At 61.2% G+C, this 56,414-nt stretch carries 50 protein-coding genes, 1 tRNA gene and 2 pseudogenes (2 of these 53 cut by a window edge); 34 read left to right on the plus strand and 19 right to left on the minus strand.

The window, feature by feature from the left end; genetic code table 11:
• From ABIG06_RS27475 to ABIG06_RS27495, 5 genes are all read left to right on the plus strand, one after another.
• A protein-coding gene (locus ABIG06_RS27475) for an amidohydrolase family protein (RefSeq protein ID WP_370139327.1) crosses the window boundary here: on the plus strand, positions 1-615 show its 3' portion. The gene continues 270 nt to the left of window position 1, outside the view; only the last 615 of its 885 coding nucleotides appear in the window; its start codon lies beyond the left edge, outside the window; its stop codon occupies positions 613-615.
• Positions 616-699: 84 nt separating this feature from the next.
• Positions 700-1,413, plus strand: coding sequence for a PIG-L deacetylase family protein (locus tag ABIG06_RS27480; protein WP_370139328.1), 714 nt, complete (start codon positions 700-702; stop codon positions 1,411-1,413).
• Positions 1,410-2,093 (plus strand): 4-carboxy-4-hydroxy-2-oxoadipate aldolase/oxaloacetate decarboxylase, encoded by a 684-nt coding sequence (locus ABIG06_RS27485; protein ID WP_370139329.1) that lies wholly within the window; start codon positions 1,410-1,412, stop codon positions 2,091-2,093. The genes ABIG06_RS27480 and ABIG06_RS27485 overlap by 4 nt, the downstream gene beginning before the upstream one ends.
• Positions 2,094-2,114: 21 nt before the next feature.
• Positions 2,115-2,984 carry a hypothetical protein gene (locus ABIG06_RS27490; protein WP_370139330.1) on the plus strand — a complete coding sequence of 290 codons (870 nt, stop codon included), beginning with the start codon at positions 2,115-2,117 and terminating at the stop codon, positions 2,982-2,984.
• Entirely contained in the window at positions 2,984-3,907 is a 924-nt protein-coding gene (locus ABIG06_RS27495) for an NAD(P)-dependent oxidoreductase (protein ID WP_370139331.1), read from the plus strand. Before ABIG06_RS27490 ends, ABIG06_RS27495 begins: the two co-directional genes overlap by 1 nt.
• Here ABIG06_RS27495 and ABIG06_RS27500 read toward each other — a convergent pair whose 3' ends face one another.
• Both ABIG06_RS27500 and ABIG06_RS27505 read right to left on the minus strand, forming a co-directional pair.
• Positions 3,908-4,228, minus strand: a complete 321-nt coding sequence (locus ABIG06_RS27500; protein ID WP_124158701.1) for a hypothetical protein — start codon at positions 4,226-4,228, stop codon at positions 3,908-3,910.
• 295 nt (positions 4,229-4,523) lie between these two features.
• Entirely contained in the window at positions 4,524-5,774 is a 1,251-nt protein-coding gene (locus ABIG06_RS27505) for an amidohydrolase family protein (protein ID WP_370139332.1), read from the minus strand.
• Between the two features lie 148 nt (positions 5,775-5,922).
• Between ABIG06_RS27505 and ABIG06_RS27510 the strand changes: the two genes are divergently transcribed.
• Complete coding sequence (locus tag ABIG06_RS27510; protein WP_370139333.1) at positions 5,923-6,339, plus strand: nuclear transport factor 2 family protein; 417 nt, start codon at positions 5,923-5,925, stop codon at positions 6,337-6,339.
• On the opposite strand, the gene ABIG06_RS27515 is transcribed toward ABIG06_RS27510, so the two are convergent.
• On the minus strand, positions 6,336-7,094 hold the full coding sequence (locus ABIG06_RS27515; RefSeq protein ID WP_370139334.1) for a GntR family transcriptional regulator: 759 nt from the start codon (positions 7,092-7,094) through the stop codon (positions 6,336-6,338). The two genes, ABIG06_RS27510 and ABIG06_RS27515, sit on opposite strands and share 4 nt — an antisense overlap.
• 196 nt (positions 7,095-7,290) lie before the next feature.
• On the opposite strand from ABIG06_RS27515, the gene ABIG06_RS27520 reads away from it, so the two are divergent.
• The 5 genes from ABIG06_RS27520 to ABIG06_RS27540 all read left to right on the plus strand — a co-directional run bounded on the left by ABIG06_RS27520 (position 7,291) and on the right by ABIG06_RS27540 (position 12,485).
• The gene (locus ABIG06_RS27520; RefSeq protein WP_245454425.1) at positions 7,291-8,148 is read left to right on the plus strand and encodes an ABC transporter ATP-binding protein; all 858 of its coding nucleotides are present in this window, start codon (positions 7,291-7,293) and stop codon (positions 8,146-8,148) included.
• Positions 8,148-8,924: an ABC transporter permease gene (locus ABIG06_RS27525; protein ID WP_370139335.1), complete on the plus strand. Its 777-nt coding sequence runs from the start codon at positions 8,148-8,150 to the stop codon at positions 8,922-8,924. The genes ABIG06_RS27520 and ABIG06_RS27525 overlap by 1 nt, the downstream gene beginning before the upstream one ends.
• A gap of 39 nt (positions 8,925-8,963) precedes the next feature.
• Positions 8,964-9,989, plus strand: coding sequence for an ABC transporter substrate-binding protein (locus ABIG06_RS27530; protein WP_370139336.1), 1,026 nt, complete (start codon positions 8,964-8,966; stop codon positions 9,987-9,989).
• Positions 9,990-10,003: 14 nt separating this feature from the next.
• The gene (locus ABIG06_RS27535) at positions 10,004-11,437 is read left to right on the plus strand and encodes an amidohydrolase family protein (RefSeq protein WP_370139337.1); all 1,434 of its coding nucleotides are present in this window, start codon (positions 10,004-10,006) and stop codon (positions 11,435-11,437) included.
• Positions 11,438-11,576: 139 nt separating this feature from the next.
• Positions 11,577-12,485 (plus strand): amino acid ABC transporter substrate-binding protein, encoded by a 909-nt coding sequence (locus tag ABIG06_RS27540; protein ID WP_370139338.1) that lies wholly within the window; start codon positions 11,577-11,579, stop codon positions 12,483-12,485.
• Positions 12,486-12,506: 21 nt separating this feature from the next.
• On the opposite strand, the gene ABIG06_RS27545 is transcribed toward ABIG06_RS27540, so the two are convergent.
• On the minus strand, positions 12,507-13,718 hold the full coding sequence (locus ABIG06_RS27545; RefSeq protein ID WP_424578426.1) for an acyl-CoA dehydrogenase family protein: 1,212 nt from the start codon (positions 13,716-13,718) through the stop codon (positions 12,507-12,509).
• A 55-nt stretch (positions 13,719-13,773) separates the two neighbouring features.
• Positions 13,774-15,399 (minus strand): long-chain fatty acid--CoA ligase, encoded by a 1,626-nt coding sequence (locus ABIG06_RS27550; protein WP_370140918.1) that lies wholly within the window; start codon positions 15,397-15,399, stop codon positions 13,774-13,776.
• Positions 15,400-15,578: 179 nt separating this feature from the next.
• Between ABIG06_RS27550 and ABIG06_RS27555 the strand changes: the two genes are divergently transcribed.
• From ABIG06_RS27555 to ABIG06_RS27580, 6 genes are all read left to right on the plus strand, one after another.
• Positions 15,579-17,432, plus strand: coding sequence for a flavin-containing monooxygenase (locus ABIG06_RS27555; protein WP_424578427.1), 1,854 nt, complete (start codon positions 15,579-15,581; stop codon positions 17,430-17,432).
• Positions 17,433-17,472: 40 nt separating this feature from the next.
• A complete protein-coding gene (locus ABIG06_RS27560) occupies positions 17,473-18,291 on the plus strand; it encodes a lytic murein transglycosylase (protein ID WP_124158713.1) in 819 nt (272 codons plus the stop codon).
• 221 nt (positions 18,292-18,512) lie between these two features.
• Positions 18,513-18,734, plus strand: a complete 222-nt coding sequence (locus ABIG06_RS27565) for a hypothetical protein (RefSeq protein WP_007592399.1) — start codon at positions 18,513-18,515, stop codon at positions 18,732-18,734.
• Positions 18,735-18,746: 12 nt separating this feature from the next.
• The gene (locus ABIG06_RS27570; protein ID WP_370139340.1) at positions 18,747-19,169 is read left to right on the plus strand and encodes a hypothetical protein; all 423 of its coding nucleotides are present in this window, start codon (positions 18,747-18,749) and stop codon (positions 19,167-19,169) included.
• A gap of 402 nt (positions 19,170-19,571) precedes the next feature.
• Positions 19,572-20,018, plus strand: coding sequence for a MaoC family dehydratase (locus ABIG06_RS27575; protein ID WP_370139341.1), 447 nt, complete (start codon positions 19,572-19,574; stop codon positions 20,016-20,018).
• Between the two features lie 86 nt (positions 20,019-20,104).
• On the plus strand, positions 20,105-20,602 hold the full coding sequence (locus ABIG06_RS27580) for a hypothetical protein (protein WP_370139342.1): 498 nt from the start codon (positions 20,105-20,107) through the stop codon (positions 20,600-20,602).
• A 52-nt stretch (positions 20,603-20,654) separates the two neighbouring features.
• On the opposite strand, the pseudogene ABIG06_RS27585 reads toward ABIG06_RS27580, so the two are convergent.
• Positions 20,655-23,843: pseudogene (locus ABIG06_RS27585) on the minus strand (efflux RND transporter permease subunit).
• A gap of 178 nt (positions 23,844-24,021) precedes the next feature.
• Positions 24,022-25,266: an efflux RND transporter periplasmic adaptor subunit gene (locus tag ABIG06_RS27590; RefSeq protein ID WP_370139343.1), complete on the minus strand. Its 1,245-nt coding sequence runs from the start codon at positions 25,264-25,266 to the stop codon at positions 24,022-24,024.
• Between the two features lie 199 nt (positions 25,267-25,465).
• On the opposite strand from ABIG06_RS27590, the gene ABIG06_RS27595 reads away from it, so the two are divergent.
• The gene (locus ABIG06_RS27595; protein ID WP_370139344.1) at positions 25,466-26,071 is read left to right on the plus strand and encodes a TetR/AcrR family transcriptional regulator; all 606 of its coding nucleotides are present in this window, start codon (positions 25,466-25,468) and stop codon (positions 26,069-26,071) included.
• A 189-nt stretch (positions 26,072-26,260) separates the two neighbouring features.
• Here the strand turns inward: ABIG06_RS27595 and ABIG06_RS27600 are convergent.
• A pseudogene (locus ABIG06_RS27600) lies at positions 26,261-26,786 on the minus strand (MFS transporter); the annotation flags it as partial.
• Here ABIG06_RS27600 and ABIG06_RS27605 point away from each other — a divergent pair.
• The gene (locus ABIG06_RS27605; protein ID WP_424578595.1) at positions 26,782-27,381 is read left to right on the plus strand and encodes a hypothetical protein; all 600 of its coding nucleotides are present in this window, start codon (positions 26,782-26,784) and stop codon (positions 27,379-27,381) included. The pseudogene ABIG06_RS27600 and the gene ABIG06_RS27605 overlap by 5 nt on opposite strands.
• Before the next feature lie 111 nt (positions 27,382-27,492).
• On the opposite strand, the gene ABIG06_RS27610 is transcribed toward ABIG06_RS27605, so the two are convergent.
• On the minus strand, positions 27,493-29,031 hold the full coding sequence (locus ABIG06_RS27610; RefSeq protein WP_370139346.1) for an amidase: 1,539 nt from the start codon (positions 29,029-29,031) through the stop codon (positions 27,493-27,495).
• A gap of 170 nt (positions 29,032-29,201) precedes the next feature.
• Here ABIG06_RS27610 and ABIG06_RS27615 point away from each other — a divergent pair, with 170 nt between their 5' ends.
• The 6 genes from ABIG06_RS27615 (at position 29,202) to ABIG06_RS27640 (ending at position 35,937) form a co-directional block, all read left to right on the plus strand.
• On the plus strand, positions 29,202-30,806 hold the full coding sequence (locus tag ABIG06_RS27615; protein ID WP_370134232.1) for an IS1182 family transposase: 1,605 nt from the start codon (positions 29,202-29,204) through the stop codon (positions 30,804-30,806).
• A 295-nt stretch (positions 30,807-31,101) separates the two neighbouring features.
• Entirely contained in the window at positions 31,102-32,319 is a 1,218-nt protein-coding gene (locus ABIG06_RS27620) for a multidrug effflux MFS transporter (RefSeq protein ID WP_370139348.1), read from the plus strand.
• A 14-nt stretch (positions 32,320-32,333) separates the two neighbouring features.
• A complete protein-coding gene (gene guaD, locus ABIG06_RS27625) occupies positions 32,334-33,731 on the plus strand; it encodes a guanine deaminase (protein ID WP_124158723.1) in 1,398 nt (465 codons plus the stop codon).
• A gap of 11 nt (positions 33,732-33,742) precedes the next feature.
• The gene (locus ABIG06_RS27630; RefSeq protein WP_370139349.1) at positions 33,743-34,726 is read left to right on the plus strand and encodes an antibiotic biosynthesis monooxygenase; all 984 of its coding nucleotides are present in this window, start codon (positions 33,743-33,745) and stop codon (positions 34,724-34,726) included.
• A 30-nt stretch (positions 34,727-34,756) separates the two neighbouring features.
• Positions 34,757-35,659 carry a ribonuclease Z gene (rnz, locus tag ABIG06_RS27635; RefSeq protein WP_124158725.1) on the plus strand — a complete coding sequence of 301 codons (903 nt, stop codon included), beginning with the start codon at positions 34,757-34,759 and terminating at the stop codon, positions 35,657-35,659.
• A gap of 204 nt (positions 35,660-35,863) precedes the next feature.
• Positions 35,864-35,937, plus strand: a tRNA-Gln gene (locus tag ABIG06_RS27640).
• A gap of 549 nt (positions 35,938-36,486) precedes the next feature.
• Here the strand turns inward: ABIG06_RS27640 and ABIG06_RS27645 are convergent.
• The gene (locus ABIG06_RS27645) at positions 36,487-38,511 is read right to left on the minus strand and encodes a hypothetical protein (RefSeq protein ID WP_424578428.1); all 2,025 of its coding nucleotides are present in this window, start codon (positions 38,509-38,511) and stop codon (positions 36,487-36,489) included.
• Positions 38,512-38,877: 366 nt separating this feature from the next.
• Here ABIG06_RS27645 and ABIG06_RS27650 point away from each other — a divergent pair, with 366 nt between their 5' ends.
• Positions 38,878-39,351: a thermonuclease family protein gene (locus ABIG06_RS27650; protein WP_424578429.1), complete on the plus strand. Its 474-nt coding sequence runs from the start codon at positions 38,878-38,880 to the stop codon at positions 39,349-39,351.
• Between the two features lie 332 nt (positions 39,352-39,683).
• On the opposite strand, the gene ABIG06_RS27655 is transcribed toward ABIG06_RS27650, so the two are convergent.
• Positions 39,684-40,082 (minus strand): hypothetical protein, encoded by a 399-nt coding sequence (locus ABIG06_RS27655; RefSeq protein WP_424578430.1) that lies wholly within the window; start codon positions 40,080-40,082, stop codon positions 39,684-39,686.
• Between the two features lie 155 nt (positions 40,083-40,237).
• Between ABIG06_RS27655 and ABIG06_RS27660 the strand changes: the two genes are divergently transcribed.
• Positions 40,238-40,510 (plus strand): hypothetical protein, encoded by a 273-nt coding sequence (locus tag ABIG06_RS27660; RefSeq protein ID WP_424578431.1) that lies wholly within the window; start codon positions 40,238-40,240, stop codon positions 40,508-40,510.
• Here ABIG06_RS27660 and ABIG06_RS27665 read toward each other — a convergent pair.
• Both ABIG06_RS27665 and ABIG06_RS27670 read right to left on the minus strand, forming a co-directional pair.
• Positions 40,490-41,050, minus strand: a complete 561-nt coding sequence (locus ABIG06_RS27665) for a hypothetical protein (RefSeq protein WP_424578432.1) — start codon at positions 41,048-41,050, stop codon at positions 40,490-40,492. The two genes, ABIG06_RS27660 and ABIG06_RS27665, sit on opposite strands and share 21 nt — an antisense overlap.
• Positions 41,051-41,153: 103 nt before the next feature.
• On the minus strand, positions 41,154-41,402 hold the full coding sequence (locus ABIG06_RS27670; protein WP_424578433.1) for a hypothetical protein: 249 nt from the start codon (positions 41,400-41,402) through the stop codon (positions 41,154-41,156).
• Between the two features lie 272 nt (positions 41,403-41,674).
• Here ABIG06_RS27670 and ABIG06_RS27675 point away from each other — a divergent pair, with 272 nt between their 5' ends.
• Positions 41,675-42,328 (plus strand): transposase, encoded by a 654-nt coding sequence (locus ABIG06_RS27675; protein ID WP_424578434.1) that lies wholly within the window; start codon positions 41,675-41,677, stop codon positions 42,326-42,328.
• Positions 42,329-42,342: 14 nt separating this feature from the next.
• Positions 42,343-43,398, plus strand: a complete 1,056-nt coding sequence (locus ABIG06_RS27680; protein ID WP_424578435.1) for a hypothetical protein — start codon at positions 42,343-42,345, stop codon at positions 43,396-43,398.
• Positions 43,399-43,703: 305 nt separating this feature from the next.
• Here the strand turns inward: ABIG06_RS27680 and ABIG06_RS27685 are convergent, their stop codons facing one another.
• From ABIG06_RS27685 to ABIG06_RS27695, 3 genes are read right to left on the minus strand one after another with little or no spacing between them, the layout of a single operon-like run.
• On the minus strand, positions 43,704-45,011 hold the full coding sequence (locus tag ABIG06_RS27685) for a hypothetical protein (RefSeq protein WP_424578436.1): 1,308 nt from the start codon (positions 45,009-45,011) through the stop codon (positions 43,704-43,706).
• A gap of 6 nt (positions 45,012-45,017) precedes the next feature.
• Positions 45,018-46,790 (minus strand): AAA family ATPase, encoded by a 1,773-nt coding sequence (locus tag ABIG06_RS27690; protein WP_424578437.1) that lies wholly within the window; start codon positions 46,788-46,790, stop codon positions 45,018-45,020.
• 15 nt (positions 46,791-46,805) lie between these two features.
• Positions 46,806-48,758 (minus strand): DNA cytosine methyltransferase, encoded by a 1,953-nt coding sequence (locus ABIG06_RS27695; RefSeq protein WP_424578438.1) that lies wholly within the window; start codon positions 48,756-48,758, stop codon positions 46,806-46,808.
• A gap of 123 nt (positions 48,759-48,881) precedes the next feature.
• Here ABIG06_RS27695 and ABIG06_RS27700 point away from each other — a divergent pair, with 123 nt between their 5' ends.
• Entirely contained in the window at positions 48,882-49,319 is a 438-nt protein-coding gene (locus ABIG06_RS27700; protein ID WP_424578439.1) for a very short patch repair endonuclease, read from the plus strand.
• A gap of 1,234 nt (positions 49,320-50,553) precedes the next feature.
• Here the strand turns inward: ABIG06_RS27700 and ABIG06_RS27705 are convergent.
• Positions 50,554-51,258 (minus strand): recombinase family protein, encoded by a 705-nt coding sequence (locus tag ABIG06_RS27705; RefSeq protein ID WP_424578440.1) that lies wholly within the window; start codon positions 51,256-51,258, stop codon positions 50,554-50,556.
• A 214-nt stretch (positions 51,259-51,472) separates the two neighbouring features.
• Here ABIG06_RS27705 and ABIG06_RS27710 point away from each other — a divergent pair, with 214 nt between their 5' ends.
• From ABIG06_RS27710 to ABIG06_RS27720, 3 genes are all read left to right on the plus strand, one after another.
• The gene (locus tag ABIG06_RS27710) at positions 51,473-52,240 is read left to right on the plus strand and encodes a hypothetical protein (RefSeq protein WP_424578441.1); all 768 of its coding nucleotides are present in this window, start codon (positions 51,473-51,475) and stop codon (positions 52,238-52,240) included.
• Entirely contained in the window at positions 52,227-53,324 is a 1,098-nt protein-coding gene (locus ABIG06_RS27715) for a pentapeptide repeat-containing protein (RefSeq protein ID WP_424578442.1), read from the plus strand. The genes ABIG06_RS27710 and ABIG06_RS27715 overlap by 14 nt, the downstream gene beginning before the upstream one ends.
• A 124-nt stretch (positions 53,325-53,448) precedes the next feature.
• Positions 53,449-53,817, plus strand: a complete 369-nt coding sequence (locus tag ABIG06_RS27720) for a hypothetical protein (protein ID WP_424578443.1) — start codon at positions 53,449-53,451, stop codon at positions 53,815-53,817.
• Positions 53,818-54,722: 905 nt separating this feature from the next.
• On the opposite strand, the gene ABIG06_RS27725 is transcribed toward ABIG06_RS27720, so the two are convergent.
• Positions 54,723-55,448 (minus strand): DUF6538 domain-containing protein, encoded by a 726-nt coding sequence (locus ABIG06_RS27725; protein ID WP_424578444.1) that lies wholly within the window; start codon positions 55,446-55,448, stop codon positions 54,723-54,725.
• Positions 55,449-55,724: 276 nt separating this feature from the next.
• Here ABIG06_RS27725 and ABIG06_RS27730 point away from each other — a divergent pair, with 276 nt between their 5' ends.
• Positions 55,725-56,087 (plus strand): DUF1428 domain-containing protein, encoded by a 363-nt coding sequence (locus ABIG06_RS27730; protein ID WP_199751332.1) that lies wholly within the window; start codon positions 55,725-55,727, stop codon positions 56,085-56,087.
• A 9-nt stretch (positions 56,088-56,096) separates the two neighbouring features.
• Here the strand turns inward: ABIG06_RS27730 and ABIG06_RS27735 are convergent, their stop codons facing one another.
• A protein-coding gene (locus ABIG06_RS27735; RefSeq protein ID WP_370139350.1) for an invasion associated locus B family protein crosses the window boundary here: on the minus strand, positions 56,097-56,414 show its 3' portion. It continues 252 nt past the right edge of the window; 318 of the gene's 570 nt are visible here — the last part of the coding sequence; its start codon lies beyond the right edge, outside the window — the gene reads right to left on this strand; the stop codon is at positions 56,097-56,099.

Consider the following 56,414-nt stretch of genomic DNA (forward strand, 5'->3'; position numbering starts at 1 on the left):
GCGCAGAGCAACGGCGCCTACCGTGCCGTCGCCAATATCGACGATACTATCACCGAACGTGGACTTCGCGTGCTGCACGATGGCGGCTTTCGGGGCTGCCGCTTCAACTTCGTGCGCCATCTCGGCGGTGTTCCCGACAAGCGCGTCTTCGACCGCATCGTGGCGATGGTCACGCCGCTCGGCTGGCACATCGATCTGCACTTCGATGCGATCGACCTGCCGGAATATGCCGACATGCTGACAAAGCTGCCGCTGAGCTACACCATCGATCACATGGGCCGGGTGAAGGCTGCTGACGGGCTCGATCAATTGCCGTTCAGGATTTTGATCGAGCTGATGCAGCGCGACGAGAAGTGCTGGGTCAAGATCTGCGGCTCGGAACGGGTCTCCTCGGCCGGTCCGCCGTTCACGGATGCGGTGCCGTTCGCGCGAAAGATCGCCGAGACCGCGCCAGACCGCGTCATCTGGGGCACCGACTGGCCGCATCCGAACGTCAAGGTGATGCCGAATGACGGCGATCTCGTCGATCTGATCCCGCTGTTTGCGCCGGAGCCGGAATTTCAGGAGAAGATCCTTGTCCAGAATCCGGCGCGCTTGTTCGGGTTCGAGGCGTGACGGCGTTCTCGCGATCGACAGGCTGTGCGGGAATCCGTTGCCGGCGCTGCGCCGGCCAATGCATGTGAACGGAAGGAGCAACCCATGAAAACAGGTCTCGTCGTCACCGCGCATCCCGGCGATTTCGTCTGGCGCGCCGGCGGTGCCATCGCACTGCATGCGAAGAAGGGCTATCGGATCAAGATCGTCTGCTTGTCCTTTGGCGAGCGCGGCGAGAGCCAGTTCGCCTGGAAGGAAAAGGGCGCCACGCTGGAATCGGTCAAGGCCGGCCGCAAGGACGAGGCGGAGCGGGCGGCCAAGCTGTTGGGGGCCGAGATCGAGTTCTTCGATTGCGGCGATTATCCGCTCAGGCTGACAGAAGCGCATTTCGACCGCATGGTCGACATCTACCGCGAGCTCAATCCGAGCTTCGTGCTGACGCACGCGCTGGAAGACCCCTATAATTTCGACCATCCGAACGCAGCGCATTTCGCGCAGGAGACGCGCGTGGTCGCGCAGGCGATGGGCCACAAGCCCGGCGCGCAGTACAAATACTCTGCGCCGCCGGTGTTCCTGTTCGAGCCGCACCAGCCCGAGCAGTGCAACTACAAGCCGGACACGATCCTGAAGATCGACGAGGTCTGGAAGGAGAAGTACGAGGCGTTCCAGATCCTGGCCGCACAGAAGCATCTCTGGGGCTATTACGAGCGCGTCGCGCTCAACCGCGGCATCCAGGGCAGCCGCAACACCGGCGTTCCCATGACCTATGGCGAGGCCTATCAGCGCCTGTTTCCGACCGTCGCGCAGGAACTCGCATGAAGCCGGTCGTCGTTCGCAACATCAAGCGGGCCGATCCCGCTAACATGGCGGAGTACGGTGTCTCGACCGTACACGAGGCCTATGGCCGCCTCGGCCTGATGAAGCCATATTTGCGTCCCGTCTGGCCGGGCGCGGCGATTGCGGGGCCTGCCGTTACGGTGCTGGCGCAACCGGGCGACAACTGGATGATCCATGTCGCGGTCGAGCAATGCAGGACAGGCGACGTCCTCGTCGTCGGCTGCACCACTGACAACACCGACGGCATGTTCGGCGAGTTGCTTGCGACGTCGCTGCAGGCGCGCGGTGTGCAGGGGCTGATCATCGACGCCGGCTGTCGTGACGTCAAAGCGCTGCATGAGATGCGCTTTCCAGTGTGGTCGCGCGCGGTATCGGCCAAGGGGACGGTGAAGGCGACGCTCGGCTCGGTCAATGTCCCCGTGGTTTGCGCCGGTGTGAACGTCGACCCCGGCGACATCGTCGTGGCCGATGACGATGGCGTGGTGGTGGTGCCGAAGCGCTATGCGGCCGAGGTGTCCGAAAGGGCGAAGAAGCGCAACGCGGATGAAGACGGCAAGCGTAAGCGCCTCGCCTCAGGCGAGCTCGGCCTCGACATGTACAACATGCGCGAGGCCTTGGCGAAGGCCGGCCTTGTCTATGTCGACACTCTCGAGGACGTCTGAAGCAAGTCACGGAGCGGGCGGATGAATCGTCTCAAGCTGAAGGCCGTGCTCGGCAGCCATCCTCACGTCAAGGCCGTGAAGAGCGGCGAGCTCCGCGCCGATCTGTTCGATCTCGACTTCATCGAGTACACACCGACCAACACGGCGTTCAAGCCGATGGTGCGCGAGCAGGCCTTCGACGTCTGCGAGATGGCGATCGTCACCTATCTGATGGCGAAAGCGCATGGCAAGCCGCTGGTGCTGCTGCCGGCGACGATGCTGGGCCGTTTCCAACATTCCTACGCGTTGTACAATCCCGCCCAGGGAACGCTCGGTCCGTCCAACCTCGAAGGCAAGCGTGTCGGTATCCGCTCCTTCACGACCACGACGGGCGCCTGGATCAGGGGCATCCTCGCCAACGACTACGGCGTCAAGCTCGACAGGATCCGCTGGGTGACCTTCGAGGATCCACACGTGGCCGAATATGTCGACACCACCGCGCGCGCGCCGAAGGACAACAAGATCCTGCAGATGCTGATTGACGGCGAACTCGATGCCGTTCTCGGCGAGACCTTTGATGATCCCAAGCTGAAGCCGCTGTTCCCTGATCCCGCCGCCGAAGCCGCCAAATGGTATGGCCATCGCGGCGTCGTGCCGGTCAACCATCTCGTGGTCGTGACCGAGCAGCTTGCGAAATCGCGACCCGACGTGGTCGCGGGCGTCTATGATCTGCTCAAGCGGAGCAAGGAGCGGGCAGGGCCCGCGGCGACGCCCGACCTCGTTCCGTTCGGGATCGAGGCGAACAGGAGATCGCTCGAGCTGATCGTCGACTACGCATTCCAGCAGGCGCTGATCCCGCGGCGCTACGCGGTCGAGGAGCTGTTCGACGCGACGATTGAAGGACTGAACTGATGGCAGGTGATCCCAGGCGCTGGCAGATCGGGCTGGTCGGATACGGCGAAGTCGGCAGGATCCTTGCCGAGGATTTGCGCCAGCAGGACATCAAGGTCGCCGCCTACGACCTCAAGCTCGGAGGCGAGCAGAGCGCTTCGCTCAAGGAGCATGCAGCGAAGTTCGGCGTGACCCTCGTCGCCTCTCATGCCGCGCTGACCGCGAAATCCGACTTCATCATCTCGGCGGTCACGGCAAGCCAGGCCGTTCCGGTCGCAAAGGCGTGCGCGGCTGCGATCAACCAGGGCACCTGGTTCCTCGATTTCAATTCGGCCTCGCCCGCCGCCAAGCAGCGTGCGGCTGCGCTGATCGACGGCGCCGCCGGTCGCTATGTCGAGGGCGCGGTGATGACCTCGGTGCCGCCTTATCGCATCAAGGTGCCGCTGCTGCTCGGCGGTCCCGGTGCGAGAGAGCTCGAGCCGCTGCTGAACGCGATCGGTTTCGCGGCGAAGGTCGCGAGCGATGAGCTCGGCGTGTCGTCGGCCGTGAAGATGTGCCGGAGCATCATGATCAAGGGCCTCGAGGCCATGGTCATCGAAAGTTTTACCACCGCGCGCGCTTACGGCGTCGAGGATGCGGTGCTGGCGTCACTCGTGGAAACCTTTCCCGGCATTGATTGGGAGGAGCAGGGCGCCTACGTCTTCCAGCGTGTGATCGAGCACGGCCGTCGCCGCGCCGAGGAGGTGCGTGAGGTCGCCGAAACCGTGCGCGAGGCGGGTTTGACGCCATGGTCCGCGCAGGGCACTGCCGAACGACAGGCCTGGGTGGCTGATCTCGCCGATGAAGGGCTGTTCGGCGCCAGGGGCACGAAAGAGTTCGCCCGCAGCGCGGATTGGCGGACCGAGGCGGACCGAATCCTCGCGAAGATCAATCGCACCAAGTAGTCAGCTCAGGACCGCGCCGCTTTCCTGAAAGCTCACGACCTGATCGCGGGCGCGTTCAATCAGGTCGATCAGATTTCTCGATTTGCGGACGAGCTGTTCGGTAGCCGGCTGCGTGCGGAATTCCGCCAGCACGGCGTGAACGCATTTGCTGGCGGCGTCGAGCGTCCAAAGCGTGCGGTTCACGTCGTCCTGCGTCTGGATCGCCAAGATATCGAGACCAGAAAGAACCTGGCCGATGCCGTCGAGCCGCTTCACCGCCGTATCTGCGGGCGCCTGGGCCTGGACGGAATGATAGTCGATGCTGCTGAATGCGCTGAACATGCCGATACTTCCACACTGAACGGAGATGGTCAGTGCAGATCGTAGTTATTATCGGCGTCACCGGTCTCGCAACGCGTTTGGCTACGGTCCGGGATTCTACCGATCTCGGGTGGGCTCGAGCCGCGGTAAAGTCGAACTGAAGTAGCTCCACGGCCAGACGGGTCTCCCGACGATCTGACCGCTGGAAGGGCGTCGACCTTGTCAGCGGACGGAACGCTCCTCCGGCGTCGCGACGGATGCGGAACGTCCCGCGTGCGGCGTCACGCGATGTCCGGGATATCGAGCGGAACCGCTCTCAGTTCTTGGGATTGAACAGGATGGGCCGCTGCCGCGCAAATGTCTTTCGGCCGGCCTTGAAGCCCATCAGGACGTCGGGTAGCTCGGCGACAGCGAAGCGGCTGTCTCGTGTATCGAGCACGATGAGGTCGGCGGGATTGCCGATCTTGATGCCGTAATCACCAAGGTTCATCAGCCGGGCCGGCAGTTCGGTCACGAGATCGAGGCAGGTGTCGAAATCGCTCACCGAGGCGTGTGCGACGTTGGCATAGAGATTTGCCATGCGCAGCAGCGAGGCGTCGCCGAACGGCGTGAAGGGATTGAGCACGTTGTTGGTCGCGACCGAGCACATGACGCCGTCGCCCGCAAGCTTGTGGGCGAGCGTCAGCCCGCGTGGCGCGTTGTGGGTGGCCTCGCGCCCCATCAGATAAAGATCGGTCGCGGGTAGCACGGTGACGGCAACGCCGGCCCTTGCCAGTTGCGCGGTGGCAACCTTCATGCGTTCCGGCGGCAGTGCGGAGAGTTTTGTCGCATGGCCGATCGCGACACGTCCCTGATAGTTGCGCCGCTCGGTCTGCCGGCAGACCTCGTCGAGATGCCACCAGGAGGGATCGAGGTCGAAATCGAGATGGAGATCGACGTCGACGTCGAATTCCTGCGCGAGATCGAAGATGCGCTCGAGATGCGCATTCGGGTCGGTGTCCATGTAGGGACAGCCGCCGATGGCTTCCCCGCCATTGCGCAACGCCTGGATCAGCAGTTCCTCGGCTCCGGGATCGTTGGTCAGGCCCTCCTGCGGGAAAACGCAGAGTTCGAGGTCGATCGCCCAGGCATAGTCGCGCTTCAGCGACTTGATCGCCTCGAAGCCGCGCAAGCCGATGCGCGGATCGATCTCGACATGGGTGCGCATCCGCATCGTGCCGTACGCGATGGCGCGTTCGAGCACGCTTGCGCCGCGCGCGTAGACGTCCTCGACCGTGAAATCCTTCTTCATCCCGGCCACAGCGCGGATTGCCTCCGAGACGCTGCCGTGATCGTGCCCGCAGCGGCCGAGCAGGCAAGCCTTGTCGAGATGGATGTGGGTGTCGACGAAGCCGGGCAGGGCGAGGCGGCCGCCGACCTCGACGGCCTCGCAGGAAAGCCCTTCGCAGCTCAGCTTTGGCGCGATCGCGGCGATGCGGCCGCCTTTCACGCCGATATCGACGGGTGCGGCGGATGAGCGCAACAGCGCGTTGCGGAAGATCAGGTCGAAGGCGGTCTCAGTGGTCATGGTGTCGGATTCAGCCTTGGCAACCTAGCGGAAGCTGGAGAAACAGGCAGCTCCAGATTGTGTGCAGTTGTGGGCTCGATTGTTCAAAAAATGTGCATGCACTTTGCGTCCTCGATCGTAAGATATCTCCTACCTGGAGAACCCCGCTATGTCCGCCCCCGCAGAAGCCGCACGCCCGATGACGGACGCCGAGATCGTCGAGGCCTATCTCACGGCGTCGATGATCCCCGATCCCGATGCCGCGGCGGCCTATATGAAGCCGGGCACGGTGATCACGTTCACCGGCGGGCGCGCGTTCGACCATCCGCGCGGGCCGACCGGCTTCAACGCGAAACGTTATCGCTGGGTCAAGAAGAAGATGGATCGGTTCGATGTCTGCCCCGGTGCGGACGAGACCGTCGTCTACAGCGTCGGCACGCTCTACGGCGAATGGATGGACGGCACGCCATTCGAGGGCAATCGCTATGTCGATCGCTTCGTGGTGAAGGGCGGCCAGATCGTGAAGATGGACGTGTGGAACGACAGCGCCGAGCGGATCCTCGTTCAGCGCGGCATCGAGGCTTAGCCCCTCCGCGCGATTTTCGGCAGCTTGACGACGCGATCGCTCGTCACCTCGTCGGCATAGGGCGCGAGGATATCGAGCAGATCGCGGCCGCGCTGGGGAGTCGGGGCCACCAGCGCGCGGTTGGCCACGGAATCAAGGTGATGGTGCATCAGCTCCATCACCCTGGCCTCGTCGCCCTTGGCGAGCGCGGCGATGATGGCGCGGTGCTCGTTGATGGCACATTCGCTGGAATGCGGCCGGCTGTAGAGCGACAGCGTCAGGCAGCAGCGATAGGCGACCTCGCTGACATAGCGCACCAGGATCGGACTGTTCGTCATGTGGGCGAGCAGGATGTGAAATTCGGTAGCGAGCCGGATCGAGACCGCATCCGTGCAGCCGCGCGCCCGATCCTCGGCGTCGACATGTGCGTTCAGCTCGGCGATCTGCGCCCTGGTCAGCCTGCCCGCGAGCTGGCGCACGACGAGCCGCTCGAGCTCGATGCGGATGTCGAAGGCATCGCGCGCCTCCTGCCAGCTCGGCGTCGCCACCACCGCGATCCGGTTGCGGCGGAGCTCGACCAGGCCCTCTGCGGCGAGCTGGCCCAGCGCATGGCGGGCAATGGTGCGGCTGACGCCGAAGCGTTCGCCGAGCGCGTCCTCGGGCAGTTTTGCGCCGGGCTCCAGCGCCTGCTCGATGATCGCGCGCCTGAGTGCGCGGCAGATCACGCTGACCTTGTCCGACGATTCAGAAGTCTTGCTGCTCGCGCGCGCCGCCATCGGCGAATCCTTGGGATGGGTCTGAGCCTCTGTTTAGCACAGTCCCGCTGCGATCCGGCGCTCCAATTGCATGCAGTTTGATGTCCGGATTGCCTAAATCGACTCCGGCCGTTCGCCGGGGGCATTTGGCAAATCATTGATTTTGCGATAACCGCTGGCTGGCACCCAGCTTGCATGCACTTTGGCTGTGATGCGCATGCAACCCAACGCCCAATTTGACGGCCAGCCCGTTCCCGAAGGCGCCACCGCCACGGCCATCGAGCTGTCCGAGGCTTCCGTGACCTTCGGGCGCGGCGACCGCGCCGTGCCCGCCCTGTCGAAGACCACCCTGAAGATCGCCGACGGCGAGTTTGTCGCACTGGTCGGCCCGTCAGGATGCGGCAAATCGACCATTCTACGTCTCGTCAGCGGCCTCGTGCAGCCGACCAGCGGCGTCGTCATCGTGGGTGGCCGCGAAGTCGCGGCGCGCGCGATGCGGGTCGGCATGGCCTTCCAGAATCCGACCATGCTGCCGTGGATGACCATCGAGCGGAACATCATGCTGCCGCTGAAGATCGTAGAGCCGTTCCGCTCGAATTTTCGGAAGCTGCGCAAAACCGAATTCCGTGACAAGGCCAACGCGCTGCTGGAGCAGGTCGGCCTCAACGGCTTCGGCAACCGTTATCCCTGGCAGCTCTCCGGCGGCATGCTCCAGCGCGCCAATCTCTGCCGCGCCCTGATCCACGAACCGCGCATGCTGCTGCTGGATGAGCCGTTCGGCGCGCTCGACCAGTTCACCCGCGAAGAGCTGTGGGCGATCCTCCAGAACCTCTGGATGACGCACAAGCCGACGGTGCTGCTGGTGACGCACGATCTACGCGAGGCTGGCTTCCTTGCCAGCCGCATCTGTGTGATGAGCGCGCGCCCTGGCCGCATCCTCGACGACAGCCGCGTCGGGTTTGCGCGCCCGCGCACCGTCGCCATGACGTTCGAGCCGGAATTCGTCGCGCTGAACCAGAAGCTGCGGACCTTCATCGAGGATGCGCGCAGCGCGGCTGAGCAGGAGGCAGGCTGATGTTCGGGATCGATGTCAGGCAGAAGGCGTGGTCGGCGGGGCTGATCGTGTTGTTCTTCGTCGCCTGGGAGCTGTTCTGCCTGATGACGGGCATGTCGGATCTCGTGCTGCCCCGACCCTCGCAGGTGTTCTTGACGTTGTTCCAGCGCTTCCCGGTGCTGTGGCCGCACATCGTGCAGACGCTGGCCACCACCATGTTCGGCTTCGTCCTCGGCGTCGCGCTCGGCGTCGCCCTCGGCGCGATCATCGGCGTATCGAAGACGGCCTATGACACCTGCTATCCGCTTTTGATCGGCTTCTCTTCGATCCCCAAGGTCGCGGTGGTGCCGATCTTCGTGCTGTGGTTCGGCTCCGGCACGGTGCCGGCGGTGCTGACCGCACTGTCGATCTGCTTCTTCCCGATCGTCGTGAATATCGCCACGGGCCTTGCGACCACCGAGCCCGAGCTCGAGGACGTGCTGAAGGCGCTCGGCGCCAGCAAGCTCGACATCCTCTGGAACGTCGGCCTGCCCAGGACCATGCCCTTCTTCTTCGCTTCGCTGAAGGTCGCGATCTCATACGCTTTCGTCGGCGCGGTGCTGTCGGAGACGGTCGCCTCCAACCGCGGCATCGGCAACGTCATGATGACCGCGTCCTCCAATTTCAACGTGCCGCTGGTCTTTGCCGGCCTGTTCGTGCTCGCCGGGCTCGGCGTCGCACTCTACGTCGTATTCTCGTTGATCGAGGGGCGGGTTACCGGCTGGGCGACGCGCAAGAACGACGTGATCGCAACCTGAATTCCTGAACCGTCACGCAACGAAGCTGAGGAGGTCTCGATGTTGAGGAAATTAAGTGCGGCGCTGGTGGGGTTGGCGCTGTCCGCAGGAGCCGCCATGGCGGAAGAAACTACGATCAAGTTCACGCTGGGCTGGAAGACCCAGGGCAGCGACGCTGCGTTCTTCTATGCCAAGGACAACGGCCTCTTCAAGGAGGAGGGCCTCAACGTCATCATCGACCAGGGCGAGGGCTCCGGCGCCACCGTCACGCGTGTGATGTCCGGCGCCTATGACGCCGGCTTCGGCGACGTCAACGCCATCATCCAGAACGCCTCGAGCAAGCCGCAGGAGGCGCCCGTCATGGTCTACATGATGTGGAACCAGCCGCCGTTCGCGATCGTCGCCAAGAAGACCAGCGGCATCAACACCATCAAGGATTTCGAAGGCCATACGCTCGGCGGCGCGCAGGGCACGCCGACGACGCGCCTGTTGCCGGTGTTCACCCGCAAGAACGGGCTCGACGGTGAGAAGATCAAGATCTCCAACATGGCGCCGAACTTGCAGGAACCCATGCTGATCAAGGGGGATATCGATGCAGCGCTCGTCTTCAACATCACCAGCTATTTCAACCTGGTGCTCAACCGCCAGGATCCGGACAAGGACTTCAAATGGTTCTCGTTCGGCGAATATGGCCTCGATCTCTATTCCAACGGCGTGATGGTCTCCCGGAAGCTGATCGCCTCGAACCCGAAGGCGGTCGCGGGCCTGGTGCGCGCCATCAACAAGGGCGCGATCGCGGTCGCCAAGGACCAGAATGCCGGCATGAAGGCGGCGATGAACTACGACAATCTCATCAACGCCGATGTCGAGAAGCGCCGGCTGCAATATTCCTTCGAGAAGCTGATCGTCTCGCCGGAGATGAAGGAGATCGGCATCGGCGATATCAAGGACGACCGCATGACGCGCGCCATCGGCATCGTGGTCGAGGGCTATCAGCTCGCCCGTGCGCCGACGCCCGCAGAGGTGTTCTCGCGCGAATTCCTGCCGCCGCGCGCTGAGCGGGAGCTGGTGTATACTGCCAACTGATTTTGGAAGGCGTCATGGCCACGGAGATTTCGGCGAGCTGCCTGTTTCATGGCCCTGACGTCGGTGTCAGCGACAATGTCGTGCTGCGGCACGATGGCGGCGTCATCACCGAAATCGCGGAAGGAGCGGGGCCTGGACCTCGCTCCTTCGTCATCCCGGCCTTCGTCAACGCCCATGACCACGCCCGTGCCACCGCATCGTCCTTCGGCGCGGTCGGCATGCCCCTGGAAAGCTGGATCCTGCGCACCGCGCTGGGCACGCCTGTTGATCCCTATCTGACCGCGGCCTCTGCGTTGGCGCGTTCCGCCAGGGCCGGCTACGCGGCCATGATGGTGCACTACACGCGTCCGAGCGGGACGATGCCCGTGGTCGACGAGGCGAAAGCCGTCGCGAAGGCTGCGTCGGACGTGGGCATCCGCATCGCCTTTGCGATGGCCGTGCGCGACCAGAATCCGATCGTCTATGGCGATGCCGAGCCGGTGCTCTCGAGTCTCTCCGGCGATGATCGCAAGACCGTCGCGGAGCTGTTCGTCCGCGCGCCGATGCCGCCAAAGACGTATATTGAACTCACGGACGCCATTGCCGCGGCCATCGCCGGTCCGATGGTGGACGTGCAGCTCGGGCCTGCCGGCGTGCAATGGTGCTCGAAGCCGCTGCTGGAAGCGGTGGCGGAGAGTTCGGCGCGGACCGGCCGCCGGATCCACATGCATCTGCTGGAGACCGTGTACCAGCGGGCCTGGGCCGATCAGAATTTTCCGGACATGGTGCCCTGGCTGCGCGACGTTGGCTTCCTCTCCGAGCGGCTGACGCTGGCGCATTGCATCCACGCCCGCCCGGACGAGCTGGAGATGATCGCGGCCTCCGGCGCGCGCATCGTCACCAATTTCAGCTCGAACATGCATCTGCGCTCGGGCCTCGCGCCGATCGCCGCCGCGCACAAATGCGGCTGCGCCATCGCTGTCGGTGTCGAGGGGCTGGCGCTCGACGAGGACGACGACATCCTGCGCGAGATGCGGCTGGTGCAGATGGCCCATGGCGGCCTCGGCTTCAAGCAGACGTGGACGCCGGCCGAGATGTTTTCGCTGGCCATCCGCAATGGGCGCCGCGCCACCGGCGCGCCCGGGAGCGGCGAGCTCTTTACCGGAAGCCCCGCCGACTACGTCGTGATCGATCTCGACCGGCTCGACCGCGACCGGATCATGCCGGTCGACCCTATGGCGCTGCTGTTCGCGCGCGGCAATGCGTCCCTGGTGAAGGAGGTCGTCGTCGCCGGCAGAACGATCGTGAGGGACGGGGTCTGTTCCGGCGTTGATCTGCCGGCCATCGAGCAGGAGTTGCGGGCGCTGTATCGGACCGGCGCGGGCAAGCTCGCGAACTTCAAGCGGATGTGGCCAGCCCTGTCGGAGCGCTTGAGCGGCTGGTTCGAACAGCAGCTGACGTGTCAGTGAAGCGCCTTTCGTTCGGGCAGTATCGAATAGCGCGATGGCTGGTAGTCGCTGCCCCGGCTGGCGGACGCCGCATGTGTCGGCTATCACCTCCGCGATCTCTCGTCTCGACCCCGGTCGACGACCCATCCAGGAGCAGCCGATGCGTCTACCCACCCTTATTCTGTCCCTGGCATGTCTTGCGGGCTCAGCCTCCGCCGAGGACCTCACGGGCACGCTCCAGAAGGTCAAGGAGAGCAAGAAGATCACGCTGGGCTACCAGGAGGCCTCGGTCCCGTTCAGTTATCTGGACGGCAACCAGAAGCCGGTCGGCTTTGCCATGGACATCTGCCTCAAGATCGTCGAGGCCGTGAGGAAGCAGCTCGGCATGCCCGACATCGCCGTCGACACGCTTGCCGTGACCTCGTCGAACCGGATCCCCTTGATGGTCAACGGCACGCTCGATCTGCATTGCTCGGCGACCACAAACAATGCCGATCGCCAGAAGCAGGTCGCCTTCACCAACACGCATTTCCTCAGCGCGACGCGGTTCGCGGCCAAGAAGGCCGACAGGATCAACACCATCGACGATCTCAAGGGCAAGGCGGTCACGGCGGTGGCGGGATCGGTCAACCTGACGCAGCTCGCCAAGGTCAACTCCGAGCGCAACCTCGGCATCAACATCATGCCGGCCAAGGACCAGGCCGAGGCCTTCCTGTTGCTGGAGACCGACCGCGCCCAGGCCTATGCGCTGGACGACGTGCAACTCGCCGTCGCCATCGCGCGGTCGAAGGAGCCGCAGGCTTACATGATCAGCGAGGAGGCATTCTCCAAGCCCGAGCCCTACGGCATCATGCTGCGGCGGGAGGATGCGCCGTTCAAGGCACTCGTCGATCGCGCCACCGAGGAGCTCTACGCCAGCCCCGAGATCGAGGTGCTCTACAAGAAGTGGCTGCAATCGCCGACCCCGCCGAACGGCCTCAATTACAACGTCCCGATGTCTCCGGCCTTGCGCAACGCCTTCAAGAAGCCGAGCTCGAGCGCCGATCCTGACGTCTACGTGGTGAACTGAGGCGAAGGAAGAGCGCCTTTCCTACGCCTTCGAGTATTTCTTCAGCTCGAGCCGCGCGATCTGGTTGCGATGGACCTCATCGGGTCCATCGGCAAGACGCAGCAAGCGCGCGGTGGCATAGGCGTGCGTCAGGCCGAAATCGTTCGAGGTGCCGCCGCCGCCATGGGCCTGAATGGCCCAGTCGATGATCTGGCAGGCCATGTTGGGCACAGCAACCTTGATCATGGCGATCGCTGCCTTCGCCACCTTGTTGCCGACCGTGTCCATCGCATGGGCCGCGTTCAGCGTCAGCAGCCGCGCCTGCTCGATCATGATGCGCGCCTCCGCGATGCGCTCCTGCGTCACCGTCTGCTCCGAGACCGGCTTGCCGAAGGCGACGCGGCTCCGCACGCGGCGGCACATCTTCTCCAGCGTGCGTTCGGAAAGGCCGATCAGCCGCATGCAATGATGGATGCGACCGGGTCCGAGACGGCCCTGTGCGATCTCGAAACCGCGGCCTTCGCCGAGCAGCATGTTCTCCTTCGGGACGCGCACATTGGTGAATACCACTTCGGAGGCACGGTCGGGCACGCCGTAGAAGCCGAACACGGGGAGGGGACGCTTCACCTCGATTCCTGATGTCTCCATCGGCACCAGGATCATGGATTGCTGCTTGTGCCGGTCCGGATTGTCAGGATCGGTCTTGCCCATGAAGATGCAGATCTTGCAGCGCGGGTCGGTCGCGTTGGTGGTGTACCATTTGCGCCCGTTGATGACGTAATGATCGCCGTCGCGCACGATCGAGCTCTCGATGTTGGTCGCATCGGATGATGCGACCGCCGGCTCGGTCATGGCGAAGCAGGAGCGGATCTCGCCCGCGAGCAGTGGCTTCAGCCAACGCTCCTTGTCCTTCTCGGTGCCGTAGCGCTCCAGCACCTCCATGTTGCCGGTGTCGGGCGCCGAGCAGTTGAACACCTCAGGCGCGAGGTGCGAGCGCCCCATCACCTCGCAGAGCGGGGCATATTCGAGATTGGAAAGACCCGCGCCGTGGCTGGACTCCGGCAGGAACAGATTCCAGAGCCCCTCGGCGCGCGCCAGCGGCTTCAGCTCCTCGACGACGGTATAGACCTTCCACGGCCCGAGCTCCTCCGCCTCGCGATAGAAGCGCTCCTCGTTCGGATAGATGTGCCGGTCCATGAAGCTTTCGAGCTTGCGCTTGAGCTCGACGACTTTGGGCGACATCGGGTAGAGCATCTTTCGTCTCCTGGATCGAAGGTCGGGGCGGACTTCAGCGCGATGATGCGTCGCTTCACGCGGCGCGGTACTCCCTGAACTTCTCGCGCAGAGCGGACTTCAGCACCTTGCCCGTGCCGGTCATCGGGAATTCGTCCAGGAATTCCACCGCGTCCGGCATCCACCAGCTCGCGATTTTTGGGCGCATGTGGTCGAGCAGTGTCTTGCCGTCGACGGTCGCGCCCTTCTTGCGGACGACGAGCAGCAGGGGGCGCTCCTGCCATTTCTCGTGCGCAATCGCGACGACGGCAGCTTGCAGCACGTCGGGGTGAGACAAGGCGATGTCCTCGAGTTGGATCGAGGAGATCCACTCGCCGCCGGACTTGATCACGTCCTTGGAGCGATCGGTCAGGGTGACGTGGCCTTGTGGGTCGATCACCGCCATGTCGCCGGTGATCAGCCAGCCGTCGCGATCGAGGCCTTCCTCCAGCTTCATGTAGCCCGAGGCGACCCAGGGGCCCCGGGCGCGCAGATGACCGACGGTCTTGCCGTCGCGCGGCAACTCGTTGCCGGCATCGTCGACGATGCGCAAGGCGGTGCCGAAACAGGCGCGTCCCGAGACTTGGCGTCTGTCGAATTTCTCCGTCTCGCTGAGGTGCTCCGAGCCGGGACGCAAGCCCGGCATCGAGCAGCCCAAGGCCTCGGTCATGCCCCAGGCCTGGATATAGTCGATGCCATATTCGCGCTTCAGCCTCTCGACCATCGCGCGCGGCGGCGCCGAGCCGGACGACAGCGTTGCGCGCAGCGTGGAGAATTTGTAGCCGGTGCGGCCGAGCCAGTCGAGCAGGATCAGCCAGAAGCTCGGCACGCCCGCCGAGAGCGTCACCTTCTCGCCTTCGAGCAGTTCATAGAGCTTGTCGGGCTCGTAGTTGCGGCCTGGCAGCACCAGTTTCGAGCCGGTATAGGGAGCTGTGAACGGCATGTTCCAGGCATTGCCGTGGAAGAGGGGCGCCATCGGCATCATCACCTCGCGCACGCCCTCGACATGGCCCGGCAGGAAGTCGAAACTGCAGCAGGTCATGGTCTGCAGGATCGCGGCGCGGTGCGAGTAGATCACGCCCTTGGGATTGCCTGTCGTGCCCGACGTGTAGCAGATGGTCGAGGCGGACTTCTCGTCGAACTCCGGCCAGGCGAAGCCGGCCTCGTTCTCGCGTCCCAGAAGCTCTTCGTAGCAATGGACGTTCGCAAGCTTCGTCTCGGGCATGCGCTCGCGCGAGGACATCACGACAAAGGCCTCGATCGTCTTGAGCTGCGGCGCGATCGCCTCGACGAGCGGCAGTGTGGCGCGGTCGATGAACAGCAGACGGTCTTCGGCATGATTGATGATGTAGACCAGCTGTTCGGGAAACAGCCGCGGGTTGACGGTATGCAGCACGTAGCCCATGCCCGGCGCAGCGTAGAACATCTCGAAATGGCGATGGGTGTTCCAGGCCAGTGTGCCGACGCGGTCGCCGGGATTCATGCCGAGCCTCTTGAGCGCCAGTGCCATGCGCTTGATGCGGGGATGGGCGTCGGCATAGGTGTAGCGATGGATGTCGCCCTCGATCTCGCGCGCGACGATCTCCGCTTCGCCGTGATAGTCGGCTGCATACTGGATCAGGCCGCTGATCAGAAGCGGCACGTCCATCATCAATCCCTGCATGGTCTCCTCCAGATCGCCGCGTCGTTGCATGGCGCAGGCTTGTGATTTTGCGCGCGAGGTTAGCGGAACGCCACGCGGCGTTCACGCAAAAAGCAGCGGGCATGATTGCATGCGGCACTTTTTCAGAGCTAACGTGAGGTGAGCTGCTGGCGAAGCAGCGTTCGCGGTGGAGGAGATGAATGTCAGCGGAAAGACACAAGACCGGCACAACCGGCGCATCTACGGTCGATGTTTCCGCGCTCCGTGCTCGCTACCGCGACGAGCGCGACCGTCGTCTGCGCGCCGAGGGCAAGGCGCAGTATGTCGAAGTCACGGGCGAATTCGGCCGTTATCTCGACGACCCCTGGGCGGATCCCGGATTTGCGCGCGCCGCCGTCAGCGAAGCGACCGAAGTGCTCATCGTCGGTGGCGGCTTCGGCGGTCTGTTGTGTGGTGCGCGGTTGCGCGATGCCGGCATCGAGGATTTTCGTATCGTGGAAAAGGCCGCCGACTTCGGCGGCACCTGGTACTGGAATCGTTATCCCGGCGCCGCCTGCGATACCGAGAGCTACATCTATCTGCCGCTCCTGGAACAGACCGGCTACATGCCGGTGCGCAAATACGCGCGGGCGCCCGAGATCTATGAGCATTCGCGCCGCATCGGCCGTCATTTCGGGCTCTACGAGCGCGCGCTGTTTCAGACCGTCATCTCGCGGATGACATGGCAGGAGCAGGAGGCACGCTGGCTGGTCGAGACCGATCGCGGCGATCGCATCCGCGCGCGCTTCGTCATTCTGGCCGGCGGTCCGCTGAGCCGTCCGAAGCTGCCGGGCATTCCCGGCATCGAGACGTTCAAGGGCCATAGCTTTCATACCAGCCGCTGGGATTACGGCTACACCGGCGGCGATGCGGACGGTGGCCTGACGGGACTTGCCGACAAGCGCGTCGGCATCATCGGCACCGGCGCCACCGCGGTGCAATGCGTGCCGCATCTCGGCCGTTCCGCGAAGGAGCTCTATGTGTTCCAGCGTACGCCGTCCGCGATCGGCGTTCGCGACGACCGTCCGACGGATCAGGCCTGGGCGCAGGGCCTCAAGCCAGGTTGGCAGCGCGAACGCATGGACAATTTTACGGCCGTGATTTCGGGCGAGCCGTTCGAACAGGATCTGGTGCAGGACGGCTGGACCGGCCTGCTCGGCGAGATCCTGCTGGCGCCGCGTCGTCAGCCCCAGCCGGTGACCTCGATGGACGAGGCGCTGAGGGTGATCGAGCAGGCCGACTACCGCAAGATGGAGGAGATCCGCGCCCGCGTCGACGCAGTGGTCGAGGACGAGACGACCGCGGCTGCGCTCAAGCCCTGGTACAAGGCATTCTGCAAGCGACCGTGCTTCCACGACGAATATCTTGATACCTTCAATCGCGCCAACGTGCATCTCGTTGACACCGAAGGGCAGGGCGTTGAGCGCATCACGGAGAATGCCGTCGTCGTCGACGGCAAGGCTTATGAGCTCGACTGCCTGATCTATGCCAGCGGCTTCGAGGTCGGCACCGATTACGCCCGTCGCATGGGCTTCGAGGTCTACGGCCGCGCCGGCATGAGCCTGTCCCAGCGGTGGCGCGACGGCGTCAAGACCCTGCACGGCTTCTACAGCCGCGGCTTCCCGAACTGCTTCCTGATCGTCACGGTGCAGGCCGGACAGAGCGCCAATTTTCCGCACATCATCGACGAGCAATCGCAGCACATCGCCTATGTCATCAAGGAGGCCCGCGCGCGCAACGCGCGCACCCTCGAGCCGACGCTTTCCGCCGAGAACGCCTGGGTCGACGAGGTCGTCAGGGCCGCACTCGGCCGGCAGACCTATCTCGCCGAATGCACGCCGGGCTATTACAATAACGAAGGCGTGTTCGATCCGATCGCGGCAAGAAACAGCCAATATTGGCGCGGGCCGATGGCATTCCTGCGGCTGCTCGACAAATGGCGCAAGGAGGGCAATCTGGAAGGCCTCGAATTGTCCTATGATCAGGCCATGGAGTCGGCACGCTCCACCGGGTAAGATCGCGCTGCCGAACGGTACAGCACAGGAGAGCTAGGGTATGATCAGGGGCAGGGCTGTTGCGGGAGCAGTTTTTAGCGCAATGACGCTGCTCGGTTGCCTGGCATCTTCCGCCGAGGCCGCGCAATGCGGCAGCTCGCCGGCGGGTTTCGAGGCCTGGAAGCGCGAATTCAGCGCGGAGGCGCAGGGCAAAGGCATCGGGCCCACCGCACTGTCGGCGCTGATGCAGACCAATTACGCCAGCGCCACCATCGCGGCCGACCGCGGCCAGCGCAGCTTTTCGCTGACGCTCGACCAGTTCCTGGCCAAGCGCGGCGCCACCACCATCGTTGCCAAGGGACGGCAGCTCAAGCAGACGCACGCTGCCTTGTTCGCTTCGATCCAGCAGCGCTATGGCGTCCCGCCCGGGCCCTTGATCGCGATCTGGGGCATGGAAACCGGCTTCGGCAGCCAGCGCGGCAATCAGAACATGCTGTCGTCGATCGCGACCCTTGCTTATGACTGCCGTCGGCCCGAATTCTTCACCGACCAGCTCTATGCAGCCTTGAAGCTGATCGATCGGGGTACGCTGTCGGGATCAACTCGCGGCTCCATGCATGGCGAGGTCGGCCAGACCCAGTTCATGCCCAAGAACATTCTGGCCTACGGCACCGGCAACCTCGAAGTTGCTGCCAATGCGCTGAACTCGACCGCGAATTTCCTCAAAGCCCATGGTTGGCGCGCGGGAGCCGGGTACCAGCCCGGCGAACCGAATTTCGCCGCGATCGAGGCTTGGAATGCCGCCGGCGTCTATCAGAAGGCAATCGCGCTGATGGGTCGGCAGATCGACGAGGGCGGGGGCGCGGCGGCTTCGCGCTAGAGCATGATCCGGACCGAAGGGCCGCATTCGCGAAAAGTGTGCAGCGGTTCTCCGAAAAGATCATGCTTAAACAATAGCCTAAAGCGCGATGTCGATCTCGTCTCGCTTTAGGCTGCTCAGCAAGGCGTGATGCGCCGACACGAGAAAGTTGTTGCCATCTGGAACCGACGGCACGACGTTTGCTTTGATCAAGTTCAGGGCTGGGCATGAGGAGACTCAACATGGCTACCCAGATCGTGATGGACCAGACTGGCGATACGCGCCACGAGTTTGATCCTGGCAATGCCGAAGCGCTGGCGCGAGCCGAACGGCGCTTTCGGGAGCTGACCGGAGCCGGCTTCACCGCCGCTCTTCGAACCGGGCCCGGCGAAGTCACCCGGATCCGATCGTTCGATCCGACCGCGCAGGAAACGTTGTTCTATCCCCGCCTGGTCGGCGGTTGATCTGAGCTGCCCATGATCGCGGCAGTTTGGCTCCGCGCGCCGGCGCGTGCGCGTCTGCATGCGCTGCGTGAACTCTATCGCCGCTTCTTCGGCGAGAACACGCCGGACGCCCGCGGCCGCCGGCTTCTGGCCGATTGGCTGTCGCCGGCGCAGCGAGCGCAGTTCGAACAGCACCGGTGTTTCGACGTCGTCGGCTGCGACACCGGCAGAACCTATCGTATCCACTACGGCACGGCGGCAAATGTGCACGAGATCGACGGCGAAGGGCGCGCAACGATGGGGTGGTGCTTCGTCCCGTCCGGCTTCCTGGTGCCGGGCGACGTGATGCTGGCGCAGAAGATCGCGCTGGAGACGGACGAGAAGGGAGCATTGGCGCTCGCCAACCGGTTTCCGCCGGCCACACATTCGGAACACTTTTACCGGCGGCCTTTCTAACGTAGGAAATGGCGAGGCGGTAAGGGCGAGGCCGTCAGGAGTGTGAGGAGCGGTAGGCGTCCAGCGCATGTGCCGCGAAGACGCCGATGCTGCAAAGGGCGAGCAGGGCTGAGATCAGCTCGATCATAGCTCGTCCTCCCGTGGCGGCTGGGCGACGAGATTCTGGCAGCAGGAATAGTCGTAGATCAGGTCGAGGATGAATTGCATGGTGGCCGTCCCTGTATTTATTTTGACAACCATCTAACCGGCCATCTGTTTCAGGCGTGTTTCGTCGCATCGGGAAAGGGGTTTCGCGTGGAACCCTGCGCTGGTTGACGCGCTGCGGGCACGCTATATCCCGTTGTTGCCCAAGCCTTTTTGGCCGCCTCGTCGGAGCGGCGCATCACACTGCGAGGTAAAATCATGGCGCAGGTCGAATGGTTCGACGATCTCATCGTCGGAATGCGGTTCAAGTCGCCCGAAGTTCTGGTCACCGAGGCCGATATCAAGCGCTTCGCCGCCGAGTTCGATCCGCAGCCGATGCATCTCGACCACGAGGCCGCCAAGACGACCCTGTTCAAGGGGCTTGCCGCCTCAGGATGGCACACCGCCGCGATCGCCATGAACCTCGCAATCCAGACCCGCCCGTTCGGCCCGCATCCGCTGATCGGCGCCGGTGTCGACGGCCTGCGCTGGACGATGCCTGTGCGCCCCGACGACCGTCTGCATCTGGTCGGCGAGGTCATGAGCCTGACGCCGTCCAAATCGAAGCCGCAGGGTATCGCGCTGGTGAAATGGACCATGTTCAACCAGAACGGCGAGGAGGTTTATACCTTTACTCCGATCGCGATCGTGCCGCGGCGGGGGTAGGGCCCAGGCGCGTTCCGTGCGGGCGACTCCTTGCGGGCCACCGGCAGAGGTGGTCATCTCGGCCCGGAACGGCGCTGGAGGCCGGCATGAATCGATTCAGTCTCGGCGCTGCATTGTTTGCGGGCCTCTTGAGCACCGGGCCGGCGCTTGCTCAACAATCCAAAGTCGGCGACTGGACCATCGAGAAGCGCGCGCAGGACACGCATTGCAACGCGAGCCGCGGCTACAAGGACAAGGATGACGAGAACCGCGACTACGTCATCGTGATCACCTATTCCGAGCAGGCGATCGTAATGGTGCTGATCTACGACGGTTGGGAGTGGGACAAGGTCGGCGAGGTCCTCCGGGCAGACGTCGGCATCGACGATGCCGATATCATGAAGAAGGCCAAGTGGGAGGTCATGGACAAGACCACGGTGCGCGGCATCTTCGCATACGAGCAGTCGATCATGGATCGCCTCGCCAAGGCCAAGCGCCTCACGCTCGATTTCGAGGATGACGACGAGGACAGCATCGAGATGCAGATCCCGCGTGCCGGCGAGGCGCTGGCAGCGCTGAAATTCTGCGAGGAGAACCGGAAATAATCGATCCGATCTCGTTGGTCCCGCCGGGAGGCGTGCCGCGGCGGGACGCGGTTCACTCGGCCGGCCCCTGGACCGGCGCCGCGCGGATGTCACTGCCGTGATGGATCAACGGCTTCATGCCCGTGACGGTCCGCAGCAGCACATAGAACACCGGCGTCAGGAACAGGCCGAACACGGTGACGCCGATCATGCCAGAGAACACGGCAACGCCCATGGCTCGCCGCATTTCCGAGCCGGCGCCGGTCGAGAGCACCAGCGGCAGGACACCCATGATGAATGCCATCGACGTCATCAGGATCGGGCGCAGCCGCAAGCGACTGGCTTCGATCGCGGCCCGGATCGGCGTGCGGCCGGCGAATTCGAGCTCCCGCGCGAATTCGACGATCAGGATCGCGTTCTTGGCGGAGAGGCCGACCAGCACGATCAAGCCGATCTGGGTGAAGACGTTGTTGTCGCCCTTGGAGATCCAGACGCCGAACATTGCTGCCAGAAGGCCCATCGGCACGATCATGATGATCGAGAGCGGCAGGGTCAGGCTCTCATAGAGCGCGGCCAGCACCAGGAACACCAGGAGGATCGCCAGCGGGAACACCCAGACGCCGGAATTGCCGGCGATGAACTCCTGGTAGGTCAGGTCGGTCCATTCGAAGGCAAAGCCCGGCGGCAGCACCTCCGCGGCGATCCGCGTCGCCACCTCCTGCGCCTGGCCCGACGAGAAACCCGGCGCAGCGGCCGCGTTGATGTCCGAGGACAGGAAGCCGTTGTAGCGGATCGCGCGCTCCGGCCCCGCGCTCTGGCGGATCGTGAGCAGCGCAGACAACGGCACCATGTCGCCGGAGGACGAGCGCACCTTCAACTGCCTGATGTCGTCGGCGCGCGCGCGGAACGGCGCGTCGGCCTGAACCCGGACGGAATAGGTGCGGCCGAACTTGTTGAAGTCGTTGACGTAGTAGGAGCCCAGGTAGATCTGGAGCGTGTTGAACACTTCCGTCACGGGGACGCCGAGCTGAAGCGCCTTAGTGCGGTCGATGTCGGCGAACAGCTGGGGCACGTTGACCTGGAAGCTCGAGAACACGCCGGCGATCTCCGGCGCCTTCTGCATCGCAGCCATGAATGCGTTCGTCGCTTCGTTCAGGGCGTCATAGCCGAGACCGGCGCGGTCCTCGATCTGCAGCTTGAAGCCGCCGATGGTGCCGAGGCCGTTGACCGGCGGCGGCGGGAACATGGCGATGAAGGCTTCCTGGATGCCTGCGTACTTCTTGTTCAGCTCGGCCGCGATGGCGGGGCCGCTGAGCGAGGGATCCTTGCGCTCGTCGAACGGCTTCAGCGTCGAGAACACGATGCCGGCGTTGGACGAGTTGGTGAAGCCTGAGATCGACAGGCCAGGGAAAGCCACCGAGCTCTCGACGCCGGGCTGGGTCAGCGCGATGTCGCTCATCTTGCGAATGACTTCTTCCGTCCGGTCGAGCGTCGCGCCATCGGGCAGGCGGGCGAAGCCGACGAGGTACTGCTTGTCCTGTCCCGGCACGAAGCCGCTCGGCACCTGCTGGAACAACAGGGCAGTGATGCCGACGAGGACCACGTAGAGGCCCATGACCGCGGCCTTGCCCGAGATCACCTTGCCAACGCTGCCGCTGTAGTTCTCGGAGGAGCGCGTGAAGGCCTTGTTGAAGCCGCGGAAGAACCAGCCGAGGCTCTTTTCCATGACCAGCGTCAGCTTGTCCTTCGGCTCGTTATGGCCCTTGAGCAGCACCGCCGACAACGCCGGCGACAGCGTCAGCGAGTTGATTGCGGAGATCACGGTCGAGATCGCGATCGTCAGCGCGAACTGCTTGTAGAACTGCCCGGTGAGGCCGGAGATGAAGGCGAGCGGCACGAACACCGCGATCAGCACCATGGCGATCGCGATGATCGGACCCGACACCTCGCGCATCGCCTGGTACGTTGCATCTCGCGGCGACAGACCGCCCTCGATGTTGCGCTCGACGTTCTCGACCACGACGATGGCATCGTCGACGACGATGCCGATCGCGAGCACGAGGCCGAACAGGCTGAGCGCGTTGATGGAGAAGCCGAACACGTGCATGACCGCGAACGTGCCGACGATCGACACCGGCACGGCGAGGAGCGGGATGATCGAGGCGCGCCAGGTCTGCAGGAACAGGATCACCACCAGCACGACGAGGGCGATGGCTTCCAGCAGCGTGTGGATGACGGCTTCGATCGAGGAGCGCACGAACTGGGTGGGGTCGTAGACGATCTGGTAGGACACGCCCTCGGGCATGTTCTTCTTGATCTCGGCCATGGTGGCGCGAACGTTGTCGGAAATCTGCAGCGCGTTTGAGCCGGGCGCCTGGAAGATCGGGATCGCCACTGCCTGCTTGTTGTCGAGCAGCGAGCGCAGACCGTATTCGGAGGCACCAAGCTCGATGCGCGCGACGTCGCGCAAGCGTACCACCTCGCCGCGGGCGCCGGTCTTGACCACGATATCGCCGAATTGCTCCTCGTTCGCGAGCCGGCCTTCCGCGTTGACGGAGAGCTAGAGATCGATACCCCTGACGTTCGGGGAGGAGCCGACCACGCCGGCGGCGGCCTCGACGTTCTGCGCCTGGATCGCCCGCACGATGTCGCTCGCGGTCAGGCTATGCTCGGCCGCCTTCTGCGGATCGACCCAGACCCGCATCGAATAGTCGCCGGCGCCATAAAGCTGGACGTCGCCGACGCCGTCGATCCGCGCCAGCCGGTCCTTGACGTTGAGCACCGCATAGTTGCGCAAGTAAGTCATGTCGTAGCGGCCGTTCGGCGACAGCAGGTGAACGACCATGGTGAGGTCGGGCGACGACTTCTTGGTGATGATGCCGAGCTGGCGCACCACGGCCGGCAGGCGCGGCTCGGCCTGCTGCACGCGGTTCTGTACCAGCTGCGTCGCCTTGTCGGGGTCGGTGCCGAGGCGGAACGTCACGGTCAGCGTCATCGCGCCGTCGGTGGTCGCCTGGCTCGACATGTAGAGCATGTTCTCGACGCCGTTGATCTGTTCCTCGATCGGGGTTGCCACCGTCTCCGCGATCACCTTGGGATTGGCGCCGGGATAGGTCGCGCGCACCACGACGGAGGGCGGCACCACGTCCGGGTATTCCGAGATCGGCATCGCGAACAGCGAGATCAGTCCCGCCAGGAAGATCAGTACCGACAGCACGCCGGCGAAGATCGGACGGTCGATGAAAAATTTTGAGAGGTTCATGGCTTTTGCCCCTGGGCAATATCTTCCCTATCTCCGACCGTTTCACCGTCATTCCGGGGCGCGCGTCGCGCGCGAACCCGGAATCCAGAGGTGAAATGACCGGAGCTTCGTAATCTCGAGATTCTCAGGTGCGCAATTGCGCACCGGAGTTCACGACTGCGTCGCGCCCCGGAATGACTTAGCGTTGCACCACGTCCTGGTTGCTGTGGTTGGAGGCCTGTTGCGGTCCGCGCGCACCCATTGCCGCGACCTCCGTCTTGAGGAGGGCACCGGGACGCACGCGCTGGAGGCCGTTGACGACAATCCGGTCGCCGGACTTCAGGCCCGAGGTGACGATGCGAAGCCCGTCGACGGTGCCGCCGAGCGTGACCGGCCGGTAGACGGCACGGCTATCGTCGCCGACCGCCATCACGAACTTCTTGTCCTGGTCGGTGCCGATCGCGCGCTCGTCGATCATCACCAGTGCCTGCTGCTTCGGCTGGCCCATGCGCACGCGGGCGAACTGGCCGGGGATGAGGCGCCCGTCGTCGTTGCGGAATACGGCGCGGACGCGGATGGTGCCGCTCTGGCCGTTGACCTGGTTGTCGATGAGCTGGATGTGGCCCTTTGCGGACAGGTCGCCCGAGGTCGTCATTTCGACCGGGATCTGGTCGAGCTGGCCGCGCCTGCCGGAGGCATCCGCAATCGAGTTCAGCGCGCGCAGCACGACCTCTTCATCCGCATCGAACGAGGCGTAGATCGGATTGACCGAGACCAGCGAGGTCAAGACCGGGGACGCGGTGCCGGCGGCGACGAGATTGCCCACGGTGACCTCGATCTTGCCGACGCGGCCGTCCACGGGCGCGCGCACCTCGGTGTAGTCGAGATTGAGCTTTGCGGTCTGGAGCGTCGCCTCGGCCGCCTTCACATTGGCGATCGCTTCGCGATTGGCGTTGTCGCGCTGGTCGTAGTCGCGGCGCGTCACCACGGCATTGCCGACGAGCTGCGCGCCGCGCTCGAGCTCGCTCTGGGTGAAGATGACGCGCGCTTTCGCAGCTTCGAGCTGGGCTGCGGCCTTGTCGACCTCGGCCGCATAAGGGGCGGGATCGATCTTGAACAGCACGTCGCCGGCCTTCACCAGCGCCCCTTCGGTGAAGTTGGCCGACAGGATCGCACCCGCAACGCGCGGGCGGAGCTCGACGCGCTGGATGGCCTCCAGCCGGCCGGAGAAGTCGTCCCACAGCACGGTCTGCCGTGGCTCGATCATCGCGACGGTGACGGAAACGGCTTGTTCGGCCGCGGCGGCCGGTGCCGTCGCTTGTGCCGCGTGAAAGTAGCGGCCGGTCGCAATCGAGCCGGCCACGGCGAGGGCGCCCACGATGGCGACCCCGGCCAGAAGGCGGCGGATACGGCCGGTGCGGGAGGTGTTTTGGGAGGGGGGCATTTGCGCGCTCCAGATATGTAGTGTTCACTACAGATGTGGAGCTGGATACCGCAGTGCAAGATACTTATGTACCATTCGCTAAGAAAATTGTAGCGACATACCGCAAGAATTGGAAGTCCCTGGAAAGTAGAATTAGAACAAATAGTTAGGATTCGATGTTAAGCCTTCTGCAGAACGCGAATCCCGAGGAGACAGGCACATGGGCATGGGACGCCCCCGCGAATTCGACGCCGAATTGGCGTTGGACCAAGCGATGGAAGTGTTTTGGCGCCATGGCTATGAGGGCGCGACAATCGCCCAGCTCACCGAGGCCATGGGCATCAACCCGCCCAGTCTCTATGCCTGCTTCGGCAACAAGGAAGGTCTGCTGAAGGCGGCGCTCGACCGCTACACCAAGCTGCGCAACATCTGGATGGAGGAGGTTGTGGCAGCACCGACCGCCCGCGCCGTCGCGGAGCGGATGTTGATGGGCATCGCCGACAATCAGACCGATCCCGCCAATCCGCCCGGCTGCCTGCTGGTGCAAGGTGGCATCGCCTGCGGCAGCGGCTCCGAGAACGTCCCTTTCGAATTGGCCGCGCGCCGCGCCCAGAACGAGGACCAGCTCCGCGACCGCTTTGTTCGCGCCAAGGCCGAAGGTGATCTCAAGGAAAGCGCCGATCCCGCCGCGCTCGCGCGTTATGTCTCCGCGGTGTCCGTCGGCATGGGCGTGATGGCGTCCTCAGGCGCAGATCGCGAAGCGTTGCGGCAGGTCGCTGATGTCGCCGTGCAGGCGGTCGAGGCGCAGTCGACTGACAAGACGTAGCTATCTCGCAGATCTGCCCATCGGTCGGGGTGGCAAGTTTGCCTGCGCCCCTGTCCTTCGCGACGCACGCCTACGGAGGGCCCTGCGGATGAGGTGGCGCTATGGAGCCAGATGTCAGACCCTCATGGCGAGGAGCCCGCCGCAGGCGGGCGTCTCGAACCATGCAGGCCGCGCTTGTCCGTCAGCCTCTCAGGACGCCTCCTTGAGGACCGGCGCGGCCGTTTCCTCCGCCTTGAGCTCCTCGAGGCTGCGATGACGGGGCTCGATGCCGAGGGCCCAGACCGTGATGATCTGCACCACCAGCAGCCCGATCATCAGCGCCATCACGCCGGCCACGCCGCGCGACTCGAACAGCGAGACGACGAGGAACGGCGTGACGATCGTGGCGCCGCGCCCCAGCGTGTTGACGAGGCCGGAGGCGCGCAGGCGGACCTCGGTCGGAAACAGTTCGGGGATGTAGATGCCGAACAGGAGCGCGACCAGGACGTAAATCGGCACCGTCAGCGCGAAGCCCACGGCCGGCAGCAGGATCGGATCGGAGATCACGGGATACAGGATTCCGAGCGCCACCGAGATCAACGATGCGCCGATAATGGTCGGCTTGCGGCCCCAGCGGTCGGCGGTCAGTGCGGCCGATGGCCGCGCCGATCGGCGCACCAAGCGCCATCAGCAGCGAATAGCCGAACGAGGTGGCGATCGAGAGGCCCTGCTTGACTTTGGGGGCCGGCGTTATCGGAGAAGCCAACATCATTCGATACGGTGGTTCACGTCCGCCGATTGGCCCATTGCGACAATCTCGACCCAGCGCCTTGTTGTCGGCCATGACCCAACTTTCAAACCGAAAAGGACTCCAGTTGTTTTCTGATCCCACTATCAAATGGCGGCCCTACCCTTCGATAATCGATGGCATCGAACGCCCACCTTTTGTTTTCGATCAAGGCCTTTGGCGTCGCGTTCTCTATCCCATCGTGGTGGCACCGAACCCCGGCCTTCGCGCTTACGGCATCGAAATGTCCTGCGAGATCTATTCGGGCATCGACGAAATGATCTATTCGATCGCCGATCACGGGGACAAAACAACTGGACGCTACGACGGCGGAGTCTACATTAAGGAAGCTGAGAACTCGGCATTGCTGAAAGCCTACGCTGCGACCGATCCGGTCGGTCGGAAGCCGCGGCACTTCTCCTTTGTCGGAAGCGACTACTGCTACGAAGTGCTTGGTTTCTCCGAACCGATCATACGAGCGTTTAGCAGCCCCGAAGAGGCATATGCTTGGGGACCTTTTAGGTCCGAGGAGAAAGTAAACTAGGTCAGTAGCGACGCAGAGCAAGCACTTCCGCTTCTGGCCCTTCAGCGACATCGGAGGATGCTGCTTCTCCGTCGCTGTCGAGGCTTGAGCCGACATCAGGCGGCCAGCCGCTTAATGGTGCGCGGCCTGGCCGGCCTGGGCGCGGATCACTTTGCAGCTAGACTCTAGCCCCGGCGGCGGCACAAAGCCGCCGAACTCGTGTTCAATCAGCCCGGCCAACGCAATCGTCGTACGGTCCTCCAGATACGGCCCGATGATCTGGACGCCGACCGGCAGGCCCTCAGGCGTGCGCTCAATCGGAACGGCGGTTGCAGGAAGTCCGCAGGTCGAGGCAGGGTCGGCCCAGATGAAACAGGCGTCGGAATAGTTGTAGTGCTTGCCATCGATGTCGAGCTGCCGCGCGTCGAACGGCTCCGACTGGTCCTGCGGAAAGGCCGGCACGGCGGCGACCGGGTAGATCACGGCATCGAATTCGCGGAAGAACTGATACCATTTTTGTTGCAGCTGCAGCCGCGCTGCATCGGCTGCGAGCCATTCGCGATGGATCAGACCCCAGCCGCGGGCGCGCTCGGCCTGCAGGCTGCGGTCGTCGGGCGCGAGTGACGCAGCAACTCCTTGCGCCTCTGCGAGCGCGGCCGGTGTCAGGCGCGGACTTCGCGCGGCGTTCAACAGCTTCATATAAAGCCGGGCGGACTCGGCAAGATCCGGCAACGATGTGCTCGAACGTGCGACCCGCGCGCCCGATTGTTCGAGCCGTTCCGCCAACCGCCCGATCGCCGAGCGCACGGCATCTCCGGTCGGCATCAGCGGGTGCGTGTCGATCACGAGAATCCTGAAATCCCTGAGTTGGTCATGACGAGGCGCGGGCAGCGCCAGGCGATAGCCGATCCCGTCGCGCGCCTCGTCAGGGCCGGCAATCACGTCGAGCGACAGAGCGAGGTCCGCGGCAGTGCGTGCCATCGGCCCGATGACAGCGAGATCGCCGTGGCCTGGGACGGGCGATGCCGGCGGCAGGCTGTATCCGCGCAGCGGGACGAGGCCGAGGCTCGGCTTGTGTCCGAACACGCCGCAGAAATGCGAGGGTACCCGGATCGAGCCGCCGATATCCGAGCCGATCGAGAGCGGACCGAACCCTGCGGCCAGCGCCGCTCCGCATCCACCCGAGGAGCCGCCGGGCGAGCGGCCGAGATCCCACGGGTTGTGCGTCACCCCGTAGATCTCGTTGTAGCTCTGGAAATCCCTGAGCCCGATCGGGATGTTGGTCTTGCCGATGATGACGGCGCCCGCCGCTTTCAGCCGGGAGACGACGAGGGCATCGTCGGCGGGTTGAAAATCCCTGAAATGCGGAAAGCCCCAGGTTGTCGGCAAGCCCGCGACGTTGAACGGTTCCTTCAAGGTCACGGGAATGCCGAGCAACGGCAGCCGCTCTCCCCGGCCAAGCGCGGCATCGGCGGCGCGCGCGGCGTCCCTGGCGCGATCGAAATCACGAACGATGATCGCGTTGATCGGCTCGTCCAGGGCCTCGATGCGGGCAATGGTGTGTTCGAGCAACTCGGATGCAGACACCTTCCGCAGATGCAAAGCGCTCAGTAGCGCGCTGATCGAGCCGTAGCTCAAGCCGCCGGCATCTGCATTCAGTTCCTTTTGCATCACGAACTCCGAGCGCGAAGTTGGTCGCAGTTGCTCATGCCTTCCGACAGGTTAATGGGCGGCTCAACGGCGAATTGATCCTGGGCTGATGATGTAACCGTGCGCCTGTTTTGCCCGACGAGTCTGAGCAAGAACTCGGCATTTTGGGGAGTTGATGTACGATTCTGTTCATGACGAATCGCACATTCAAGACGGGCGAGAGCCGAGAACAACTCAGTCTGCTTCCTGCGCGGGTTGAGGACTATGTCGGGGCGGACAACCCGGTCCGGGCGATCGAGAGCTTCGTTGGCGTCCTCGACCTTGCCAAGCTCGGCTTTCGCCACGCTGATCGCAAGGCCGAAGGGGTCGGCCAGCCGCCGTACGATCCGGCCGATCTGCTGAAGCTGTACCTTTACGGCTACATCAACCAAATCCGGTCGTCGCGTCGGTTGGAACGGGAAGCTGGCCGCAATCTGGAACTGATCTGGCTGCTGAAGGGATTGAAGCCGGGTTATCGAACGATCGCCAACTTCCGCAAGGAGAACTGGGCGGCTCTGAAGGAGGCCAACCGCAGCTTCGTGCTGCTGATGCGCGAACTCGGTCTCGTCGGCGGCAGCGTTGTTGCGATTGACGGCTCGTTTTTCCATGGCGACGCCAGCAAGGCCAGCGTCTTTACACGCAAGAGGCTTGCCGATCAGATCGCAAAGCTTGACCAGGAGATCGAGGCTTACGGCAAGTCCCTTGAGGACAATGATGCCGCAGAAGCCAGGAAGCCGGGCAAGGATGGGCCCGACGGCGGCGGCGGAGATAGCGGCGACATCGGCGCGAAGGTCGCGGCGCTGATGGCCAAGCGCTCGCGCGCACAAGCTGATCTTGCTCGACTGGAAGAGAGCGGCCAGACGCAGCTGTGCCTGACCGATCCGGATGCCCGGCTTCTGGTCAAGAGCGGCCAGGGGGTCGCAGGCTACAATGTGCAGACCGCCGTCGACGACAAGCACAAGCTCATTGTCGCCAGCGAGGTGGTCAACGACAGCAGCGATGTCGGCCAGCTGCATGCGATGGCCATCGCGGCAAAAAAGGCCCTTGAGGTCAAGTCCCTCCAGGCGCTGGCTGATGAGGGGTATTACAGCAGTCTCGAGCTGAAGGCCTGCGAGGACGATGGCATCACGGCCTATGTGCCGGTGCCGGAGGGCAACGCTCGGCTCGAGAAGGAAGGCCGCTTTGCCCTCAAGGATTTCGACTATGACGGTGCATCCGACACCTACCGTTGTCCCGCCGGCCAACTGCTACATCCGATGAAGAGCAGGCAAAAGAACACCAGTGGCCGCATCGAGATCCGCTACGCGGCGCGTGGAGTGATCTGCAGGACCTGCCCGCTCAAGGTCCGCTGCCTCGGCTCAAACGCAGCCTACCGGACGATCGGTCGCTGGGAGCATGAAGACGTTCTTGAACGCCATCGCGCGCGGATGCAAGGCGCAGGCGAACTGATGCGCCGTCGCTCTGGCATCGTCGAGCATCCGTTTGGCACGCTCAAATGCCGTGCCGGCTATCGTCATTTCCTGGTCCGCGGCTTCGACAAGGTCCGCGGCGAGTGGAGCCTGATGGCGCTTTGCTACAACTTCACTCGCGTGCTCAACATCCTTGGGTTCGACACGTTTCTGGCCGCACTCGCAAAGACGCTTGCTCCTTGCCGATGCACCCTCGCAGCCCTCCTGCAGGGCATAAAGGTTGCTCTAGCGACCTTCTGGCGAATATTTCAGTCCCCGCTGGCAATCACCCCATCCGCTACGGCCTAGGACCGCCAACGAACCAATTCTTGCTCAGCCTCGACGTGTCAAATCAGTGCGCTCGCCGCGCACGAGCGAAATCTTCAATGATTTGTACTGTGCATGGGGTTGTTTTCGCGTTTTTGTTTTGAGCGCATCCGAGCCCCGGCATCCACCGGCAGAATCCGTGGCGATGCGGGCATCCCTAAGAGTTTTTACACACAGTTCTGGCACGCTCCGCGCGTCAATATCCGCAGCCTGCATCGTCGCATCTCATTGCGCGCACGAAAAGACGGGACCCGCGGACATCGAGGGGGCGTAAGCCATGACTGCACTTGCTTCGGACGCCGGCCGCGCGAAGGGCGGGATCGTGCCGATCCTGTTGTGCGTCGTGCCGTTCAGCCAGATTCCGCTCGATGCCTACACGCCAGGCCTGCCGCAGATGGTGGTGGATCTCGCCGCTGACGCGGCGTCGATGCAGAACACCGTCACCGCCTACATGCTCGGCATGAGTCTCGCGCTGGTGCCGGTCGGCATCGCCTCCGACACGCTCGGCCGCCGCAACGTCCTGCTCGCCGGGCTATCGGTGCTGATCGCGATGAGCATCGCCTGTGCGCTGGCGACCAGCGCCTCGCTGCTGCTTGGCTTGCGCTTCCTGCAAGGCATCGGCGGCTGCACCTGCCTCGTCGTCGCCTATGCGGTCGCCGCCGATTGCTTCCGCGGCCGCGAGCTCACGGCGATTTCGGGTCTGCTTGGAGCCGCCTGGGGATTGGCGCCCGTGCTTGCGCCCGCGGCCGGCGGCTTCATCGTCGAGCTGACGTCCTGGCGCGGTGTCTTCGTCGTCATTGCCATCGCCGCAGCAATCGTTGCCACGATAGTCGTATTTCTTCTGCCTGAAACGTTGCCAGCGGAACGACGTGCGCCGTTCGATCCGCGCCGCACCGCCGGCATCTTGCGCGAGGCGCTCGTTCGTCGGGGCTTCCTGGCTTTCGTGCTGGTCTTTGCCGCGGCAGCGAGCGCGCAGCTGGCGTTCGGCGTCGTCGCACCGTTCTTCTACCAGACCGGCCTTGGCTATTCGGCGGCCATCTACGGCCTCGTCGCGCTCGGCCTTGGCGGCATCAATCTCGCCGGCGAACTGGGCTGCGCGCATTTCGCACGCTTCATGCCGGCCCGCGTGATGGGCTTCGGCGCCTTCGCGCTGTTTCTTGCCGGTGCGGTGGTCCTGACCGTAACAGGCATGACCCTCGGTCTGGATTTCATGTCAGTCACGATCGGCGGTGCGCTGGTGCTCGGCGGTTGCGGCGTGCTGTGCCCGATGATGTACGGCATGGCGCTCGGCCTGTTCGAACGCGACCACGGCCTGATCGGCGGCCTCATCAGCGCACTCTGCTATCTCGCGGTGAGCGGCGCCATGGCGATCGCGGCGGTCCTGCCTGAAGCAACGCAGGCGCCGCTCGGATGGCTCTATCTCGGCCTCTGCGCTGTTGCCGGAACGTTGCTCGCGATCTCGCTGCCATCGGCGCGCCACTCGACACAGCCTTAAGGAGGGAACCAATTATGACAACCGTTGCTATTCGCGGCACGTTCTTCGACTTCGTCGACGATCCCTGGAAGCACATCGGCAACGAACAGGCCGCCGCGCGCTTCCATCAGGACGGCCTCATGATCGTCACGGATGGCGTCATCAAGGCGTTCGGTCCCTACGACAAAGTTGGAGCCGCGCATCCGGGCGTGCAGGTCACCCACATCAAGGACCGCATCATCGTTCCGGGCTTCATCGACGGTCACATCCATCTGCCCCAGACCCGGGTGTTAGGGGCCTATGGCGAGCAGCTCCTGCCGTGGCTCCAGAAGTGGGTCTATCCGGAAGAGCTCAAATATCGGGACCGCAACTACGCGCGCGAGGGCGTGAAGCGCTTTCTCGATGCGCTGCTCGCTTCCGGCACCACCACCTGCCAGGCCTTCACGAGCTCCTCGCCCGTTTCAACCGAGGAGTTGTTCGAGGAAGCGAGCAGACGCAACATGCGCGTCATCGCGGGCCTCACCGGGATCGATCGCAACGCGCCGGCCGATTTCATCGACACGCCCGACAATTTCTATCGCGATAGCAAGCGGCTGATTGCGCAGTACCATAACAAGGGCCGCAACCTCTACGCCATCACGCCGCGCTTCGCCTTCGGTGCCTCGCCGGAACTGCTGAGAGCGTGTCAGCGCCTCAAGCACGAGCACCCGGATTGCTGGGTCAACACCCACATCTCCGAGAATCCGGCCGAATGCAGCGGCGTGCTGGTCGAGCATCCGGATTGCCAGGACTATCTCGGCGTCTATGAGAAGTTCGACCTGGTTGGGCCGAAATTCTCCGGCGGCCACGGCGTCTATCTCTCCAACAACGAGTTCCGCCGCATGTCGAAGAAGGGCGCCGCGGTGGTGTTCTGCCCGTGCTCGAACCTGTTCCTCGGCAGCGGCCTGTTCCGGCTCGGTCGCGCCACCGATCCGGAGCATCGCGTGAAGATGTCGTTCGGCACCGACGTTGGTGGCGGCAACCGCTTCTCGATGATTTCCGTGCTCGACGACGCCTACAAGGTCGGCATGTGCAACAACACGCTACTCGACGGCAGCATCGATCCGACGCGCAAGGACCTTGCCGAGGCCGAGCGCAACAAGCTCTCGCCCTATCGCGGCTTCTGGTCGATCACGCTCGGCGGCGCAGAAGGTCTCTACATCGACGACAAGCTCGGCAATTTCGAGCCCGGCAAGGAGGCCGATTTCGTCGCGCTCGATCCGAATGGCGGGCAGGTCGCGCAAGCGTGGCATCAATCGCTGATCGCCGATGGCGCCGGCCCGCGCACGATGGATGAGGCCGCGAGCATGCTGTTCGCCGTGATGATGGTCGGCGACGATCGCTGCGTCGATGAGACCTGGGTGATGGGCAAGCGTCTCTACAAGAAGAGCTGAGACGGCAGCTCATGAGCGCATCCCCTGACACGGCCGGCCAGCCGGTCGCCCTCGTCATCCAGCGTCGCGTCGCCGACGACGGCTTTGCCGCGTTCGCGCGGTGGAACGGCGAGGTTGGCGAGGTGCTCAAGGCATGGCCCGGCTTCCTCGGCCAGGAGGTGGTGCCGCCACAGCCGCCGGCACATGTGGACTGGGTGACGATCCTGCGTTTCGCTAGCCCGGCCGCAGCACGCGCTTGGCTCCAGAGCGAGGAGCGGACGAAACTGATCGGGCAGGTGCAACGCTTCTTCGTCGGTTCGGAGGACGTCCAAATCCTGCCCGACACCGGCATCCAGCGAGACAGCGCTGTCTCGGCGGTCATCTCTTTCAAAGTCCCTGACGGGCTCGAGGATGCGTTCCTGAAATGGCAGCAGCGCATCCAGGCCGCGGAGGCCGAGTTCAAGGGTTTCCTGCGCCACAAGATCGAGCGGCCTATTCCAGGCCTGCACGACGAATGGATTATCATCCTGTCGTTCGACTCTGATGCCAATCTCAATGCATGGCTCGACTCGCCCTTGCGGCAGACGCTGCTGAAGGAGGGCGAGCGCTTCAACGCCGGCATGAACGTGAAGCGGGCGAGCTACGGATTCAATTTCTGGTTTCCGGCCGGCAAGACGCAGGCTCCGGAGCAAAGTCCGGGGCTGATCTGGAAGAGCAATCTCATCGTCCTGCTGGTGCTCTATCCCGTGGTCTACCTCTGGGGCTATTTCATCAGCCGGCCGCTGATCGACGGTCATGGCGTGCCGGTCTGGCTGTCGCTGTTCGTCGGCAATCTCGTCAGCACCCAGCTGCTCGGCTGGTGGCTGGTGCCCGCCGCCTTCAGGGCGCTCGACTGGTGGGTGACGCCGAAGGCGACGCTCGGCCGCCAGATCGCGGGCTATGCGCTGCTTGCCACGCTCTACGTTGCGTCCATGGCCCTGTACGCGCTGCTGCTCGCGTGGCATTGGGGACGGTGAGACCGTCCACAGCCGGACCGCGTGACGACCATGTTCGCCCTGACATTTCTGGGGACCTCGGCAAGCGTTCCCTCAGCCGAGCGCAATCATCCGGCGCTCCTCGTGGAGGGCGCGGGCAAGCGTGTCCTGGTCGATTGCGGCGAGGGCACGCAGCGCCAATTGCTGCGCAGCGGCGCCGGCTTCCGGCGGCTCGACCGCATCCTCCTGACGCACGCTCATCTCGATCACGTGCTCGGCATTCCCGGCCTCTTCTCGACGCTGGGCCTGCGGCAGACCTCCGACGGGATGACAGTTCACGGCGGGGAAGGAACGCTCGATATCGTCATCCGGATGCTCGCAGGTCTGTGGGGCGCGGGCCGGGCGCCGATCGCGGTCGAGTTCGCACCGCTGACCGCAGGACAGGTCATTGATGCCGGTGATTTCACCATCGACTGTTTTCCGGTCCGCCACCGCGACACCGACAGTTTTGGTTTCGTCTTCCAGAGCCCCGCGCGCCGGCGTCTTCGGCCCCATCGGCTCATGGCGCTTGGTGTCCCCGACGGTCCCTTGCGTGGCGAATTGGCCGCGGGTCGCCCGATCGTGCTTGCCGACCGAACCGTCGACCCGGAAGACGTCCTTGGCCCGCCGAGCGGCGGCAGGAAGCTCGTCGTGATCGGCGACACCGAGACCACCGAGGGGCTGTCGCAATACGTTGCCGACGCCGACATGCTTGTGATCGAGGCGACGTTCCTCGATCGCGACGCGCCGACCGCGCGGAACTACGGCCATCTCACCGCGGCAGAAGCGGCTTCCTTTGCAGCCACGAATAAAGTCGGGCAGCTCGTGCTGACGCACATGTCCGGACGCTACGAAGACGAGGAGATTCTCGCCGAAGCGGCAAACATCTTCCCGAACACCCGGATCGCCGCGGACTTCGATCGCATCGTTCTCTAGTAAAGGCCAGGACTGTCCGAAAAGAGCGGCAAGACGTTTCGCTCGGGCGTGAACGCAGCGAGAACACGCGACGATGTTCACAGAAGGACTGGACCGCGAACGCTGGCGCGGCTATATGACCGGCCTGCGAGCCGCTGATTTGCAGAACTTTCAGCCAGTCTTGCAGGACTTCCGAAGAAAGCTTAGCAATTCCAAGCGCTTCGGTGGGGAATGGTGTAACGGTAGCACAACAGACTCTGACTCTGTTTGTCTTGGTTCGAATCCAGGTTCCCCAGCCAGAATATCGGAAAGCCCGTTTCATAAACGAAATCAGGAGCTTACTGAAGGGCGCGAAATCCAAACCCACCTAGCTCGACCACCTTGGTCGAAGGTGCCAGCAAGCAGCAAATAGCAGACCTCGCGACCCTGCTGGGTCTGATGCAAGCGGCCACGAAACTCAGCCAGGAACTTGACGTGCTCGCCAACCAAGTGGGTGGGTCGCTGGAAGAAGATAGCGAAGCGGTTCGGCGCGCCATTTGGAGAGGTCCGTCAGGCGTTCGTGGAGCAGCGGACGGGCGGGAGAAAGCCGAATAGCGGGAAGGCGCCCAAAGCACCGTCTCGGCGCTGATCGACACCATTTATCCATTACTTCGCCGCCGAGAGGTCGCGAAGGACGGAGGGGCCTCATGGTTTTCGTGAGGCCCTTTTTGTTGTGCTCATAGGATGATGAGGATCATTTTACGTTACTTGGCGCCCGGTCTTGTCTTGCAGAGTGGGTTGTTAGACCAAAAAAAGACCGATGAAGCCCGTGCGGGACCTCACCGGCCTAGTGACGATCCAAACAGCCGTTAGGCGGCTTGGCGCCTATCGAGATAGCTCTTCGCTCCTCTCCCTTTACCTTCCACACGATACTCAACACCGATGGCCCGGAGCGCTTCCGAGAGCCTGCTTGTGGGCTTGCTCAGTTGCTCCCTGATCTTCTCCCGCTTGCTCGCGTCTAGGCTGAGGTCTGACGCCAGCTTTGAGATAGAGACCGCCCCCGGCAAGCGCTGCTCCATGTAGGCAATCAGTGCTTCGTGCGAGGACCCCTTACGAGGCTTCCGCACCTTCGGACCGTCCATCGAAAAATTCCAATCAGCAACCCTGATGCCCGGAAGGTCCGTGACGATATCCTGCAAAACCTCATCGCCCTCTTTGCCATTCGGCAGGACAATGAAGACCTCGGCGGGAGGGCACTTGCCGTGCTCATCCACGACACGCCGCAAGCGGATACGGCCGATGGCTTGAATGATCGATACTGATAGCTGTCTCTGCCTCATCACGCGGCGAACGTCGCGATGGGTCTTCCACTGAGGATCGTTAAACCATTTGTCTTCTTGGAAGCCCTGCAACGCGAAGAACGTGTCATTGGACCAGACCTGATCGCGGTATGGCAGGCCGAAGATGACGGCCGTATCAAAGTCCTTCCAAGCATTGCTGCCGTCCACCTTACCCCAATGTCCGATGGAGAACTCTGTGAAGTTCGGGGCGTAGTCCAAGGCGAGGGGACGATTGTCCCTATGAAGGCAGACGAAGACAGACCGATCCGGCGATAGGCGGCCTTCAAGGTCAGCGATCAGCCGGGGGAAGCGCGTGCTGAAGTTCTCCTTCATGGTCCGCTTGCCGACTCCAGAGGCACGAGCGACGTGCAGGGTGACGTTGTTATAGTCTCTCACATGACTGGGCGTGAGGACGCGTAACGCCCTGTCCTCGAACAGGTCCCATAGGAAGTCGGCACGAGCCGTAGCATCGAGCACCACAGGGCCAGGAGCGTCCCAAGGCACCGCGAGGGATGAGGAGTGCATTGCGTGCTCATCGCCGCTCTTGGCGTAGTAGGACCACTGATCGTAGAGGGATTGTGCGTGCTTCAGCGTCTCGTCCACCTTTCTGCCGATGCGGAGGCGAATGTTTGAGTCTTCCGTCAACGCTCCGAGCTTATCGAAATTGACGCCCCTCAGCGCTCTCCTTAGCGGATCGAAGTTCACAAGCAGAGGCGCTCCGCTCTCATTAATGCCCTCCGCCCACACGCCGCGAGTGAAGCCGTGGCCGGTCTCCGATGCATGCGCAAACACATTCACGAGCGTCTTCAACATCTGTAGGGCAGCGTACTCGGTTGGGTGTTCCCTTTCTAGGTCAGCACTGATGTAGCTCAGCACTTGGGCAACATCAGAAGACGTTACCTTAGCGCTCTCGACCACGTTGGCTAGGGCCTCATCAACGATGGTCAGGAGACGCTTACCGCCCTTCCAAGTCGTTAGGCGCTCCCAGCGGTCACCATGCGAGGCAGAGGCGTTGAGGTAAGCCTGATGGGTAATTACGATGGTGTCATGCTCAGCGAGTACATCAAAGGGCTTTGGCTCAGCGGAGTGATGAGCAATCGCAACGGCACGTCCTGCATGCTGGTTGATTGCACCGGAAAGTCCGTTAGCATCCTCAATCAGCCGTGTGACGATGATGCTGCCTACCGGCTTCAGCACGCCCTCAGAGACGCTGTTACGCTCTGCCTGCATGGCAGCGAACAGACAGGCTCCTGTAGTCTTCCCGGACCCGGTAGGAGGCTGGAGGATGCGCCAAGGGGCAGTGGCACCAGTTGCAGCATCATCAATGGCGCTGTTGAACGTCTCAGCCATGATGGTCCATAGCCGCTCTAGGGGCTTCGAGGAACACAGACCGTGCTTGTTGGTCCAGTGGTCCTTCATTCGCATGGAGAACTCTTGTGGTGGCACGAAGGCATAGCGCTGCCCGTGCAGACCAATGGGGGGTTGCATTGAGTAATCTCTGAGGTTGATGTTGAAGATGCCGTGTTGTGTCCGAACGCCCTTGAGCGTGGCCACGGCTTGAGAAACACCCCCCGATAATCCCCTAAAGGAAGTCTTCTTAGGGGGCTTTCATGGGGGTGTTTATCTGGACATAGACAGGATGCCTTTTAGGAGCCTCTAAGGACTCCGTAGAGGCGTTTGCGCTCACAGGCTACCTATCCAGCCCTCCGGCCGGAAAAGCGCCCCAGCGAATCCCTTTGTGAATCCTGAGAGGTGTTCCCGAATCGCCGTCATGGTGTCGATCATCCTTGGACGCTTCAGGAGCTTTGCAGGTGACGTAGCAAAGCGACAGCAGGAATGCGGGCGTTCACCGTCTTAGGTGGTGCTTGCCTTCGAGCGCGCCTTGAGGTCTCCTCGTCCTGTTGGAAGCGGGGAGGGCTCATGAAGACGTTGATGACCGTGCTGGTACTGATGTTGGCATTTTGTAGTGGTTCGCTGCGTGCGGAGCCGATCACGGCCGCAGAGATAGCGGTCGTGGACGGCGATACGATAGACGCACATGGTCAGCGTTATCGGATGATTGGTTACGACACTCCAGAAGTTGCCACGCCGCGACGCAAGGTCCGAGCAGATGAGAGAGCCGTGGCGCTGCTGGCGAAGGAAAGGTTGGGGGAACTTCTTCATGCTGGGACGCTGGATCTCACCGAAGTCCCTTGTTCGTGCTCCAAGAGCGCGCTGATCAATGGCACATGCAATCATAGACGCAAGTGTGCTATCCTCTCGCTCGATGGGAATAACATAGGGGCGACGTTGATCGCGGAAGAGCTCGCAGTGCCATACGTCTGCTCGGCAAACAGGTGCCCTCGCATGCCAAATTGGAAGCGCATTTTAGAACAGCAGATGAAAGCTCGCTGATCCGTGGTACGACGCGACTTAGTTTTTTGACGAGGATATCGCTGATGTTGTCCGCTGAAGACTTTCGGCGCGAGTTGGAAGCACAGATCGATCGTGCCACGCGGCAAGGGCGCGCTCATATCGAGGTCAATTCTGGAGAACTTCACCGCACGTTAGGCGGATACCCAGCGAGGGCGGGAGAGAACCACAGCATGCCCCTCTGTTGCAGCGTTATGCGCACCGAGCAGCGTCGTGGTAACGCGGAAATCGTCTTCGAGACGCCAAGCGGCAATGCTGCTTCTCTCACTATCCGCTATGGCTTGCCACGCCCTTAGATGACAGAGAAAGGCGCATTAGCGCTTCAAAACGAGCTTGCCGAACTGAATGATGTCTTCGTTCGACCAGAGGTACTTGCTGCCAGTGCTCTTGCTGAATATCTCAACGATACCGCTATCGCTCTTTGAGACCTGAAAGCCCATTGCCTTGGCCTCCAGCAGCACACGGAGAGCCTCCTGACTGGTAGTCTCGCCCTCTTTCGTTTTGGAGAAGTTATCGAGCCACTCAATTTCGGCTTCCTGCGTCGCCTCTCTCACCAATCCATCAACGATGTTGGATAGGTACTGACGATCCTCATTGAGGGCGAAGAAGGCCTCTCCGAGCTTCTCGACCCATACAGCTCCGAAGGGCATAAGATTTGATGCTGCCTTTCGGATTTCGTCATCGTATCTGACGAGCGCTTCCCAACGTGTCATGGCCTCTGTCGCCTGGTTTGATTGCTATAGTCCGGTCTTGTCGTTTACGCCGCTCCCATGACTTGCTCCGTGATTGTCTCCTGGCAGGTCAGGCGCGGAGGATGCTTGAAACTTGGCCGAAGAATGATACGATTTTATATCGCTGAGGGCGCGAAATGGATTTTATGCTCGCTGCAATAGCAGCATTTTGTTATTTTGTCGGCAAGTACAACTGGGCTTTTTGGATAGTCATTTTCGCCATCGCAAGCGGCTTGCTCGCCGTCGTAAGGTCTATCGCGGACCCTACTTGGTACATGAGCAAGCGGATGAATGCCGGCCTTGAACCCGGTGCAGGACTATCCGGATTGATCATCGTGAAGATTATCACGACCGGCATTTTGGGAGCGGTCGCCTGGTGGTTAGCCCGACTAGCTGGTTATCTCAGCTGAGAAGAAACCGCTCTCTGTGTAGATGGCCTGACCCGTTAAGGGCCGAGGCCATTTCCGCGAGTGCCATCGGCCAATGCGATTGAGGGGTTCTTTATTGCGCCGTGGTAAATAGGGTGGGAGTTCTCCTCCCGGCTTGCCCTGGATCATCTCCAAGGTAAAGCGGATGGCGGAAGGGGTTTCTTTCATCTCCACGCCGCAAGCTACCTCGCTGAATTGGCGTGCAAGGAAGTTGATGTCGTTTGCCGACCATCCGGTTTCGAGGGCGGCCGATAGCCGGTCACAATCCAGCATGTTGCGGCAGGCTGCGCGGATTGCGGCGAACTCTGGAGGCACGTTGGGCCTTGTGGCGCGAGTGGCCTTTTTGGCGGCTCGTGGGGCTCGTGCGTCCTCGAGCTCTTTCCACCGTGCCTGATCGGCAGTTTGCTCATCAGGGCTGTAGTAGCGACGCTTCGAGGCGTCTTGGATGGCAATGCGAAATTTGAGGTCGCCCTTGCCGCTGTATCGTCTGGCTTCGGCTTCGCGATACCGGGGGCGGTCCACCCTTGGCGGATGGCCTCCCCAAGCATCAGACGTTCTTGGAAGTTGCGGCAAACAGATCGGAGAAATTTGAACGCTTCTCGGGCGCCGGGTTGTGGTGCGGTGGTCATTCTTCAGATTGTTGAGGATAGGGGCGGGCGGCATGCAGGGCGATGGGACGCTGTTCGCGTTCCTTGAGGAACTGTTTGGCGAAGCGGTCGCGCAGCAAAGCCGAGTTAATCACTGCCATGAGCATGCGTCTGTTCACGGCGAAGAAGGGCTTGCCGGTGTGCCATCGGGCGAACTCGGCAAGAGAGTCTTCGGACCATCCGTGCTGGAGCACCGTGTTGAGCTTGCTGCGCTCTGTCGGTGTCATGCAGGCGTGGAAGAAAGCTCCGAAATAGTCGTGAGGCTTCGTGAAGTTGATGTGTGATGGTCCCCTGTGAGGGCAGCTTCCATCTATCGGTGCTGCTTGGACCGATTAATCCGCCCATGGTCTGGGCGGGTGGGCCGATCGTACAACGGCGAGGCACTTTAGCGACCCATCTTGAAGTCGATTGCCGTGAAGAGGCGAACGGCGGCCGGACCCAGGCACGAAACTCACCTTCTCCTCTCAAGGGAAGCGTTGAAAAACCAATCCCGCTGAAAATGCAGGAGAAAGTTGCGCTTCTGCCTCATTTTATATATACGAGACAAAACACATTTGGAGGTCTCGTGCGGGCGGAAGATTGCAGAGCGGTGTTGGAGCGCATCAGATGGCCTGACGGACCTGTGTGCCCTCATTGCGGGGCATCAGGCCGTGCTGTTGCGGGGATAGGCGGCACCTCCCATCGTCCTGGGCTCTACCTCTGCTCGGAATGCAGGAAGCAATTCACTGTAACCGTTGGCACGCCTCTGGAAGGGTCTAAGCTCCCCCTCAGCGCGTGGCTTCAGGCGGCACACATGCTCAACACTTTGCCCAAGCCAGTCACCGTGCGAGAGATTGAGCGGGCGTTGGGCGTGACCTACAAGACCGCATGGCACATGGTGCAGAAGCTCTTGAAGGCTGTTGAAGCCTATAGGGGGCCGCTGCCCCTATTCGGTAAGACGGTCCAATCCCACATTGAGCCGCTCCTTCCAAAGATGAGGAATACGAAAGCCGCTTGGGTACGACGGGAAAGGCAGAAGGCTGCGGGTGCCTACAAGCCGCCACGAGTGCCCGTAGCGGCTGGAGCGCTGCCGGAAGCGCTGTTCAATCCTCCCGCTTCGAAGGCTCACGCTGAACGTACGGAGCGATTTCTGCGTTGGGTTTTGAGCCGCTGAGGCGATACCAGCCAATGGGGATTGAGTTGAAGCAATCAGAACTCCTGGAACGCTTGGTCGAAAATGCTCTCGGTTTTCTGTCTCATGCCATCGAAACATTAGAGAGCGCACCAAAGTTCTCAGTGATCGACTTTTATGCTGCGGTCGAGCTTTTTCTCAAAGCGCGGCTCCTACGGGAACATTGGAGCCTGGTGGTCGCCAAAAATCCTGATTGGGAGAAGTTCGTGTCAGGCGACTTTGTATCAGTGACCTTTGAGGAAGCCTGCTCAAGGCTTGAGAAGGTAGTGCAAGCTCCGATCCCTTCGAGGGCACGCGCCAAGTTCGATGCAGTGCGTCTGCACAGGAACAAGATGGTCCACTTCTTCCACGCAGGCGAAGAAGGCCAGAACCAGCTGATTGAGGCTGTTGCTATCGAGCAACTGCATGCTTGGTACGAACTCCACATGCTGCTGCGGCAGTGGAAGGACGTTTTCGAGCCGTGGCAAAAGAAAGTGGCTCAAATTGAACTACGTCTACAGCGTCACAAAAAGTACTTGGCGGCTAAGTTCGACGCCCTGAAGCCTGATCTGAAGCGGTTTGAAGGCGAAGGCAAGCTTATCCGTGGCTGTTCTTTTTGTAACTTCAGTGCCGCAGTCATGGCGAAAGGGGGCATATCGAACTTATATGAGGGCAAGTGTCTCGTGTGTGGAGCGTTCAATAAGTGGCTGCTCATGAAATGCCCACAATGCAACGAGTGTTCGGTCCTTTCGGATGGGGGCCAATTCGACTGCACGTGTGGTCACTCTCTGGAGGTTCATGACTTGGCAGACATCCTCGATGAGACGGTCGTCACCAAAGACAATTACTTCGAGAATCCCTATCCAGCCAATTGTGGAGAATGCGAGGGATGGCATACGGTGGTATCTCACGAAGGGAAGAACCTTTGCGTGCTCTGTCTCGACGTCTCGGCCGAACTTCATACCTGTGAATTCTGTCACGAGGCCTGCACTGGTGAACTCGAAGACAGCTATCTGCACGGATGTGGGCAGTGTGAGGGAAGCGCAGGTTGGAACGCGGATAAGGACGATTAGGATTTGGACCGTAACTTGAAGTGCATTTCACAAGGCTCGAGCCAATTCGAGCGTTAGGCAGGGACCCGCGAGCTAAAGGTATCCGGTGCGCGAGCGAAGGATTGAGAGGCGAGCGGCGCGGAGCGCACGGGAGTTCGGCGCTCCCTCAGAGCCGCAGCAAATTGGCTCAGTCTTTGTGGCAATCGGCTGATTTTCGGGTACGAGTTGACCTGTTCGGCGTAAGCTGCGCATGGGCCAACCAGGGCAACAACGGCACCTTGAGCAAACTGGGCGACAAGTCGCTTTGCATACCTATCGAGCTTTAGCTATGTATCTGGCGCTCGACTAAGAGCCGCAGTGAATACGCCTTCCAACCGCGCGGTCAGGTCCGGTGGCGACACCAACACCACTTCTTCGCGAAGAGCTGCGACCTCGTCATCAACGTCGACACCATCCCTTAAGACCAACACGGCTCTAGGTCGGGTTGCGGCCCGCTCCGCTGCCCACAATTTCTTGAAATCGGCCAAATAACCGAAGACCTTATAAATGCTGTCGCGTCCGTACTGATGATGTAATGATGTGTTCTTGACTTCAATTAAGATCGGCAGAAGTAGGCCATCAGCCTTTCGCCGCAGCAGCACCGAGATATCTGGTCTTCTGGCGGCAGCAGCAGCGCCTCCATAGTGTGCAAGCAGCGTCTTGTACTCGTAGTCATTTTCATCGAACAAAGGATGAAACGAATTGTGAGGTGCGGCATCGAAGTGCACTGTTCCGATCCAGTCTTCCCCGGTCAGCTTTCCTATCCAAGTGCTACCGCGCCCGACGAGATTGTACTCGGCTGCTACCGGACATCCCTGGCCGAGCGTGTTCTCAAGCGCTCGCAGAACGCGGACCAATACGTATATTTCAAAAAGATCCTCCTCAACCAAAGGGCCTATCCAGCCAACTTTCAGAATTTCTCTCAGGCGAGAAATGTCCTTAGCGTTTTGTAGGTCCTCCAGCTCTCGCCATAAATCGGCGGCACGCCAGTACACCGCGTGCTTCGATCGAGAAGCGGCGCTCAACATCGATGCCGTCACGGCCGTAATTGAGCGCGCTTCCCTCAGATAGGCTGAGCGGAGCGCTTCTTGCGAGTTTGTAATGATCGCCTCGGATACGGCTCCCAATCTTCCCCGTCCTGCGGCTCCGATCCTATCCAGCTCCATCCAAACTTCGTGCACATAGTGAGCTAGGAGACGATTGAATGGAGTATCGTATTCCTTCACGGCTTGGTTGACGACAAATACGGTTGGATCGCTTCGGCCGCATTGACGGACCAGCGTTTCCGACCAAACGATTTGGCCACGACCGACCCTCCTGCCGGTAGTGCGGGCGCGTGTTATCGAATGGGACAATCGATTGAGAGCGGCCGGCAACTCATCAATGAAGAACTGTTCAGCGCCATCAGGGCGAAACAGATGGTAAATTATTGCAAGGTGGGCCAGATCGGCCGGTTTGGCTGCTAATCGCTCAAGAAAGCTCGTTAGAGCATCAACTGATCTGACACCTGGGCGCCAAACAGCATTCAATCGAGCATACAAGAAGTCTAGTACATCCGCTTCCAGTTCTTCTCGCTTCAAAGTCGGGGTGGCCAAAGGACATCATTCCTTGTAGCCGGTCCAAATACCCAACATTTCCGAAAGCCTCTTTTCCAATCCAGGGCTACTAACAGCAGGAAGAACTTCCGAAATCGCTCTAACAATCTCCGTATGCTCAGATCTCTTACCTTCATACTGCGGAAAGAGGCATATCCCCGCAGCTTCCACGAACAAATCTGTGGCGGGAATGGATGGGTACGCCTGAAATTTTCCGCAGCGCTCGATGCAATAGCTAATCATAGTGCGAGGGACCGCTGGACCTACGTTTGCACCGACGCCGCGTAGCCCAGCATCTTGAGCAAATAGAGACACGAAGAGCTGTTCGAGGTCATTGACATAGCCATCGTTTGCGCTTCCAGCTGAGACCGAAAAATCCTCACGCAAGTCCGCGAAGGTCGCTTCGATGATTTGTTTGTACTGCGCAGGAGCGGGGATCGGCACCTCTACAAACGCGAACCTTCGCATGAAGGCATATGAAAGCTGAAACAAGCTCGCCTTGTCGAAAGTGTTCATCGTTCCGATCAGGCGCCAATTCTTGTCCAGCTCGATGAAATTAGAAGGGCTACCCGACGAGACTGCTGGAGAAAGAACAATTCTGTCACCTGAAGCAGCGTCTCGATATGGAAGCTGCACTGCCTTTCCGGAAAGCAGTGTGAAAAGTTCCCCGAACGCCTTGTCTACGTCAGCCCGGTTGAGCTCGTCTAAAATCAGCCAATTCTTTTTTTGAATAGCGTTGACGATAATACCGGCAGAGAAATTCAGTGAAGAGCCACCTCCTTCGCTAGCGGGAAAATAGCCCCCGATCGTTTCGAAAGTGGTCCAGTCTGCTGTAGCCGTCGCCGTGGTGAACCGCTCTGGGCCGCAGATGGCCTTCGATATTGCTTCTGCAATCGTTGTTTTCCCTGTGCCAGGAGGACCGAGCAAAATCACGTTCAGATTGGCGCGCAACGCCGCAATTGCCTGGGCGACGGCTTCTTCATGTCCCACCAAATCGATCGCAGAGGAGACACTCTCTGAATCGACTGACCAATCGGGGCCGCCGGGACCGCTGGGTGTAGCTGGAGCAGCCGCAGGCGCCGCCACAGGTACGACAGCCAGGGGAGCTAAACTTAGCAAAACGTCGAGCACTTCGTCCCTTGACAGCTCGTCAGCCCCAAAGAACCCATGCTCGATCGAAGGCAACGTCGAATCGAATAGTGCCGCTAACTCGGGGGGAGTCAGATTGAAGTGAGACTGAGCTAAACTAAGGAAGTCGCCCGCGTTGCTCGCCGAGGCTGTAGAAACCTCGCAATCTGAGGGGCGTCGAAATAGAAACAGTGCTGTTGGGACTAATGGGACGCGTTTGCTGCCCATCTCGTCGCTTATGCGCGCGACATAATCCGCGGTGAAGCGAATATTGCGTGGTCCTTTGACTTCAGGAAATTCAATTATTCCGTTGTTTTGCCAAGTTTGGCACCGTGTCCAAAGAGTGCCTACTGCCAGGTCTGAGGGGCCCCGAGCTTCTTTGTATTCAAAGTCGAACGGGTTGAAGTGAAGCGGGCGCGATTCCGTTCGCGACTGCGTTCCATCTTCTGCGAATGAAATCTGAAGAAAACGCTTTGTGGTGACGCGAAAGTCATTCGTTGACAGCGTCCGCGCCGGAGGACCGGTGGTCGTCCCATTCTCCTTCAGGAGAAGTAGTCTAAAGAAATTGCTCTGTCCTCGACGCGCCGGTTTCGCCCATGCCTGTAGCTGGCTGAGCGCCCATCGCAGACCTTCTTTTGTGACGTATGCCAACGAGAGACCTTCCGTTCAGGCGACGACGACTTCCCTTTCCTCGGGTCTCCGCTCTGAAAGAAGTTTGCGAAGATCTGATTGGCGAAGGGGTATCCATGCGAGCTCGCCGGTCGCAAACGGTTTACGCAATCCCGCGCGCTCGACAGCTCGGAAAGGCCAAAAATAGATTCCCAAAGAATTGTCAATCGAGCGATTGGGCTTTTGCGCCCCGAGACTTGCAGCAGTAATATTCAACAGCCACGCATTGGTCCGCCTGGCTTGGTTCGCGAAAAGATCTAGCTGAGCGTTCAGCTGGATGTTCGCCTCTATTCCAAGGCGCTCGGAGGCCCTCTTAAGGAAGAGAGAGACCCTATCTGCTGTGTAGGCGAAATCTGCAGTAATGTACGTAGGTTCCAACGCGCGCAAGACGACCGCACTCATCTCTGTTAGCAGATCATAGAAGTGCTCAGCTGAAGCCCTGTACGCATCCGAGTGAGAGGCGTCTAAAGGCTGTACGAGCCAATTCCGGTGCGTGCTTAGGTGAGCTGTGATTTGTGAGACGTCCAACTGCATTGCACGATCGATGTACTGGTCCTGCTCGACTTGACCGCGCTTCTCGCGCCAGGCCGTTCGCCGATAGACCAGCGGCTCGGTTGATTTCCGATAGTTTTCAGCGACACGCGGCGAACTTTGCGGGGCCGCGCCCCAGCCTTTCGGCCAGAATGTTCCGCTCCCATACCCCGCTTTCTTTCCCTCCTGATCGGTTACACGATTACGAAACCGGGGAGTCAGAACCGGTAGCTTTGAGCCGCTCTCAAGCACTTGCCCAGTAACCCTCGGAGCGATACCTCTCTCACTCGCGGCGCCGGACCAATGCTTCATCAAAACGGCCATTGCCAACGGAGGCACTGCGTTTCCGATCTGGCGGTATTGGGAGTTCTTTGGGCCGAATACACGGAAGGCGTCGGGAAACCCCTGTAACCTGCACCCCTCACGGACGGTCAGAGGACGATCGTGCATCGGGTGGGTGTAGCAGCCTGTGGTCACATTTCCGAACTGGGCCGCAATCGTGTAAGCTGGATTTTGCTCGTGAAGCCTCCCGTAGAGAGTGTGGTAATCCGTCATTCGGACTTTCTGAAAGCGAGCAGGCAGCAGCTCTTCAGGAATGTCCTTCCAAGACCCTCCTTGCGGTACGTGAGAAATGCGTTGAAGATTGAGGCGCTCAGTATTCGCCGCCCAGTGGTTATACGTGACACTTTCGTCACCACGCATGAGCTGCTGGTATTCAGTCGGTTTAGGACGAGCTCGGAGCTTTAAAGGACCGTCATGCTCCAATGGTTGCACATCGTACAAGTCCGAAATGGCGTCTGTGACCGTGCGATAGGCTGGTAATTTCTCATCTCCTCGCTCTGCGTACTTAGGGCGAGGGAAGGTGATCTTTCTATCCTCGCGCGTTGCGAACATAAAGAAGCGATATCGGAGCTGAGGCACGCCGAGTGATGCAACAGACACAACATCGCCGCCCACTGAGTATCCGAAATCCGCAAAGAAGCGGAACAGGTCTCTAACGAGCTTAAGGTTCGATCGCGCGACCAAACCAGGCACGTTCTCAAGGATGATGTTTTTCGGCAGCTTCCCCAAGGTTCGAAGCTCCGTGACCAGCCGGACCATGTGGACGAAGAGGAGATTTCGAGAGTCCTCGGCGAAGTGCAGGCCCATTGTGCTTACGGCCTGGCAGGTCGGGCCCGTCAGCAAGTAGTCGATGTGGTCTATCTTGGCCTTTTCCAGAATTCGGCGCGCGGTAATGGAAGCCACGTCCAAATTGTCTACAAATGCTTCGGGGTGGTTTTGGGCGAACGTGTTGCAGGCGTGCTTATCAAAGTCGAGGCCATAGCGAACCGAGAGATTTTTCAGACCGAGTGCGGCCCCCACACTCATACCCCCACAGCCAGAGTACAAATCGACCCCGACAAGCTTCGACCGCGACATTCCTGTTCCCCTCTCGAATGCTCATTAAAGTACACGTTGAGTGATTCGCGAACTAGGCGTATACACGGTTGCTCCCCAAGAATGATCTCACGAACCGGCTAGAATCGCCTAAGGGTCCGGCTGATGGATCGCCTAACGCCGGCTCGGCGAAGCTGGCTGATGTCTCGGGTTCGTGGGAAAGACACGGCTCCCGAGATGGTCGTCCGCCGGGCGGTCCACGCGCTCGGCTACCGCTATCGCTTGCACGTGGCTGATCTTCCGGGTTGTCCGGATCTGGTCTTCCGGAGCCGGAATAAGGTCATATTCGTTCACGGCTGCTTTTGGCACCACCACACAGGCTGTCGCCTAGCGACCATTCCGAAAACTCGCGGTGAGTTTTGGCAAGCCAAGTTCAAGGCCAATCGCGACAGAGACCGTCGGGCAGTTTCGGCGCTTAGGGCGATGGGGTGGAAAGTCTTGATTATCTGGCAGTGCGAGCTACGCGACAGTGGGTTATTCACCCGAATACGGAAGTTCCTAGGACCGCGTGGTCCGCGTCAAACGGGCCGCTTGCGAGCCTGATCAATCTTGAGAAAGTCTTCCTTGGTCATCTTTCGACAGCCACCGACTAGGACTGCTCCCCATTTTGGACTGTTCGGTAGGAAGGTGAGCTTCCCCACAAAAGGGCGGATATTTAGAGGCTCTCTGAATACTTCGATGTCCCGGAGCCGGAGCGTCTTGAAAGGTTGATCGGTTTGAGCGCTCTCGCTGTCGACGGACGGCAAAGCCCTACGTCCGCCTTCGTCTATCGCGTCAATTGTAGCGCTCGCAACAATACTTTGGCTCCAACCTTTGCTCCCGCCCAAGTATATCAGAAGGGTGTCGCCCGGCCTCATTGCGCGCCGGTTCCGTGTGCCCTTGTAGATCGGCCACAAGCCCTGATCGAGCCGCCGCTTGGCTAGATCAAAGGCAGAATGCTTTGCCGCGCCATCAGTTACGATCATCAAAAAGTGAGAGGGAGGAGAGTTCTCCAAAAGGTCGTCGGAACCAATAGGGGGCCTGCCTCCCTTTCCCGCAGATTCACTTGCCATGGGCGAACGTCTGCCTAGTCAATTGAAGGTGGAATGGCATGCTCTGCGGGGAAGTAGCTTAAAACATCATACCCGCCACCACCGCAGTTTTTGCACGCGATGTCAAATGCTTGTTTAACCGGTCGAGAAGTCTCCGCTGGACGATTCGTCCCGTACCATTCGTTCGCCCGACATCTCAAGCGGGGTGCGGTGGACCATTTCGCGCCGGACAGATACGCAATCAGAGGATCGGTGTCACTAAGGTGCCACATCGTGATGCACGTGCCCCGTGGGCAACGGCAAAACGGTTGGAGGTTAGCGCGGGCTCCATTCGGGGTTTGTACATTGTCCAGGGACCCTTGCCATCGGCGGGGCTCTGTAGGACCCGAGGCTTGGACACGCCGAATTGGTCGAACAACAACTGCGACTTTAGACCCTAATTTCGAAGTTCATTTCGCAAGGTCCGCGCCGATTCGACTGAAGGACAGGGACCCGTGAGCTAAGGGAGTCGCCGCACCAGCGAGGGGAGCGAGTGCGGCACACAAAACCTCCAAGGACCGCGAGGGCCACATAAAGCCCTCTCAAATCCGGCTGACGCACTCCTGGAACTGGAGCAAGCTCAGGCGCCGTACAGAGCTGCACCGAGCCCGGCCAAGCTCCCAAGGATCATGGTGCGATCCTGCATGAGCGCAGATAGAATGACGGCGGCAATGGCAATTTGGACCAACATGAGCGTCCTTGCGGGCTTATACAGCTTTGGGAAGACGATTGAGAAGACGAGCAACTGCGGTTGGGTGCCATTCGCCGCCACGGGGCGCGCTAATGCCTTGCCGATTGAGTTCGTCAGTGACAGCACGGACGCTCGTGATACCCGAGCGCTTGATACCCTCGATGATGCCTTGAAGGTCCATAGCGCGCTGCATCGCCTTCTCTTTCATCCTGGCTATGGCCTCCGCGTTACCCGTCTGCTTCCCACGGAGGGCACGAGCGCCGTTCGGATTTCCGAGCTTCACGCCGCGCGCCTTGGCCGCCGCTAGCGCCTTCTTGGTGCGTTCCCCGATTAGGCCGGCTTCAAGCTCTGCCACGGACGCCATCTGCGTCAGCAGAAACTTGCCCATCGGACCGGGAGGGACGCTCGGAAGGTCGCAGAACACCAAATCAACGTCGCTCGCCACAAGGGAGCGCAGAAGGTCCACGTTGCGGGTGAGGCGGTCCAACTTGGCGAAGACCATCTTCGCGCCGATCGCCTTGGCGTGAGAGAGAGCGGCAGTGAGCTTGGGCCTGTCAGACTTCCGGCCACTCTCCGTCTCAACGTACTCAGCCACCAAAGTCCAACGGCCGCCGTTGAGGTAGCTAGTGACTGCCTCGCGCTGCGCTTCGATCCCAAGGCCGCTTCGACCCTGCTTGTCCGTCGAGACCCGCAGGTAGGAGATGAATTTTCCCTGTGCCAATGTCAAACGACCCTATACACATTCCGATGCAACGGACGTTAGATCAATTTGTGTACGGGGCGCAACGCGCGTTTTGGAATCGATGGGATTCCGATTTGCATAGGTCACAAAGGGGGGCAGGGGAAGAAGTGCGCGCAACACGTGTGTAAGTGGCCTCCTTGCACGCGACTTCCCTATAATGGCTTCGCATAGCCCAGATTCGCTGGAACAGCCGATGGCCTCTGACAACAATTCTCTCCCACACCTCTTGGAACTGAAGCTCCGTGTGCAGCCGTGCGAAGAGGAGCAATCCCACAAGGACGTGCGGGTTGATCTTCGGGTTCACTGCTCGGAAATTGACGGCCCTGAAGATTGCCTCATCTCAGTTCGGCTAAAGAGTGCGACAATAGACCTTGACCTCACCGGTCTCGATGCTGTGCCGAACACCCGGCTGGGCGAGCCTTTGCGAGACCTGAAAGTCACCAGCAAACAAACGAACACGATTAGAACGACGCTTGATGGCAAGGCGGCGGCGCATGCTGGCGTTGATGTTGCCAAACTCAATCCAGCAACTCTCAAATTGTCAGCCGATGCATCGGCGGAAGTGAAAGTAACTGCCCTCCAGACTTCAAAGCAGGACGTTACCGAATATCGCGTGAAGGCGCGCCCTGGTGATACTTGGGAGGTTGCCGAGCCACCAAAGAAAACTGCGACAGGCACAGAGCGCGTGCCCCTCGACGGCACATACCTGCTTGATCAGGTGCTATGTCGGGTAGCTCCGCAACGAGGAGCCAACATGATGAGCGTAGGAGTGTCTGCTTACGCCAAGCAGCGTGATCTTCACCTCGAACTTGTCAAGGGCGACCTCTGGCAGACCTTTATGAGCAAAAGCCAGGAGAAGCTTTTCAAGATATTGGTTGCTAAATCGCTTGGTCAGGCGGGCAGCAAGTATGCGGGCATAGTAAAGCTATCGTACTCGGAGATCGAGATTGAAGAGCCTTGAGTTTGATGAGGAGTTGCTTACCCCCGACTTTTGGGAGAGCGCCCATAGGCTGTTGTCGCTGAAAAATCAGAATTTCGTCGCTCAGGTAAAGCAGCTTGGGTGGAATCCAGCGCTGGACTTTAGGCATGCTGATTTAGCAGGTATTGATTTCTCGAATTGCGACCTGCGCGGTTTTGATTTCACGGGAGCGGACCTGCGAGGCTGCTATGGAACGCGGGTCACGTGGGATTCGAGCACGATTTTCCACAATACGGACGCCAGAGGTTCGCTGTTCGAATACGCTATCCAGAAGGCCCGCTATTTTGAAGCCCACCCTGAAGACTACGCGATAGTCCAGAGGCTTGCGGGAGAGCTTTGGAGTAGCGCCATCGTTGGCGTAGAAGGATTGCTCCGATCGGATAAGGGGAAAGGTCCTTCCGTCAAAATCGCACAGGCTGTGTTTGATGAGACCAAGAGCACAGTTGTTCGCTCGAACATTCTCGCCTTCATGCGAATTGCGAGCGAAAACGCGGAGCAACACAAGGCGTTCATCTTTAACTCATTTGCTCGTTTCTCAGACCAACCCTCCATCATGATTGCCGGAATTAGGGCTTTAAGTGCTTTCTATAAGGACGACATCGCCGTTTTTAATTGGCTCAAGCTGTTTCTCAGAAGCGAAGACCCGAACATGAGGCGCGAAGCATTCAAAGGTCTGCTTGCATCGAAGCACTTCATGCGCGGTATTGGCGCTCTTCGTGACTACGCCATAGCTTCAGAGGACAGTTTGACGAGACGTCTGCTTCTCGGGCGAATAGCGAGGGTTGCAGGACCCGGCTATGTACGTGCCACAACAGACACTGAGGTCTCCAATTTCCTGGACTTCGCTGCGCCCATAACCAGAAAAAAGCTGGAGGCGATGGCTCTCCAAACATTGCAGTTGCAACGGCTGAGGTCACGTGAGTTGGCAACAAGCTACAACGCCACTGAGGCGAGCACTATAGTTAAAGTGACAGAGCAGGAAGTGAGAGAGATGGCGCGCGACTTCAAGAAATATCTCTCGGTGCTTGGCAAGCAATACAAAATACCATTCGAGTTCAAATACTAATCCAAATGCATGCAGATGCGTTTGAATTGTAACAACATGGATTAGAGAGAATCGCGGCGTCCGTGCGACCGTATAGCTTCAGCGCAACTGCTAAGCGCCATGCTATCCCCACTACGGTGCCACTATGTCTGACAAGAATTTCAAGTACGTCCCCTTCGTCACCGAAGTTATGACGGCGCGCTATCCGAAGCTCTCGGAGCCCGACACCAAGGGCGAGTACGCGGATGGCAAGTACAAGACCGAAGCGACTGCCGATGAGGACTACGCGGAGCGTTTCCAAGAGGAAATTCAGGCCGTCATCGACGCCCACTTTGCGGGCAAGAAGAACGTGCATGCTCCGTGGAAGGAGACGAAGGAAGGTGCCATCGCCTTCCTCTTCAAGTCCCCGAAGAACAAGCTCCGTGGAAGGAGACGAAGGAAGGTGCCATCGCCTTCCTCTTCAAGTCCCCGAAGAACAAGCCAGAGCTTATGGACGCCAAGGGCAACCCGCTGACGGCTGGTATAACGATCTATGGCGGTGCGCGCATCCGATCTATGGCGGTGCGCGCATCCGTATCTCTGGCGTCATCGCCGCGTGGGAGAAGGGCGCGAAGTGTGGTGTCTCGCTTTGGCCGAACGCTGTGCGCGTGATCAAACTGGCTGAAGGCCTCCATATCTCTGAGCCGTGTTGTAGCTCTGATTATCGTGGCTTCGATGCTTCGAAGGCTTTCGGGCCTCCTGAAGAAGGTTACGACGGATCAGACCCAACAACATGAACTAAGGCGCGGCTATCGCCTTCATTACCTCAACTCCGTAGTCCAATTTCTCAATGGCTTCCCGGAGGGGCACGCGGTCGCCCTTGGAGTAATGACCATACGTCATGCTCCCTTTGCGGCTGTGTCCCACGAGCAGCTTAACGGTGCTTTCCGTGTTGGCTCACTCCACGGCCCCTGAAGAAGGTTCCATGCATGTGATCGAACTCCGGTATTGCGGAGGGGCACGCGGCGTGGAAGTCCCACGAGCCTCCTTATCGCCGGAGGGCTGACGCCAACCTGCTCTCTAAAGCGTCCATACGCCTTGCTGACGTACCAGGAGCGCTTGTTGTCTGGACCCCCGGGCTCTAGGCCAGCAAACAGGTATTCGTCTTTGTCATCGCGACGGCGCTCGATGATGCCCACCGCCAGCGGGTGAAGGGGTATCTCCCGTTTGGCGGCTCGCGTCTTGCCGCTCGTGATGGCTAGCCAATATCCGTCTTCCCGCTTGTGAACGTCAGCCCGCTTGAGGGCGCACAACTCCTCCAAACGAGCCCCATGGAGCAGCGCGAGCCTCAGAAGGTCGCTGAGAAGCTGGGCGAACTTCGGCGTACTGTAGGTGCCCTTGAGGAGCCTCAGGAGCGCCTTGTCCGGGAGGCCCTTGCGCTCAGCGGGCTCCTGCTTCTTTCCGAGTTGCTGGCCGCGCCAAGGGTTCTCCTGCGCAACGCCACGTCCCACGAGCCAGAGCCAAAGCGAGGAGAGGGATGAAACGTGCCGCCTTGCCGTGGCACGTGCGAAGCCTGAGCCGGTCAGCAGGTCTGTGACGTAAGCTCCTGCCTTCTCTCCGCGATACCTCCTCAATGGTCACGCTGTCTGTAGCCCATCCCATGAACCGCTTGATGGCGCTCTCGTGCTGAACCTTCGTCTGACCGGCGTGTTGGACCTCTGCGAGCCAGAGGGGATACTGGTCTTTCAAGAAGGTGGCTTGGCCGGTGGCGGCTTTGTAGAACCGTGCAGCGGCCTCTGAGCCGTCCCTATTGAGTATCTCCGTTGCCTGAGCCTTCAGCCGGTCAAGCTCTTCTTCGTATTCGCTCCACTCACGTTCCTGATCATCCTCGTGCCAGCGCTTGTCAGAGCTTTCGAGGGCCTGCCAAAACTCTCCTGCCATTCGGGCCAGCTTAACGTCACTGTCGCTGCTGCCCTTTGCCAACTCAGCAATCTGCCTGTGGAAGTTGGCGACGTGAAAATGCTTACGTTTGTTCGCCTCAGCGAGGCTGTCGGTTCCAAGGGACTTCTTGAAGCGTTTTCTACCGGCCTTGGCCTGAAGAGCCTTGGGGACCTCCACGACGACGGAATACGTGTTGTATTGCTTGACGAGATACTTCCGGTCCATGCCAAACCACCTAGATAAACCACCTAGACTTATCGGCAGAAATCCCTCTAAACAAGCCATTCTAGGGCCTCCAGCACTTTCTGGATGAGTATCCAGGTTCCCCAGCCAGCTCCCGGCACTTTCCAAGATGAAGTTCCAGGTTCCCCAAGCAGGACGGCACGTCGATCGGCCGCGTCGCCGCTCGCGACGCTTTGCCTCATCTCGCATTTCGCATTTCCGGGTCGGATCTCCACGCGCAGTATCGTCCTTGGGCCGTGCAACCCAAGGAGATCCCTGATGCCCTATGTCGATGGTTTCGTTCTCGCCGTGCCGAAGGACAAGATCGAGGCCTACAAGGCGATGGCGGCGACCGCCTGCGCCATCTGGATGGAGCACGGCGCGCTCGATTATGTCGAATGCATCGGCGACGATGTTCCCTATGGCGAGCTCACCTCGTTTCCGCGCGCAGTGATGGCGAAGGAGGACGAGGTCGTGGTGTTCGCCTGGATCGTCTACCGCGACCGGGAGAGCCGCGATGCCATCAACAAGAAGGTGATGGCGGATCCCCGGCTGAAAATGGAAGGCATGCCGTTCGATGGCAAGCGCATGATCTACGGCGGCTTCACGACGTTGCTGCGGGCGAGCGACATCGCGAGCTGACGAATTCCATTACTTGATCTTGTCGTAGGCGGAAGCGAAATCGCCCAGCGGCATCGGAATCGCGATCGTCTCCTTGGCCATGTTCTGGAAGGAGACCTTCAGCTGCTTGCCCGACCGCAAGGCGGCGAGCAGGTCCGGCGTGACCGGGGTCGAGGCGTAGCAGCCGCGGTTCTCGCAGGTCTGGATCTGGAGATCGATCGTCTTGCCTTCGTCGACCTGGAGCTTGGCACCGATGGGAAGGTTGAGGCCAAGCGGCAACTGCAGCAGCGCCACCGGGGTGCGGGTGTCGGGCGCGATGCGGATGTTGATCAGGAGGACGGTCTGGCC

Origin of the sequence: Bradyrhizobium sp. USDA 326 (genome assembly GCF_049739485.1) — a bacterium.
GTDB lineage: Bacteria > Pseudomonadota > Alphaproteobacteria > Rhizobiales > Xanthobacteraceae > Bradyrhizobium.

Excerpts from the sequence above, each read along its gene's own strand:
- ABIG06_RS27480 (WP_370139328.1), top strand. The coding sequence starts at position 700 with ATGAAAACAGGTCTCGTCGTCACCGCGCATCCCGGCGATTTCGTCTGG.
- ABIG06_RS27485 (WP_370139329.1), top strand. The coding sequence starts at position 1,410 with ATGAAGCCGGTCGTCGTTCGCAACATCAAGCGGGCCGATCCCGCTAAC.
- ABIG06_RS27490 (WP_370139330.1), top strand. The coding sequence starts at position 2,115 with ATGAATCGTCTCAAGCTGAAGGCCGTGCTCGGCAGCCATCCTCACGTC.
- ABIG06_RS27495 (WP_370139331.1), top strand. The coding sequence starts at position 2,984 with ATGGCAGGTGATCCCAGGCGCTGGCAGATCGGGCTGGTCGGATACGGC.
- ABIG06_RS27500 (WP_124158701.1), bottom strand. The coding sequence starts at position 4,228 with ATGTTCAGCGCATTCAGCAGCATCGACTATCATTCCGTCCAGGCCCAG.
- ABIG06_RS27505 (WP_370139332.1), bottom strand. The coding sequence starts at position 5,774 with ATGACCACTGAGACCGCCTTCGACCTGATCTTCCGCAACGCGCTGTTG.
- ABIG06_RS27510 (WP_370139333.1), top strand. The coding sequence starts at position 5,923 with ATGTCCGCCCCCGCAGAAGCCGCACGCCCGATGACGGACGCCGAGATC.
- ABIG06_RS27515 (WP_370139334.1), bottom strand. The coding sequence starts at position 7,094 with ATGGCGGCGCGCGCGAGCAGCAAGACTTCTGAATCGTCGGACAAGGTC.
- ABIG06_RS27520 (WP_245454425.1), top strand. The coding sequence starts at position 7,291 with ATGCAACCCAACGCCCAATTTGACGGCCAGCCCGTTCCCGAAGGCGCC.
- ABIG06_RS27525 (WP_370139335.1), top strand. The coding sequence starts at position 8,148 with ATGTTCGGGATCGATGTCAGGCAGAAGGCGTGGTCGGCGGGGCTGATC.
- ABIG06_RS27530 (WP_370139336.1), top strand. The coding sequence starts at position 8,964 with ATGTTGAGGAAATTAAGTGCGGCGCTGGTGGGGTTGGCGCTGTCCGCA.
- ABIG06_RS27535 (WP_370139337.1), top strand. The coding sequence starts at position 10,004 with ATGGCCACGGAGATTTCGGCGAGCTGCCTGTTTCATGGCCCTGACGTC.
- ABIG06_RS27540 (WP_370139338.1), top strand. The coding sequence starts at position 11,577 with ATGCGTCTACCCACCCTTATTCTGTCCCTGGCATGTCTTGCGGGCTCA.
- ABIG06_RS27545 (WP_424578426.1), bottom strand. The coding sequence starts at position 13,718 with ATGCTCTACCCGATGTCGCCCAAAGTCGTCGAGCTCAAGCGCAAGCTC.
- ABIG06_RS27550 (WP_370140918.1), bottom strand. The coding sequence starts at position 15,399 with ATGCAGGGATTGATGATGGACGTGCCGCTTCTGATCAGCGGCCTGATC.
- ABIG06_RS27555 (WP_424578427.1), top strand. The coding sequence starts at position 15,579 with ATGTCAGCGGAAAGACACAAGACCGGCACAACCGGCGCATCTACGGTC.
- ABIG06_RS27560 (WP_124158713.1), top strand. The coding sequence starts at position 17,473 with ATGATCAGGGGCAGGGCTGTTGCGGGAGCAGTTTTTAGCGCAATGACG.
- ABIG06_RS27565 (WP_007592399.1), top strand. The coding sequence starts at position 18,513 with ATGGCTACCCAGATCGTGATGGACCAGACTGGCGATACGCGCCACGAG.
- ABIG06_RS27570 (WP_370139340.1), top strand. The coding sequence starts at position 18,747 with ATGATCGCGGCAGTTTGGCTCCGCGCGCCGGCGCGTGCGCGTCTGCAT.
- ABIG06_RS27575 (WP_370139341.1), top strand. The coding sequence starts at position 19,572 with ATGGCGCAGGTCGAATGGTTCGACGATCTCATCGTCGGAATGCGGTTC.
- ABIG06_RS27580 (WP_370139342.1), top strand. The coding sequence starts at position 20,105 with ATGAATCGATTCAGTCTCGGCGCTGCATTGTTTGCGGGCCTCTTGAGC.
- ABIG06_RS27590 (WP_370139343.1), bottom strand. The coding sequence starts at position 25,266 with ATGCCCCCCTCCCAAAACACCTCCCGCACCGGCCGTATCCGCCGCCTT.
- ABIG06_RS27595 (WP_370139344.1), top strand. The coding sequence starts at position 25,466 with ATGGGCATGGGACGCCCCCGCGAATTCGACGCCGAATTGGCGTTGGAC.
- ABIG06_RS27610 (WP_370139346.1), bottom strand. The coding sequence starts at position 29,031 with ATGCAAAAGGAACTGAATGCAGATGCCGGCGGCTTGAGCTACGGCTCG.
- ABIG06_RS27615 (WP_370134232.1), top strand. The coding sequence starts at position 29,202 with ATGACGAATCGCACATTCAAGACGGGCGAGAGCCGAGAACAACTCAGT.
- ABIG06_RS27620 (WP_370139348.1), top strand. The coding sequence starts at position 31,102 with ATGACTGCACTTGCTTCGGACGCCGGCCGCGCGAAGGGCGGGATCGTG.
- guaD (WP_124158723.1), top strand. The coding sequence starts at position 32,334 with ATGACAACCGTTGCTATTCGCGGCACGTTCTTCGACTTCGTCGACGAT.
- ABIG06_RS27630 (WP_370139349.1), top strand. The coding sequence starts at position 33,743 with ATGAGCGCATCCCCTGACACGGCCGGCCAGCCGGTCGCCCTCGTCATC.
- rnz (WP_124158725.1), top strand. The coding sequence starts at position 34,757 with ATGTTCGCCCTGACATTTCTGGGGACCTCGGCAAGCGTTCCCTCAGCC.
- ABIG06_RS27650 (WP_424578429.1), top strand. The coding sequence starts at position 38,878 with ATGAAGACGTTGATGACCGTGCTGGTACTGATGTTGGCATTTTGTAGT.
- ABIG06_RS27655 (WP_424578430.1), bottom strand. The coding sequence starts at position 40,082 with ATGACACGTTGGGAAGCGCTCGTCAGATACGATGACGAAATCCGAAAG.
- ABIG06_RS27660 (WP_424578431.1), top strand. The coding sequence starts at position 40,238 with ATGGATTTTATGCTCGCTGCAATAGCAGCATTTTGTTATTTTGTCGGC.
- ABIG06_RS27670 (WP_424578433.1), bottom strand. The coding sequence starts at position 41,402 with ATGACACCGACAGAGCGCAGCAAGCTCAACACGGTGCTCCAGCACGGA.
- ABIG06_RS27675 (WP_424578434.1), top strand. The coding sequence starts at position 41,675 with ATGCAGGAGAAAGTTGCGCTTCTGCCTCATTTTATATATACGAGACAA.
- ABIG06_RS27680 (WP_424578435.1), top strand. The coding sequence starts at position 42,343 with ATGGGGATTGAGTTGAAGCAATCAGAACTCCTGGAACGCTTGGTCGAA.
- ABIG06_RS27695 (WP_424578438.1), bottom strand. The coding sequence starts at position 48,758 with ATGTCGCGGTCGAAGCTTGTCGGGGTCGATTTGTACTCTGGCTGTGGG.
- ABIG06_RS27700 (WP_424578439.1), top strand. The coding sequence starts at position 48,882 with ATGGATCGCCTAACGCCGGCTCGGCGAAGCTGGCTGATGTCTCGGGTT.
- ABIG06_RS27710 (WP_424578441.1), top strand. The coding sequence starts at position 51,473 with ATGGCCTCTGACAACAATTCTCTCCCACACCTCTTGGAACTGAAGCTC.
- ABIG06_RS27720 (WP_424578443.1), top strand. The coding sequence starts at position 53,449 with ATGTCTGACAAGAATTTCAAGTACGTCCCCTTCGTCACCGAAGTTATG.
- ABIG06_RS27725 (WP_424578444.1), bottom strand. The coding sequence starts at position 55,448 with ATGGACCGGAAGTATCTCGTCAAGCAATACAACACGTATTCCGTCGTC.
- ABIG06_RS27730 (WP_199751332.1), top strand. The coding sequence starts at position 55,725 with ATGCCCTATGTCGATGGTTTCGTTCTCGCCGTGCCGAAGGACAAGATC.